At 53.4% G+C, this 43231-nt stretch carries 41 protein-coding genes; 21 read left to right on the forward strand and 20 right to left on the reverse strand.

What is annotated here, in order from left to right:
* Positions 1–85: 85 nt before the first annotated feature.
* From EF096_RS17705 to EF096_RS17755, 11 genes are all read right to left on the reverse strand, one after another.
* On the reverse strand, positions 86–856 hold the full coding sequence (locus EF096_RS17705; RefSeq protein ID WP_123891118.1) for a glycosyltransferase family 4 protein: 771 nt from the start codon (positions 854–856) through the stop codon (positions 86–88).
* Complete coding sequence (gene wecB, locus EF096_RS17710; RefSeq protein ID WP_123891119.1) at positions 853–1935, reverse strand: non-hydrolyzing UDP-N-acetylglucosamine 2-epimerase; 1083 nt, start codon at positions 1933–1935, stop codon at positions 853–855. The genes EF096_RS17705 and wecB overlap by 4 nt, the downstream gene beginning before the upstream one ends.
* Positions 1936–1946: 11 nt before the next feature.
* A complete protein-coding gene (locus EF096_RS17715; RefSeq protein ID WP_123891120.1) occupies positions 1947–3059 on the reverse strand; it encodes a glycosyltransferase family 4 protein in 1113 nt (370 codons plus the stop codon).
* Positions 3052–4314: a hypothetical protein gene (locus EF096_RS17720; protein ID WP_123891121.1), complete on the reverse strand. Its 1263-nt coding sequence runs from the start codon at positions 4312–4314 to the stop codon at positions 3052–3054. Before EF096_RS17720 ends, EF096_RS17715 begins: the two co-directional genes overlap by 8 nt.
* Positions 4311–5654, reverse strand: coding sequence for a phenylacetate--CoA ligase family protein (locus EF096_RS17725; RefSeq protein WP_123891122.1), 1344 nt, complete (start codon positions 5652–5654; stop codon positions 4311–4313). The genes EF096_RS17720 and EF096_RS17725 overlap by 4 nt, the downstream gene beginning before the upstream one ends.
* 98 nt (positions 5655–5752) lie before the next feature.
* Complete coding sequence (locus EF096_RS17730) at positions 5753–7168, reverse strand: oligosaccharide flippase family protein (protein ID WP_123891123.1); 1416 nt, start codon at positions 7166–7168, stop codon at positions 5753–5755.
* A complete protein-coding gene (locus EF096_RS17735; RefSeq protein WP_123891124.1) occupies positions 7165–8241 on the reverse strand; it encodes a DegT/DnrJ/EryC1/StrS family aminotransferase in 1077 nt (358 codons plus the stop codon). The genes EF096_RS17730 and EF096_RS17735 overlap by 4 nt, the downstream gene beginning before the upstream one ends.
* Positions 8242–8244: 3 nt before the next feature.
* Positions 8245–8826: a UDP-2-acetamido-3-amino-2,3-dideoxy-D-glucuronate N-acetyltransferase gene (gene wbpD / locus EF096_RS17740; protein ID WP_123891125.1), complete on the reverse strand. Its 582-nt coding sequence runs from the start codon at positions 8824–8826 to the stop codon at positions 8245–8247.
* A 31-nt stretch (positions 8827–8857) separates the two neighbouring features.
* A complete protein-coding gene (wbpB, locus tag EF096_RS17745) occupies positions 8858–9805 on the reverse strand; it encodes a UDP-N-acetyl-2-amino-2-deoxy-D-glucuronate oxidase (RefSeq protein WP_123891126.1) in 948 nt (315 codons plus the stop codon).
* A gap of 110 nt (positions 9806–9915) precedes the next feature.
* A complete protein-coding gene (gene wbpA / locus EF096_RS17750; RefSeq protein WP_123891127.1) occupies positions 9916–11232 on the reverse strand; it encodes a UDP-N-acetyl-D-glucosamine 6-dehydrogenase in 1317 nt (438 codons plus the stop codon).
* Positions 11233–11711: 479 nt separating this feature from the next.
* Positions 11712–13118 carry an MBL fold metallo-hydrolase RNA specificity domain-containing protein gene (locus EF096_RS17755; protein ID WP_123891128.1) on the reverse strand — a complete coding sequence of 469 codons (1407 nt, stop codon included), beginning with the start codon at positions 13116–13118 and terminating at the stop codon, positions 11712–11714.
* A gap of 302 nt (positions 13119–13420) precedes the next feature.
* On the opposite strand from EF096_RS17755, the gene EF096_RS17760 reads away from it, so the two are divergent.
* The 10 genes from EF096_RS17760 to cysQ all read left to right on the forward strand — a co-directional run bounded on the left by EF096_RS17760 (position 13421) and on the right by cysQ (position 23404).
* Positions 13421–13855, forward strand: coding sequence for a low molecular weight protein-tyrosine-phosphatase (locus tag EF096_RS17760; RefSeq protein WP_123891129.1), 435 nt, complete (start codon positions 13421–13423; stop codon positions 13853–13855).
* Positions 13856–13891: 36 nt separating this feature from the next.
* Positions 13892–16117 carry a polysaccharide biosynthesis tyrosine autokinase gene (locus EF096_RS17765; protein ID WP_123891130.1) on the forward strand — a complete coding sequence of 742 codons (2226 nt, stop codon included), beginning with the start codon at positions 13892–13894 and terminating at the stop codon, positions 16115–16117.
* Between the two features lie 88 nt (positions 16118–16205).
* Complete coding sequence (locus tag EF096_RS17770) at positions 16206–16532, forward strand: hypothetical protein (protein WP_123891131.1); 327 nt, start codon at positions 16206–16208, stop codon at positions 16530–16532.
* 182 nt (positions 16533–16714) lie between these two features.
* The gene (locus tag EF096_RS17775; protein ID WP_235869788.1) at positions 16715–17755 is read left to right on the forward strand and encodes a polysaccharide biosynthesis/export family protein; all 1041 of its coding nucleotides are present in this window, start codon (positions 16715–16717) and stop codon (positions 17753–17755) included.
* Positions 17756–17767: 12 nt separating this feature from the next.
* The gene (locus EF096_RS17780; protein WP_123891133.1) at positions 17768–18427 is read left to right on the forward strand and encodes a YjbF family lipoprotein; all 660 of its coding nucleotides are present in this window, start codon (positions 17768–17770) and stop codon (positions 18425–18427) included.
* A complete protein-coding gene (locus EF096_RS17785; protein WP_123891134.1) occupies positions 18424–19206 on the forward strand; it encodes a capsule biosynthesis GfcC family protein in 783 nt (260 codons plus the stop codon). Before EF096_RS17780 ends, EF096_RS17785 begins: the two co-directional genes overlap by 4 nt.
* A complete protein-coding gene (locus EF096_RS17790) occupies positions 19199–21328 on the forward strand; it encodes a YjbH domain-containing protein (RefSeq protein WP_123891135.1) in 2130 nt (709 codons plus the stop codon). Before EF096_RS17785 ends, EF096_RS17790 begins: the two co-directional genes overlap by 8 nt.
* 2 nt (positions 21329–21330) lie before the next feature.
* Positions 21331–21723, forward strand: a complete 393-nt coding sequence (locus EF096_RS17795; protein WP_123891136.1) for a VanZ family protein — start codon at positions 21331–21333, stop codon at positions 21721–21723.
* Between the two features lie 153 nt (positions 21724–21876).
* Complete coding sequence (locus EF096_RS17800; protein ID WP_123891137.1) at positions 21877–22509, forward strand: transposase; 633 nt, start codon at positions 21877–21879, stop codon at positions 22507–22509.
* Positions 22510–22624: 115 nt separating this feature from the next.
* Positions 22625–23404: a 3'(2'),5'-bisphosphate nucleotidase CysQ gene (cysQ, locus tag EF096_RS17805; protein WP_123891138.1), complete on the forward strand. Its 780-nt coding sequence runs from the start codon at positions 22625–22627 to the stop codon at positions 23402–23404.
* A 180-nt stretch (positions 23405–23584) separates the two neighbouring features.
* On the opposite strand, the gene grxD is transcribed toward cysQ, so the two are convergent.
* Both grxD and EF096_RS17815 read right to left on the reverse strand, forming a co-directional pair.
* The gene (grxD, locus tag EF096_RS17810) at positions 23585–23905 is read right to left on the reverse strand and encodes a Grx4 family monothiol glutaredoxin (RefSeq protein ID WP_123891139.1); all 321 of its coding nucleotides are present in this window, start codon (positions 23903–23905) and stop codon (positions 23585–23587) included.
* A gap of 71 nt (positions 23906–23976) precedes the next feature.
* On the reverse strand, positions 23977–26070 hold the full coding sequence (locus EF096_RS17815) for a molybdopterin oxidoreductase family protein (protein WP_123891140.1): 2094 nt from the start codon (positions 26068–26070) through the stop codon (positions 23977–23979).
* A gap of 264 nt (positions 26071–26334) precedes the next feature.
* On the opposite strand from EF096_RS17815, the gene argF reads away from it, so the two are divergent.
* Positions 26335–27240 (forward strand): ornithine carbamoyltransferase, encoded by a 906-nt coding sequence (gene argF / locus EF096_RS17820; protein ID WP_123891141.1) that lies wholly within the window; start codon positions 26335–26337, stop codon positions 27238–27240.
* A 14-nt stretch (positions 27241–27254) separates the two neighbouring features.
* Positions 27255–28373 (forward strand): ABC transporter ATP-binding protein, encoded by a 1119-nt coding sequence (locus tag EF096_RS17825; RefSeq protein WP_123891142.1) that lies wholly within the window; start codon positions 27255–27257, stop codon positions 28371–28373.
* Between the two features lie 218 nt (positions 28374–28591).
* Here the strand turns inward: EF096_RS17825 and EF096_RS17830 are convergent, their stop codons facing one another.
* Positions 28592–29842 (reverse strand): serine hydrolase domain-containing protein, encoded by a 1251-nt coding sequence (locus EF096_RS17830; protein ID WP_123891143.1) that lies wholly within the window; start codon positions 29840–29842, stop codon positions 28592–28594.
* 192 nt (positions 29843–30034) lie between these two features.
* On the opposite strand from EF096_RS17830, the gene msrB reads away from it, so the two are divergent.
* From msrB to EF096_RS17850, 4 genes are all read left to right on the forward strand, one after another.
* A complete protein-coding gene (msrB, locus tag EF096_RS17835; RefSeq protein WP_123891144.1) occupies positions 30035–30562 on the forward strand; it encodes a peptide-methionine (R)-S-oxide reductase MsrB in 528 nt (175 codons plus the stop codon).
* Positions 30559–31164, forward strand: coding sequence for a peptide-methionine (S)-S-oxide reductase MsrA (gene msrA, locus EF096_RS17840; protein WP_123891145.1), 606 nt, complete (start codon positions 30559–30561; stop codon positions 31162–31164). The genes msrB and msrA overlap by 4 nt, the downstream gene beginning before the upstream one ends.
* A 75-nt stretch (positions 31165–31239) precedes the next feature.
* Complete coding sequence (locus EF096_RS17845; protein WP_123891146.1) at positions 31240–31719, forward strand: FKBP-type peptidyl-prolyl cis-trans isomerase; 480 nt, start codon at positions 31240–31242, stop codon at positions 31717–31719.
* Positions 31720–32106: 387 nt separating this feature from the next.
* The gene (locus tag EF096_RS17850; RefSeq protein ID WP_123891147.1) at positions 32107–32343 is read left to right on the forward strand and encodes a hypothetical protein; all 237 of its coding nucleotides are present in this window, start codon (positions 32107–32109) and stop codon (positions 32341–32343) included.
* Between the two features lie 47 nt (positions 32344–32390).
* Here the strand turns inward: EF096_RS17850 and EF096_RS17855 are convergent, their stop codons facing one another.
* The gene (locus EF096_RS17855) at positions 32391–34268 is read right to left on the reverse strand and encodes an MFS transporter (protein WP_123891148.1); all 1878 of its coding nucleotides are present in this window, start codon (positions 34266–34268) and stop codon (positions 32391–32393) included.
* A 173-nt stretch (positions 34269–34441) separates the two neighbouring features.
* Positions 34442–35869 (reverse strand): MFS transporter, encoded by a 1428-nt coding sequence (locus EF096_RS17860; protein WP_158611313.1) that lies wholly within the window; start codon positions 35867–35869, stop codon positions 34442–34444.
* Between the two features lie 371 nt (positions 35870–36240).
* On the opposite strand from EF096_RS17860, the gene EF096_RS17865 reads away from it, so the two are divergent.
* From EF096_RS17865 to bfr, 5 genes are all read left to right on the forward strand, one after another.
* On the forward strand, positions 36241–37416 hold the full coding sequence (locus tag EF096_RS17865; RefSeq protein ID WP_123891150.1) for a YbfB/YjiJ family MFS transporter: 1176 nt from the start codon (positions 36241–36243) through the stop codon (positions 37414–37416).
* Positions 37417–37486: 70 nt separating this feature from the next.
* Positions 37487–37891 carry an anti-virulence regulator CigR family protein gene (locus EF096_RS17870; RefSeq protein WP_123891151.1) on the forward strand — a complete coding sequence of 135 codons (405 nt, stop codon included), beginning with the start codon at positions 37487–37489 and terminating at the stop codon, positions 37889–37891.
* A 10-nt stretch (positions 37892–37901) separates the two neighbouring features.
* Entirely contained in the window at positions 37902–38792 is an 891-nt protein-coding gene (locus tag EF096_RS17875) for a DUF6279 family lipoprotein (RefSeq protein ID WP_123891152.1), read from the forward strand.
* Positions 38793–38880: 88 nt separating this feature from the next.
* Positions 38881–39090, forward strand: coding sequence for a bacterioferritin-associated ferredoxin (locus tag EF096_RS17880; protein ID WP_123891153.1), 210 nt, complete (start codon positions 38881–38883; stop codon positions 39088–39090).
* A gap of 122 nt (positions 39091–39212) precedes the next feature.
* Entirely contained in the window at positions 39213–39683 is a 471-nt protein-coding gene (bfr, locus tag EF096_RS17885; protein WP_123891154.1) for a bacterioferritin, read from the forward strand.
* An 81-nt stretch (positions 39684–39764) separates the two neighbouring features.
* Here bfr and pyrF read toward each other — a convergent pair whose 3' ends face one another.
* The 4 genes from pyrF to ihfB form a co-directional block, all read right to left on the reverse strand.
* Positions 39765–40457 (reverse strand): orotidine-5'-phosphate decarboxylase, encoded by a 693-nt coding sequence (pyrF, locus tag EF096_RS17890; RefSeq protein WP_123891155.1) that lies wholly within the window; start codon positions 40455–40457, stop codon positions 39765–39767.
* Positions 40458–40494: 37 nt separating this feature from the next.
* Positions 40495–41673, reverse strand: coding sequence for a lipopolysaccharide assembly protein LapB (gene lapB / locus EF096_RS17895; RefSeq protein ID WP_123891156.1), 1179 nt, complete (start codon positions 41671–41673; stop codon positions 40495–40497).
* A 4-nt stretch (positions 41674–41677) separates the two neighbouring features.
* Complete coding sequence (locus EF096_RS17900) at positions 41678–41977, reverse strand: LapA family protein (RefSeq protein WP_123891157.1); 300 nt, start codon at positions 41975–41977, stop codon at positions 41678–41680.
* A gap of 69 nt (positions 41978–42046) precedes the next feature.
* A complete protein-coding gene (ihfB, locus tag EF096_RS17905; RefSeq protein WP_123891158.1) occupies positions 42047–42340 on the reverse strand; it encodes an integration host factor subunit beta in 294 nt (97 codons plus the stop codon).
* Positions 42341–43231: the final 891 nt, after the last annotated feature.

Here is a 43231-nt window from a genome sequence, read left to right on the forward strand (position 1 = left end):
TAAGCGCTTCGATTTCAAATGTCCTATCGAAGTCATGAGCGAAGTGATGCAGAAAGCCTTGGCTATGCAATATGATGCTCCTGCGTCAATTCAATAACCGTGTTGCACTCAGCTCCTGCAACCGCCGCGTATCTATTGAGTTGGCAAGCCCTATAGTACCAGTATAACCGACCATAAATTTATTCTTAGGCAATAGCGCTTTTACGCTTTCATCAAGAGGCACTTCACCCGCCACTTCCTCTAGAGACACTCCGTTGGGAACCCAAGAGAACTTCTCCCGACTCATGCCCTGCTTAACCATATGATCTACTGCATTTCTTAAGTTAGACACAACCTTATCTGAATCACGATAAGCCTTACGCTCTATCCACAGCATCAATTGAATGAACGGATGGCGTCTAGAGTAACCTCCTAGCTCAACGAGCGTCAGTGGCCAAATATCACGCACCTCGAAAACCAAGCGAGCCGACAATTTTTTTGCCAGCCGCTGAGCCCCTAAAAAAGGAACCAGTGAAGGAGAAGAGTGCAGTATCACGTCTGGCTTCTCAGCAACCACCTTTGTTAGCTTCTGAAGCTGCCAACCAAAAAGAAACCAATTCAACGCACGCTGCTTGCTGGATGATTTTTCATATCTAGGTAACTTAACCCATACAAAACTAAAGCTATTGGTGACGTCCACAACATGAAACGTACCAGAAAATGTGGGTTGTTGCCGCAATAAATGACTCGATGCAGAAGCGATCACATAAACTTTATACCCTAGCTTTGCGAGCTCATTAGCCAAATAGTAATGACGTCCACCCACACCCACATCAGGGGTAGAAGCATATTGATTTATAATCCAAATTGTTTTCATATGGCTACTGTTGAAGCCTTGATGATTTGACCAACCAGCTTGCCTGCAGCCAAGCCACCACCATATATCTGAGAATCATCAGCAACAGTACGTCCATAGTTTTTATGAGCGGCCTGCAGAATCATATCGGCGTCTGCACCAACCAGCTCGTTAGCACCACTCTCAACCAACTCCACCCATTCTGTTTGATCACGCATCGTAACGCATGCCTTGTGAAAGAAAAAAGCTTCTTTTTGAACGCCGCCACTATCGGTAAGAACTAGTCCGGCATGATCCAGCAGCCATAGCATCTCCAAGTAACCGACTGGTTCAACCAAATGAACATCGAGTGTAATTTGTTGCTCAGCAATAAGCTTGCGAGTTCTTGGGTGCAAGGGCAACACAACGGGTGCAATTTCACTATGAATATAATTTAAAGCGTTAACAATGCTCGCCAAACGTGTAGGGCTATCCGTGTTTTCAGCCCTATGCAATGTGGCCAAAACAAAGCCATCGGGCAAGCTGAAATTGGTCGGTACAGTGGCCTTCTTTGAAAACAATATAGCCGCGTCCTGCATTACATCGCCGACCTGAAAAACCTTAGCAGATTTATGGGCAAACCCTTCTTTAATGAGGTTATCAACTGCTATATCAGTCGGACAAAATAGTAGATCACTAATTTGATCTGTCAGAATACGATTAATTTCTTCAGGCATTTGCATATTGAAGCTGCGTAGGCCAGCCTCAACATGAGCAACGGGGATATGAAGCTTGGCAGCTGCTAACGCGCCAGCCAAGGTAGAGTTTGTGTCGCCATAAACCAAAACACGATCCGGTTTATTCTCAAGTAGCGCTCTTTCAATTTCAATCAGCATACGCCCTGTCATTTCACCATGATTACCACCATGGATATCGAGCTGAACATCCGGCTTCGGAATCCCTAACTGATCAAAAAACACCTCTGACATATTTTGGTCAAAATGCTGACCTGTATGCAAGATCGTCTCTTCAACACCGTCAGTTTGCTGTATAGCCCGCGATACTACGCTAGCTTTAATAAACTGCGGACGCGCACCAATAATAGTAAGTACTTTCTGCATAACATACTCTCTTATAGACTTTTATATAAGCTCAAGAGCTTTATCTCTTCCATAGGCCAGTTATATTTTTCAAGCACCGCCTTCCGCCCGTTACGCCCCATCTGCTCTGCCTCCAAAGGATGCGTAACTAAATAATCAATAGCTGCAGCGATAGCTTTTGGGTCAAGCGGGTCGACACATAAGCCGCAATTGTTTCCTTCAACTATCTGCCTCCAAAGCATAAAATCAGAAGCAATAACAGGAATTCCGGCGCTCATGTATTCAAACATCTTGTTTGGCTGGGCATCAATATGGTTAGGAGACGGTAAAAAAGTAACCAGACCGCCAACGCAGCGAGAGAGCAAATCGCGCACACCTTCACGCCCAACAAGGCCTAAGGCATCGACCTGGCTCCAACCTTGAGTAGCATGCGCTTCTTGCTCTATTGCGGGTTCATTGAATCTCCCTGCAAGCTGCAAGCGCGCATCAGACTTCACTAACCCCATTGCATGAACAACTTCCGAAATCCCACGAATTCTGCCGATGCCTCCTACATAAGCTATCTGCCCTTCTTTTTTTGACCACTCTGCTGAGTCGCTAGATAGCTCTCCTAGTAGCGGATAATTATTTACATCCACTGAGCGCACCCCAATCGAAGCGTACTTCTCTCGAATGTAAGGAGTCGCCGCTACTACAGCGTCTAACTTTTTACATGAACGGCGTTCGTATATCGCAAAGATTTTTGACAGTAGCCACCTAGCGGGTCTGTTCAGGTAAGGCTTACCCAATATTTGTTTAGGCACGTCCTCATGCGCATCAAAAATTACTATCTTCCCGCGCCGTTTCAATTTCAAACCGATAGGTATAAGTTCAGGATCATGCAAGTGATAAATATCTGAATTCAAGCTTAGTGCTTTACCAAGCACACGACCAGGAGCATTAAGCATTCGATCAAACCGTCCTTTAGAACTCCCCACATCATAAAACATCACACCGTCTCTATCCTCAGCCCCTTTTCCATCTGCGACCACCAGAGAAACATCGTAGTCATTGCGAGCAAGCGAGCGACACTCTTTTAAAAAAATTCGTGTATCATAGCGCGAGTGCACTGAGGTTAAGTGGGCAACCTTCAATCTTTTAGACACTTCTAACCCTCACCAAATAAGTCAACAGAATTGCCGCAATAAACCCGTGAGTCAACATCACCGTAAATAAATCAGAAGAAATTAAGAGTGCTCTCATAGGAACTACGCAAAGTGAAACCGCCAACCAAAGCGGCATCCTATTGTACGTCAGATCATTAATTATCCTGAGCAAGACACCTATTAAGACAACATAAACAAATACACCAAAAAATCCCGCATGCGCATAGCCACTTGCGACAAATCCGTTATTGGCCCCCATCCCATCTCGCCCCATATACCCTCCGACGACATGCGTCAACGAAAGATTATATGGATAGGCCACAAAATATGAGAGCACCGAATTTGACCAATACACGTTTGGGTTGTTTTCAAAAAAATCAAAATAAACAAAAGTAAGGTTAGCCGGAACAAAAAAAACTCGACGTGAAAAAAGTGACGACATCCATAAATCTTCTAAAAAGAAATATGAAAACAAAGTGAGCGAAATTATTAACGTAAAAGCAAAGGGCATAATAGCCAAACTAGAATGCTTTCTAAAATAATACCAAACGCCCACTAACAGCACAGGCAAGAAAAGGACGGTTTTATGTGTAGACGCTGCAAAAAAATAAACCTGAATAGCCAAAAGCACGAAGAACCATGCGTATCTCCTGTAGAATAGGGCCAACGCCATAAGAAACACATTAAATATCTGATAGGTCCAATTGTTTGTATAAGCCAGTATACCACCACCCGAAAGTTCAGCATTCTCCGCTCGGTATTCATAAACCTTTGAGAAATCCAGATTTAGCGCTGCCCCTGAAACAAAGTACCAAACAACTAAGAAACCCACAAAAAAGACGGATATACCGATCCCTATAGCTCTACCGGAACGGACAACCGGCAGATCATCAAATGAAATAAATTTAACCCTGGTAAATAGATAGATAAAATAAATAGAAAAAAATACAACCAACACCGGCACGAGCGGCCTCGTCGCATCCAGACCGAAAAGGCTAGTTAGTGGCGCAAGAACCGACAACAATGCCGTTGAAAAAAAATAGTCACTGACTTTATAAAGGCGATCTCTAACAAACAGAAATGAAAGAGTATATACAATCCAAGAAAAAGCATACTGCTGCACACTAAAGCCAAAGATAAAACCATCATATGCGAAGACCTTAGAAATAACAAACACATAGGATATATCTAAAGAAAACCGAAATAAAATCAAAAAGACTATAAACACTAATCTATTAAAGCTTAAAGCTTTCAATTGCGCGCTCCCTGCATTAAACCGGTCTTATTAATTACCACTTTATGCTTCCCGCCGTCGACCACCTCAAAGAGCGCCTCATCATAAACAAATACCAAATCGAACTCACCCACATTTGAGAACAACGAGTTTCGAATAAAACCCTCATCAACAACATCAAACGCGTCATTTTTTTCCATGACAAGTAGTACTTTGTTTTCTTCAACTTGAATAAACTGATACCTAGCAACGTCAATATTACCCATTAAGACCGTCAACACCGGGCTTCCCACCATCCGTCCATTCAACCGCAAAACATCGGTGGTACGTCCCGCTAGACTTATTAGAAGCGGATAGGGGCTACCGCACTTGCATTTCCTATTAGTAATCTCACCTAGATCTCCGGTCACATAACGAACAAAAGGTGTAGCCTTATTCAAGAAACTCGTAGCTACAATCCTACCAACTTTATCAAAAATGAGCCTGCCACTTTCGTCTACCACTTCTAAGAAAGAACGTTCCAAATCGATATGAAACCCACCTCCATATTTACATTCAAATGCTGTAACACCACCATCGTTCAAGCCATATCCATTATAAACTTTTGCGCTAAAAACCTTTTCAATATAAGCTCGTTGATGCTCAAATAGCATTTCCGCGGTGGTAAATACCGAAACAAAGCTCAGATCATACTTATTTTTCTCTATAAACTTCGCAAATTCAAACAAGGAAGATGCGTATCCTCTTATAAACTTCGGCTTCCAGCTCACCAAGTCCTGATAGTACTCTTGAAATAGGTCATCGCTAACACCGTACGAAGAGTACTTCTTAGTATTCATAAAAAAAGAAACAACCTTCGATTTAAAGCCGTTCCTTTTCGTCACCAAAGAACCGCCCGCCATAACTGCTAATTTATCGCCTAGCTTATACCCCCCCCGACCAAGCCCTCTGTATAGTATTGCAAAAGCAGCATCATTGCACTTTTTGCTAACTCTGTATTTTAACGGATCTCCAGTTGAGCCCCCCGTTTTGCCGACTTTAAACGCTCCTACTTTGGCTTCGGGAAGTTCCAACTTGGCGCGACATCTAGAAATATCATCTTTTGTCATAAGCGGTATGTCATTAATAACCGTCTGCAGCGCACCTACTTCTAGCGCATCCGTAAGCTTAGGGATTTTGGGAGCGAAAAAAGGCACCTCTTTCTTACAAAAAATCAAATACCTCTTTATTGCTATCCGCTGCTTAATAAGAAGTTCAGGCATCGACTTCCTTTCTTCAAAAAGCAACCTGTAGTACATCCACATCACGCGAGGCTTTGCAACTAAGTGAGCAAAAATAAACAAAATTTTTGAAATCACCATCAATATCTCGCACTTGGAATTCTGAATAGCATAATCACCTTGACTCCCAAATCACTCACAAAAAACCATCGGAAAATACAGCAATCACTTAAGGACGGCTAAAAGCTTTTTCTTATAAGAAAACAACATATGACAATACTGAAAACAAGAAAACACAGCCACCAATCATTTAGAAAAATAAAATGCAAGCTCACCCATAACGGAAGGACACATATACAAGAACCTAATCCGGCCTTAATTGAAATCTTTAAGATTTTTATTGGAGGATTACCTGTATTTATCCCAACCCATAGCAGGAGCGCTGCCCAGCAGAAGGAGCTTGCTAAAGAAAACAATATAACGGTAAGTACTAGATCCTCATAAAAGGCGCCTATTGAAACAGCAGCTAGCCTCAGGAATATTAAAGCTGCTTGAAACCACAGGCCATGCAACTGCTTTTCTAGAACAGCAAACAGTGTAGTTAAAGGGCCCGTTACGAATACTAAGTATAACCACGGCGCCATCCATCTCGCGAATTCTCCAGCTTGCTGCCATCTGTCACCGAATACAAATGCAAATAGTTCGGGACCGGCTACAAATAGTATCAAAACTGGAGGCATCGCTATGATCACTAGCTTGCTGTGAACATCCATGACCATCGTTTCTAGCTTTCCCTGCCGGAGGGCTTCAGGGGCATTTGAGAAAAACACTTTCCCGACAGCGTCACCTATAACTGACATCGGCACCGCAAGAACTCTGTGTGCTAACGCATATAACCCTGCTGCAGCCGGACTAAAGAGCGTCGCAAATAATAAAGGGGGCAGGTGAACACCAGCGGTGTTAAAAAAAGCATCCCAAGTTGAATAGTACGGAAAGTTTCTATACCGCTTTGCGGCATCTAAAATTCCTTTCCATCGCAATTGCCTAAATTCGAGTTGACCAAAAGCCTGTTTTGCCAGTGAATAGCTTCCTAAGCCTTGCCCTCCTGCTTGACCAGCCACTAGCGCAATAGCACCGAATTTGCAGCCAATTAGCTGAATAATCAAGGTGGCTACAGCTTGCTTTATTCGTGTAACTGCTACGGCAGCATAATTTTTTTTCCTCAAAGCCCAATAATTGAAAACTTGGTAAGTACCTACAGCCCCAACGCCTATTGGTAGCAACCATAAATAACTCGTTAGTAGGGGAGCCTTCAGCAAAGCAGCAGTTTCATCACTCGAAAATAGAGCCAATACCGTACATAAGAATGTTACTAAGGCCACACAAATCAGACTTAGCGCAACAATATGAGAAGCTTCTTCATCGTTATCAGGTAGAGGAATAGCCAGCTGATATCTCAAACTAGAGTTAACAGAAAATAAAGCCAACAGTGCTGAATATACGGCCAGCAAACCAAAATCCTCCGGGCTGTAAAGCCTAGTCAGCAAAGGAGCTGCGACCACCATCAAAACCTGTGCCCCCGCCGTGCCTCCCGCTAATAAGCCAACTGCTCGGCTAAACTGCCCTTTTGGCAACAGCCTTTCTATTATTTTCAACACAACGCTTCTGTTATCAGGGCCTGATCATGGAATTTTATATATGGGTGCATTGGCAAGCTAACAACTTCGTTGGCAGCCTTATCCCCATTAGGCAAATTAGCAAGAGCATCAGCGACTGCAGGCTGCTTGTTTAATGGTATAGGATAGTGAACAGCGGTAGGCACTCCGGCTTTGATCAACTTATCTTGTAATTCATCTCGTTCCTTTACGCGTATTGTATATTGCGCCCAAGCGCTTACGTTATCCATACCCACATAAGGCATTACCAACTCGCAGCCACTCAACAAGTTACCGTACAATTCAGCAACCTTATTACGCAGTTTCAGTTCCTCAGCGAATATTCCTAACTTTGGCAGCAAAATCGCCGCCTGCAGTGTATCTAGCCTGCTATTCACACCGACCCGTATGTGGTGATAACGCCGGTCTTGCCCGTGCCGAGCAATCTGGCGCATCACCTTTGCAAGCTCATCATCGTTGGTGAAGATCGCCCCACCATCGCCATAGCATCCCAAAGGCTTGCTTGGAAAGAAGCTGGTGCACGCAATAGTGCTCAAATTGCATGAACGTCTTCCTTTATAGGTGGCACCAAAGCTTTGCGCTGCATCTTCTATGACCGGAATACGGTGCTTGGCTGCGATCTCGTTAATAGCATCCATATCTGCACACTGGCCGTAGAGGCTTACGGGAATAATGGCCTTGGTCCGGGGTGTTATCGCCGCTTCCAGCAGAGCTGGATCGAGGTTATACGTACGCGGGTCAATGTCCACATACACCGGTCTGGCACCCAGCAGAGCTACCGTTTCTGCCGTCGCTATATAGGTAAAGCCGGGGGTAATTACCTCATCGCCTGGGCCGATACCTAAAGCCATTTGAGCAATCTGAAGTGCGTCTGTGCCGTTCGCGCAGGTAATGCAGTATTTACTGCCTGTGAACGCAGCGAGCCTTTCTTCTAGCTCAGCGACCTCAGGACCAAGAATATACTGCCCATGAGCCAGTACTTTTTGGATTCCCGCATCGATTTGCTCTTTAATTCGCGCTTGCTGAGCCTTTAGATCAATAAATTCAATCATTTATCACCTGTAGACCTTCGCCAAAAAGCTGTCACTCAATACATACGCTGCGTTAGAGTGCGGGCAAGCAACTTCTCCCTCACCGCTAACCGGTAACGCTAGTTGCTCGCCAAACTCACTCATCCAGCCAATCTGACGGGCGGGCACTCCGACCATCAAAGCATAGGCAGGCACATCTTTATTGATCACCGCGCCAGCACCAACAAAAGCAAACTCACCAATGGTGACGCCGCAGACGATGGTGCAGTTTGCCCCTAAGGTGGCGCCTTTCTTTACATGTGTATCGCGGTACTGATCTTTGCGCTCAATCAACGAGCGGGGATTGTACACGTTGGTAAACACCATACTGGGTCCGCAGAAAACCCCTTCTTCAAGGGTGACGTTGTCGTATACCGAAACGTTGTTCTGCACCTTGCAATTGTCACCGATGCTTACCTTGTTACCGACAAACACATTTTGCCCGAGAGATACTCCCTCGCCGATACGGGCTCCACCACAGATATGAGCAAAGTGCCACACTCGCGAACCACTGCCAATCTGGGCACCATCATCGATTATGGCGCTAGGATGCTGGTAAAAGCTCATACAGTCTCCCTGTTGCATACAACTCTGCTAGTCAGACAAAGCGGTCAAGAAAAGGATGCCCTTCGCCATTTTGCGCACTGCTGATAGGTGCGCTTCGGATGGTGCTGACCGTTTCGACACAATGGCGCGCGTCTTCAATCCCATACCCACGTCCGGCTAAGATCTCTTGGTAGCTGACGGTATGAAGATCAGTAAACCCTTCCGAGAACTCAATCTCATCACCATCAACCGTAATAGATCGATAGGTCGGTTTTTTACCCTTTACCTCGCTGGGCAAGTCACCGGCGTCGATTGAAAGAAACCAACGCACTCGGGCGTTTTCGTACTCCAGATAGCCCGCAGCCTTGTATTCAGAAACAAAGTGCACGACATTGCGCTGCAAAGCCCCAAAAATAAAATGCAGCATGTCGTAGAAATGGACACCTATATTAGTGGCTACCCCAAACGATTTGCGCGGATCACCTTTCCAGCTTTCCATGTACCACTTACCGCGTGATGTTATGTAGGTTAGTTCTACATCATGCTTATGTTCTGCTTTCTCGCGCGCCACCTTATCTTTTAGCTTCAGGATTGCCTGGTGATGACGCAATTGCAGGATGTTATAAAGGCGCTTGCCGGTTTCCTGCTCAACCTTGGCCAGTTCATCTAGGTTCTCTGGGGTAGGAACCAGAGGCTTTTCACAGATCACATCGCAACCCAATCGGAGACCAGCAACAATATGAGCGTGGTGGAGGTAGTTGGGAGAGCAAATAGATACATAGTCGAGCGCAGTAAGAGGGTTGCGCTTTATGCGGTGGGCATGCTCCTGAAACCGCTCAAATTCAGTGAAAAACTCGCTGGTTGGCGAGATGCTATCGATAATCCCTACCGAGTCGTTAATGTCGTAGGCAGATACCAATTCGTTACCGGTGTCTTTGATGGCGCGCATGTGGCGCGGAGCTATATAACCGGCAGCGCCGATCAAGGCGAAACGTTTCATTCAGTGAAAACCCCATAACCTGTTTGATTTTAAGATCCTGTACAGACCAGACCGATCATCGACTCAATTGAACAACCTGATCAAAAAAAGAACGCGCACTGCTAATCCCTTCAAGCCTTGATGATGTGTTCCGCAGGGGCACGATACTTGCCACGGCTATCGATGATCAGTTTGGCGTGTAACTTAATTAGATCGTAATCAAATTTATCGTGATCTGTCGCAAGCACTACGGCATCAAAGCCCGCAATATTGTCCGCATCTAGCGACTCACTAGAGAGTTCAAAGTAATGCTCGCGCATCTTCGGAAAAACAGGAACATGCGGATCACTGTAAGCGACGATGCCGCCCTTGGCTTCAATCATCTCCATGATTGCAACCGAAGGAGACTCACGCATGTCATCAACGTTCTTTTTATAGGCAATACCCAAAACAAGAATACGGCTTCCCTTGAGGGATTTGCTGGCATTGTTAAGCCCGTCTACCAGCTTGCCTAATACGTAATCCGGCATGGCTTGATTAACCTCACCGGACAGCTCAATGAATCGAGTATGCAAACCGTATTCGCGTGCTTTCCAGGTAAGGTAAAAGGGATCAATTGGAATGCAATGCCCACCCAGACCTGGGCCAGGGTAGTAGGCAGTAAAGCCAAATGGCTTGGTTGCTGCGGCGTCGACCACCTCGAAAATGTCGATGCCCATACGGTCGGCTACAATTTTCATTTCGTTCACCAAACCGATATTGACCGCCCGGTGAATATTCTCCAGCAGCTTGGTCATTTCTGCGGCTTTGGTGGAGCTAACAGGAACGACTTTGTCGATAGCCTGCTCGTAAAGCGCCGTACCCACCTCTAGGCAGGCTGGCGTGTGCCCGCCAATTACTTTTGGGATAGTTCGTGTTTCAAAATCGGGATTACCTGGGTCTTCACGCTCAGGCGAATACACCAAGAAGATATCTTTACCAACAACCAAGCCACCTTCCTGTGCACGAGGCAAAAGCTCTTCTTCGGTCGTGCCTGGGTAGGTTGTGCTTTCCAGTGAGACAATCTGGCCTGCGCGCAAATGGGGCTTTAACGCATCAGCGGTACTGATGACAAAGCTCATGTCAGGCTCGCGATATTGATTAAGTGGTGTTGGTACACAGAGAATCAGGGCATCGCATTCGCTGACCCGAGCAAAATCGGTTGTTGCCTCGAAGCCAGACTGCCGCGCCGCTTGAATTTTTTTAGCGGGGATATGCTCAATATAGCTTTGGCCCGCATTGAGACGACTCACTTTAGCGTCGTCTATATCGATCCCGAGCACGCGGTAACCGATTGAGTTATAACGCAGCATCAAAGGAAGGCCCACATAACCTAAACCCACAATACCAACCAGCGCTTCCTTTTTTTTGAACCGCTCAATGGCTTCCTGCTGCGTTTTTACCGTCATAGTACCCCTGAGTACGTAGGTGATTACTTAGAACTATAGTGGCTTTACAGCACTTAAAGTCCGGAATGTTAGCTAGGCAGATGGTGTCACACTCAATGCAAGCAGGCTCGCCGCCTCTTCTATGTTGTGAAGAGGGTAGTGGATGAGACTCGCTTTGCCCTACTTCGATAAGCTGCTGAGCACCATTGCTATGGAAAAATGACACGCACGCCCCACTTTAGAGCGCTTATGGTAAGAGCCGGTGCACGCGTCAGCAAGCGTCTATTTATCTATTTGATTGCAACTCATGCAACACAGCACACCTACTGGTGTAACTTGAAAGTGGTAGGAGCCAGGCAGACACGCATGTACCAAGGCGTTCAGCCTGACGCGCATAAATAATGATGAGACGAAGCAAGCCTCTGCACTACTCGCATTTTGTATACTCCGTCACACTTTAAATGGCGGTGCTCGCTAGCCTTTGGTCTGTATATGCAGGGCTAGGTGGCAATCACAACGCGCAACGGCTTTGCCTGTGCTTTGGCCCTGCGCTGCAGCTCGCTCGCCAGGGTAGCCTTGGCCTGATCATCGCCATGCACCAGCCGTACCTCCTCTGGCCAGCGCTTCATGCCGGTAATAAAGCCTACCAAACCTTTCTGGTCTGCATGAGCGGAGTAACCGCCCAGCGTATGCACGCCAGCGTTAATGGTATAGCGCTCCCCCTCCAGCTCTACATAACCGTGCTGTGGGCCGTACTGCTGGATGACGTGGCCTGGGGTGCCGCGGGCCTGATAGCCAACAAAGACCACATTGTGCCGTGCATCACCCAGCATTGCCTTGAGATAATTGATCACCCTGCCAGCGGTGCACATGCCACTGCCAGTGATCACAATGGCGGGTTGGCGGGTATGCGCCAGGCGGTTGACCATCGTCATATGCTGCGCGTGGGTGGTGACGGTGAGTAACTGCTTGAACGCCAACGGCTGATGGCCTTGCACTACACGCTTGAGCGCTTCAGCGTTCCACCAGGGTTTTAGCTCGCGGTATAGCTTGGTAAAGCGCGTTGCCAAGGGGGCGTCCAGTATCACCGGTATCTGCTGCCATGCCTGATTGCCGTGGGTGATCCCCTCAAGCTCGTAAAGCAGCTCCTGGGTACGGCCAATACTAAAGGCGGGGATAATCACACTGCCGCCATCAGCCAGGGCGCGCTCAAGTATCTTTTGCAAGCGTGCGCGGCGATTACGCCGACTCTCGTGCAGGCGGTCACCATAGGTACTTTCCAGTACGACCACATCAGCCGCGTGTGGTGGTTTTGGCGCTGGCAGCATGGGGGCATGGGGCGCACCCAGATCACCGGAAAATACAATGCGACGACGTCGCTGTTGCAGCGGATAGTGCAGATCGCACTCAATATAGGCCGAGCCCAGAATATGCCCGGCCCGCTGAAATCGAATGCGACACACCAGGTCTGGGCGCTCAAGCACAGTGACCCACTCTTTGTATGGGTGTCCCTGCAAGTAGCCAGACACTTTTTTTACGTAACGCTCACTTAGAGCGGCATCCCGGCTGATACCCACCTTGAAGGCGTCTTCCAGCACGGTTGGCATCAATAATGCCGAGGGTTCGGTGCAGTGAATGGGCTGATCAAAGCCCGCCGCCAACAACCAGGGTAGCCGACCAATGTGGTCAACATGTACGTGGGTGGCGATCAGTGCGTGCACTGTTGCCAGGGCAAACTCGATGGCCAGACTGTTTTGCCCTGCCCCGCCGTTTGAGGTCTCTGCACCCTGAAAAAGACCACAGTCAATCAATAGGCTGTCGTCCTCCGTGAGCCACAGCTGGTGACAAGACCCAGTGACGCCGTTAACGGCGCCGTGGTGCTGAATCCAGGGATAGGTAACGCGCATAAACAAGCTCCTTTTGTTTTGGCTAGCTTATGCCAGCAGCTCTTGTGATTCGGCGAACCAGTGCACACCTCAACCTAAAACGACCGCACGCAGATTTTTAGCTGCCCTGCTGTTACGCGCGCATACAGGGATAGGCCGGGCACCTATTGCGCCATCGTCCAGCCTCCCTCACAATTGGCGTTAACACGTCAACAATTTGGCCCACCACCCACGACAATAACTTGACCCAATACCAAGCGGAAACTACAGTTCCGGCCGAGCGGTCAATCAATAGCATTAACAACAGGATGACTTAACACCGAATGATCAGGTCGATTCTGGTTGTCTGTGTCGGCAATATTTGCCGTAGCCCGACAGCACAAGCCTTGCTGCAAAGCAAGCTTACCGGCAGCAATATCCGAGTAACCTCGGCTGGCCTGGGGGCGCTGGTAGATAAGCCCGTTGATGCCACCGCTGCCGAGGTTATGCAGGCTGCAGGCTACGCGTTACCCGACCATCAAGCGCGGCAACTCACACCCGACATGCTGCGCGAAGCAGATCTGGTTCTGGCGATGGAAAATCGCCACCTGCAGTCCATTCATGCGATGGCACCGCAAGCCCGAGGCAAGACCATGCTGCTGGGCAAGTGGCTAGACAACGCAGAAATACCGGACCCTTACCGTCAACAGCGCCCCGCCTTTGAACACGTTTTTCGCGTTATAGAGCGGGCAACAGATGCATGGCTACGCTATCTTTAACACTGATTTTTCACTCGTAATGGAAACCCCCAGGTAATGCAGACCACCCCGGCACCGCCCAAGCACGAAACCAACGACGAAATCGATCTATTGGCGCTGCTAGGTGCTTTGCTCGACCAAAAACTCATCATCATCGCCTGCACGCTGGTTTTCGCTTTATGCGGCATTGCCTATGCCTTGCTGGCCACCCCTATCTATCAGGCCAATGCGGTCATTCAGATTGAAGAAAAATCGCAGGGCATTGGCGGTTTATTGGGTGACGCGAGTGGCGGCGATATGTTTTCCAGCGCCAGTGCCGCAGCGACCGAGATAGAGCTGCTCAAGTCGCGCAAGGTGATTGGCCAGGCGGTAGAAAACCTGAAGCTCGATATTGAAGCCAAGCCCAAACTGATGCCGGTCATCGGCTCTTTCTTCTATCTGCGTTTTACTCCCACCCCTGAAGCCCCCGTAGCAGAGCCGTTAATGGCCTTTGATAGCTACGCCTGGGGCGGCGAAGAGGTCGAGATCTTTCAACTGGAAGTTCCTCCGGCTTACGAGGGCAAACAACTCATCCTGAGGGCAGAAGAAAACGATGGCTTCAGCCTGCTGAATGATGATGGTGAGACGCTGGTCACTGGCATGGTTAATCAGCCAACCAACGAGCACGGCTTTCGCATCCAGGTTAAGCACCTGCTTGCCCATCCGGGTACCGAGTTTTGGGTCATCAAACGCAACCAGCTGCGCACCATCCTGGATTACCAACGCGAGGTAGCGGCAAGTGAGAAAAGCCGAGACTCTGGTATTTTGTCGTTGAGCCTGGAAAGCCCCTACCCTGGCGCAGCGACTGAGATACTGGACGAAGTCAGCCGCCTTTACGTGCGCCAGAACGTAGAACGCAAATCAGCCGAGGCGCAACAAAGCCTCGACTTTTTGAAGGACCAGTTGCCTGAGGTGCGGCGCCAGCTCGAAACCGCCGAAACCGCCTTGAACGACTATCAGGCCAGCGCCGGATCAGTTGATATCACCATAGAAACGCAGGCCGTGCTGGACCAGGTGGTGGAGCTTGAAACCTCGATTTCCGAGCTGGATCTTAAGCGCTCAGAGATGGAGCGCCGTTTCACGCGGCAACACCCGACTTACCAGGCCCTGATCGAACAAAAGCGGCAGCTTGTTAGTCGCCGCGATGCCCTGCTTGAGCGTGTTGGCGGCCTACCCGAGACCCAACAAGAGCTGCTGCGTCTGTCGCGTGATGTTGAAGTGAGTACCGAAATCTACACCGCGATGCTCAACAAGTCGCAAGAACTCGATATTGTGCGCGCTGGCACCGTCGGCAACGTGCGCATCATTGATGATGCGGTGGTTGACACTTCCGCGCCGGTCAAACCCAAGAAAGCGTTGATCGTAGTGTTGGCGACCCTGCTGGGCGGCATGCTGGGCGTGGCTATTGCCCTGTTGCGTCACGCGCTTAACCGCGGCATAGACAACCCCGAGCTGATCGAGCAGCTGGGGCTACCCGTTTACGCGTCCGTTCCCTTCAGCAAAGAGCAACAGCTGATGGAGCGAGAGGTTAAGTCCAAGCAAGGCAGTAGCCAGAGCTCGCATTTGCTGGCCGCTATCAACCCGGCTGACCTGTCGATTGAATCGCTACGCAGCCTGCGCACCAGCCTGCACTTTGCCATGATGGAGGCCAAGAACAATATATTGATGATCTCTGGCCCCAGCCCGAACGTCGGCAAATCCTTCATCTCTGCCAACCTGGCTGCCATCGTGGCGCAGGCGGGCCAGAAAGTCGTGTTGATTGATAGCGACATGCGCAAAGGCTACTTGCACAACCTACTCAACCGCGAGCCAGAGCCGGGCCTGTCCAACCTGTTAGTGAGCACGCACTCGCTAGCGGACATAGTTCACAAAACGGAAGTAGAGAATCTGCATTTTATCGCCCGCGGCCAGATCCCTCCCAACCCGTCAGAACTACTGATGCACGCTAACTTTGAGACCATGCTGACCAAATTAAGCAGCCTGTATGACCTCGTTATTGTGGATACACCGCCTATACTGGCGGTTACTGATGCAGCGCTGGTTGGCCGCTTGGCGGGTACCAGCCTGATTGTGACGCGCTTTGGCTTGAACCCGGTCAAGGAAATTGAACTGACACTGCAACGCTTCCGTAATAATGGAGTCGATATAAAAGGCGCCATTTTCAACGCAGTAGAAAAGAAAGCGTCCGCTTACGGTTATGGTAATTACGGCTATTACCAATACGAATACAAGTCTGACAAGTGAGCAGCCTTCAAACATTTAAATAAGGACTTTTAATGCTGCACTTGTTGGGTATAATCACAGTTGGTTTAATTTCGCAAGGAGACGAGACATGAAAAAATATACATTGGCAATGGTGGCCTGCGGCCTTCTGCTCGCCTCCAATGCAAGCTTTGCTCAAGACGCTGGCGCAAGCGGCGGCGCGGCAGCCGTTAATTCTGGCGCCGGTGGTGCTGGCGGTTCTGGCAATGGCGGTGCCGGGGCTGGTGGCGTAGGCGCTGGCGTACAACCTGGTGGTGCTACTGGTGGCATTAACGCTGGCGGCTGGGCTCTGGGTTTAGGCGCCGTAGGTCTTGCCGGTGCTGCGGCAGCTGGCGGTGGTGGCGGCGGTTCTAACGACACTGCAGGCACTACTGGTACCACAACCGGTACTAACTGATATTGGTCAGGTCGCATCCAAGGTCACCTGAGATACGTTTCGGGTGACCTTTTTTATTGTCAGAATAACGTTCCGAATCACTATAAACATAAGATCACGCCATCATGAATCGACTTTCGCTCGCAGCCCTAGGCACCTCTGCTCTTCTCCTCCAGGCGTGCATGTTCTCGCCGGGCATGAACATGGATACAGACCGCCTGATCCATGAGGATTCAGCAGAAGAAAGTCTGGTTGAGATGGTGCAGATCACGCCCAAGGTGCTGGCACAGGAAAATGCCGTGGCGCGGGACCGCTCAGTACCAGCGCAACTGCTAGAATATGCACCGGAGAATTACCGCATCGGGCCCAATGACGCCCTGTTTATTACGGTTTGGGATCACCCCGAGCTGACCACTCCCGGCGGCCAGCAACAGACTTCATCCGCCAACGCCCGGGTGGTGCGTGATGACGGCACCCTGTTTTATCCCTTTATTGGTAGCGTGGAAGTTGCCGGGTTAACCCAGGAAGAGCTGCGCAAGATTATTCGCGATCGCCTTGCGCGCTATATCGAGCAACCTCAGGTTGACGTCAACATCATTGAATACAACAGCCAGAAGGTAACCCTGAGTGGCGCTTTCATGGAGCCCGGCTTTCGGGCGATCAACTCGCAGCCACTGACGCTGCTGCAGGCTGTTGGTGAAGCAGGCATCGATCCCAAGCGCGCGGATCTCTCGCATCTGAGCCTGATACGCGATGGCGAGGTTTATACCCTCGATTACGATTACCTCACCAGCAACCCAAGCGAGGTCGGCAACGTTTATCTCAAGCCGGGCGACAAGCTGCACCTGGCGCTGAATGACTCGCGCAAGGTCTTTGTTATGGGTGAGGTAGAGCGTCCTTCTGCCCTGCCTTACAGCACCAGCCGTATGACCCTGAGCGAAGTACTGGGCACCGTCGGCGGGCCTTCCCCGATCTCGTCCAGCGGCCGTGAGGTTTATGTGATTCGCGGCGTAGAAGACCTGCAAACACAGAAAGCCACTATTTTTCAATTGAACGCCCAGTCGCCTTCTGCGTTCATTCTTGCCGATCAATTTGAGATGCAGGCGCAAGACGTGGTCTTTGTCGGCGCCGCCGGCATCACCCGCTGGAACCGCTTTGTAAGCCAACTGTTCCCCAGTGCGGGCATTCTGGGCACTGCCGTGCGCGTGGGTAGCGATTACAACGACATTCGCAACGACAACTGATAAGGCGTCCCTGTGAACCTGCTTATTCGCGGGGGCCTTTTGGCTCTGGCCGCCATTTGCCTGCCTGCCTGCAACTCTGTTACAGCAGACTCGATTGAAACCTTCAACCGAGCGCTTAGCGGTAAGGTAAACGAAATCCCCGTGGCGCAAATACGGGCCGTCACGGCGGACAGCCTGCTGATTAAAGCCGCTGGTGCAGAAGCGCTTTACGTAAAGCTGAGCAGCGACGGCAGGCGGGTAAATTGGTATGGCTTGACCGAAGAAGTGCAAACCAGCCATGGCCGCATTACGCAGTTACTCGGCTTCAAAAGCGATGCGCTTATTCCTCTGGTAGCTGATGACCCCTTTGCAACGGGGCTAATGCAGGTTGCCGATGGCACTCAAGTACTGCGCCATGTTGACTATCCGCTCAACTACCAAACCGGCCTGGAACAGTACGCTACCTACTACCGCGGGCCAGTCGAGAACGTGCAGATCCTTGACCGGGTGGAAAGTCATCAGCGCATAGATGAAGTCATCCGTATGCCCCAGCTGAACTATGAGGCGATCAACTACTACTGGCTGGATGTGCAAAGCGGTCACGTACGTCGCAGCATCCAGCACCTGTCACCTGAGATGCCCGCACTGGATATTACCCTGACCCGCCTGCCGCCCGCCGGAGACGCGCCATGAAACGCACATGGATCGCATCGCTGGTTAGCCTGTGTTGCTTTGCTGCACTGCCTGCGCTGGCGCAAACCGCTGCCAATATCAGTGTGCGCGGTGCCGTAGCGCAGCCCGGCGAATTCAGCTGGCAGTCCGGCACACGTCTGCTTAATGCCAGCATTGCCGCCAATGTAAACCACGATGCCTGGTATCAGGGCGCTGCATTGCTCAGAAAGAGCGCCATGCGCGATCAGCAAAAGCTCAAACGCGGTCTGTTGTTTGATTTGCAGACAGCCAATGTCAATGCGCGTGCTCTGGGCCTGGCAGGCACCAGCGAGCTGCTCAATCAATGGGAGCGGCGCATAGCAGGCACCGCTGTCACCGGCCGCATCGCAGCTGAGCTGAATCCGCTCAAGCAAAGGTTATTGGCCTTCAACCCGCTGCTTGAACCCGGCGATCAGATTATTTATCCGAACCGTCCGCATCAGGTGCGCGTCTTGGGCGCTGTGCAACAGGATTGTGTGCTTGAGTTTGCGCCGACACTCGACCCACTGGACTACCGCGAAGCCTGCCCATTACACGAGGCCGCGAACAGTCAGTATCTTTACATCATCCAGCCGGATGGCAAGGTTGAATTGATCGGCACGGCTTACTGGAATGCGGAAGACGCCTGGGTTGCTGTAGGCGCGCTGCTCTACGTGCCCTTTAAGTCGGCACTTTTTGGCACTAGCCGCGATGAGTTCAATAACGAGATGGCGCAATGGCTGGCCACGCAGTATGAGTTAACAGGTGGCTACCATGAGTAAGGGGTACCCGCGTTTCATTGTCCCGCTGGTGGTAACACCACTGCTGTTGTCTGCCGCGTCCTTTAGTCTGGCCGACGGCAACAATAGCCGCTACCGCACCACGCAACACGATTTTGGCGGTGTTGGCCTGTTGCAAACGCCGACCGCCCGCATGGCCCCCGAAGGCTCGTTCAGCATTAATGCCAACCGCACCAGCCCTTACAGCCGTTACAGCATATCCGGTCAGCCTTTGCCCTGGCTGGAGAGCACCATACGCTATATCGCCATTACCAACCGCAAGTACGAAGCGGATCGCGATGGCGACCAGAGCCTGAAAGATAAAGCCATCGACGCCAAAATCAGACTTTGGCAAGAAAGTTATTGGGCGCCGGAACTGGCGTTAGGTTTTCGAGACCTGGGCGGTACGGGTTTGTTTTCCAGCGAGTTTATCGTTGCCAACAAACGCATCTACGATTTCGACTTCAGTCTGGGCGTGGCCTGGGGTTATATCGGCAATCGCGGCGATGCGGGCAACCCGCTCTCCTTGATCAGCGGTAGCTTTGATGAACGGACGCGCTCTGACGATCCCGGCGGCACCTTTAACACCAGTAGCTATTTCAGCGGCCGCCCAGGCTTTTTTGGCGGTGTTGAATATCAAACACCCTGGGACGACCTGCGCATCAAGGTTGAGCTGGACGGCAACGATTATCAGTCAGAGCCGCAGAACAACAATCAGACGCAAGACTCCCCGATCAACGTCGGCGCGCTTTACAGCCTTACCGACGGTATCGATCTGACCGCTGCCTGGGAGCGCGGCAATACGGCGATGTTTGGCATTACCTTCCATACCAATCTGAAAACCGCCAGCATGCCTGCCAAGCTACTCGACCCCGACCCTGAGGTGCGCGAGCCGCTACCCGCAGGCGTTAACGGCGCAGCGGTAGACTGGCAGAATGTTAGTCAGCGGCTACAAAGCAACGCAGGCATCAAGGTGCAGGAAATCTCCTTGCATGGCGATGAGGTGATCATTACCGGCGAACAGACAACCTTCCGCTCGCAGGCCAAGGGCCTGGGCCGCGCCGCCAGGGTGCTGGATAACAGCCTGGGTGAAGGCCGCTACGATTGGTACACCCTGGTGTATCGCTCGCGCGGTATGCCGGTCAGCCAAACCAGCATCAACGCAGAAAAATTGCGGCAGTACGAGCTTAACGAGATTGATCGGCAGTCACTGCGCCGCGCTACTGCCAATGCCGTACCTTCGGTATTGAACGATGAAGTAGTTTATAGCGCGCCGCTGGACCGAACTGATTTCAGTACCGGCCTCGGCTATACCCAGAGTATCGGCGGCCCCGACAACTTTCTGCTGTACCAGTTCTTCCTGCGCTTCAACGCGGCCTACCACTTTGACCGGAACAAGTGGATCGACGGCAGCCTGGGCCTTAATTTGCTGAACAACTACGATGAGTTTGTGTACGATGCGCCGAGTCAGTTGCCCCGCGTGCGCACTGACGTGCGTGAGTACATGACCACGTCCGACGTACAGCTCAAGCACCTGCAATACACACAGACCAAACAGCTTGATCGCGATCTCTATGCCATGGGTTACGTGGGTCTTTTTGAATCCATGTACGGCGGCATTGGCGGTGAAGTACTCTACCGCCCCTACGGCGCTGACTGGGCGCTGGGTCTTGATGCCAACTGGGTCAGGCAGCGCGGTTACGAGCAGCACCTGAGCTTCCGTGACTATTCAACCTTTACCGGACACCTCACTGGTTACCTGCAAACCGGCTTCCACGATGTGCTGGCCACGGTTAAACTGGGCCGCTACCTGGCAGGCGATTACGGCGGAACCCTGGATCTGTCTCGTCGCTTCGACAACGGCGTAACCATTGGTGGCTGGGCAACCAGGACCAACGTGTCTGCCGAGGAATTTGGTGAGGGCAGTTTTGATAAAGGGGTGTATATGAGCTTTCCGTTCGATGCCTTCTTTGCGCGCTCAACCACCGCTACCGGCTTTGTGGCCTGGCGACCGCTTACCCGTGACGGTGGCGCGCGCCTGTCTCGCTATTATCAACTATACGACCTGACCTCCGATCGCGATCTAGACCGCTTTAATGAAGGGTTCGGCAGCATCACGGAATAATTATGCAGCACACCCTGACGCGCCTCTGGGCGCGCTATCGTACGGTTTTCAAAATCGCATTTTTTGCGCTGTTGGCGTTGGGCCTTTACCTTGGCATGCGCCCAACCCCGGCACCTGCCAGCTACAACTGGCAGGCCACTTTCTATCATATGGCTGGCTTGTTTTCGCTCACCCTGCTGAGCTATCCGGCTTTCCCCCGCTGGTATTGGTGGATCCGCGGCCTGCTCATGTTCAGCATGGGTGTGGCGATAGAGTACGTGCAGTCGTTTCACCCGACCCGCTCGGCTGAATGGGCCGACATCCTGGCTAACAGCAGTGGCATTGTTGCGGCTTTGCTGCTGGCTGGCATTTGTATTTTCCTGTCGCGCAGGCTGACCCCGCGTTCCCGGCCCTGAACTTAGCCGGTAGCCATTTAGCCTGACGCGAACCAAGCCACATTTCTGACATCATTTTGCAATCAATCCGGCGAACTGCGGAACAGCTCCCAGCACGCCCACTTTGTGACTGATAAGTTCTATAGCTCAAAAAAACGACAAGGACGGCGTTTAATGAGCAGAAACACCTACCGTATCAACAACCGACAGTTCGACGTCTGGCGTGGCTGGTACCATCAAACACGGCATTCAGACCCCGACATACCCTACGCTATTCAGCTGATATCTCTGCGCCTGGCTGATGCCCTGCCTGCCGACGAATTACACAAGGTGGATACCGACGCACTGATGGTACAACCCACCGAGCGAGTCCAGTTCAAGCGCGAGCGCACGCAAGAAATTCTGCATGCCGGACATGGTAGCTGCGCCTTGAGTAATGCCACGCTGGCCCGCGCGGTGCTGGACACCCTGGAAGACCAGCACGGCAAACGCTACCGGCTGATTGCCTGGTGCATTCTGCCTAACCAGATTCACGTGTTGATTGAACCCTGCTGTCCACTGCAGAGGATCGTACAGGACTGGAAATCCGTTACTACGCGCTGGGCGCTGCAGCACAATGAAGAGCTGCAGTTAGGTTTTAAAGGCAAAAGCCTGTGGATGAAACGCTATCAGGATCGCTTTATTGCCGATGACAAACACCTTGCCGAGGTGATTTGCACTCTGCACGATAGCCCGGTAGCGGCTGGCCTGTGCGAGTCTGCTGAGCAGTGGCGCTGGTCCAGCGCTTACCGCAAGCACAGCAGGTAAGCCTTGGCCCGCCGTCCGCCGGTTGTGCCACCCAGCGGCTTGTACGACACTAGCGAGCTTTAGACAGCATAACTTCAGTAATGACTGGAGCAGCAACGGGTTCAAGGAGACGGCAATGCAGGCTAGCGAACAGGCAACCTTGGTGGCGGCTATCGTCGAGATCGCACGACAGGCGGGTGATCTTATTCTCGATATTTACCATAGCGATTTTGAGGTGCGCGGCAAAGAAGACGCCTCTCCGGTTACCGCCGCAGACGAACAGGCCGAAGCACTGATCCTGCAGGGCTTAAACGCACTGGCAACACCCTACCCCATCATCGCCGAGGAAGCTTACGCCGCCGGAAAAGTACCCGCTGTGGATGACTGCTTCTGGCTGGTGGACCCGCTTGATGGGACCCGCGAGTTCGTCAATCGCAACGGCGAGTTCACCGTCAATATCGCGCTGATCAAGCAAGGCAAACCGCTGCTCGGCGTGGTACTGGCTCCCGCACTGAACCAGCTATACGCTGGCTCACGGGACAACGGGGCGTTTATCGAGGATGATCAAGGCCGCCGGGCTATCAAGGCACGACGGCCGGCACAAGCTGGCCTTGATGTATTGGCCAGCCGCTCCCATGGCGACACAGCCGCACTCGACGAGTTGCTCAAAGGCCGCACCGTGCACTCGCTGATCAACGCAGGTTCATCGCTCAAGCTCTGCTTGATTGCCGCAGGTCAGGCTGATGTCTACCCTCGCCAGGGACGCACTATGGAGTGGGATATTGCCGCCGGTGACGCTGTGCTGCGGGCCGCTGGTGGGCATGTGCAGGTGTTTGATGGCTCGCCCCTGCGGTACGGCAAAGCGGGGTTTGAGAATCCGCATTTTGTCGCTTCAGGCGCTGAAGCCTTTTTTTGACGGCTCGCGGTTAATTAGCAGACTGACCGCCCGCTGCGTCATCTGAATTTTATCTCTGCATGCATACGGGTCTAACCGCCAAGCGCGGAGCAGTCCAGGCCGCAAGACCGCCCTCAAGCACAGTGCAAAAACAAAAAAACCGCATCGAAATGCGGTTTTTTTGCTGACGCCGAGGTGGGATCAAGCAGCTGGCTGAGCCGCCTTCACCATACCCGCCAACTCACCAGACTCATGCAACTCAAGAATGATGTCGCTACCGCCTACCAACTCGCCGCCAATCCACAACTGCGGGAAGGTTGGCCAGTTGGCGTAGCCTGGCAGAGTAGAGCGAACGTCGGGGTTTTGCAGAATGTCGACATAGGCAAACTTCTCGCCACAGGCCATCAGCGCCTGTACTGCGCGAGCAGAGAAGCCGCACTGTGGAGCATTCGGGGCGCCTTTCATGTAGATCAGCACCGGGTTGTTGGCGATCTGTTCTTTGATGGTATCGATGACATCCATGGTAAATCCTCGTAACTTGGTAAGGCATTCGAACGCTTTGCTGGGCAGACATTCTACAGCAAAGCGTTCGGTTATGCTGCCACCACCTCGACACTCAAGCCATTGACCGCCGCATTGCCGGTAACCGGGTCAAAGAACCGCTCGTCGGTCAGGTCGTTAGCACTCACCCCGGCGTTACGCTCGGCTGTCTCCATCTGCGTGCCCTTGCGGTTATGCCCCCAGCCATGCGGCAAGCTGACGACGCCGGGCGCCATTTCGTCGCTCGCGCTGACCTTAACGTCGACAGCGCCAACCCGCGAACGCACGGTCACCAGCTGGCCATCCTGCAAGCCTCGCTCGCTCAGATCCTGCGGGTGCATCAGCAGCTGATCTCGCGGTTTGCCTTTAACCAGACGCTGGTAGTTGTGCATCCAGGAGTTATTACTGCGCACGTGCCGTCTGCCTATCAGGCGCAACTCACCTTGTTTTGGCATCAGGGTGTCGAGTTCGGCGGCAACACGCTGCAGATCCTGCAACATCAAGGGCTGGGCCAGCTCGATACGCTTGCTGGCGGTTTGAATCCGGCGCAGCAGGTTGGGCTGCAGCGGGCCCAGGTCGATACCGTGCGGATGTCGCTGCAGCTCGGCAAGGCTCAAGCGATCACCATGCGGCCCGCGCTTCATGGCCATATCCACCATCTGCGCGGGCGGCATGGTCTCGCGGGCGGGCTGCCCCATTTGCCGAGCAAACGCCTGCCCCAGGCCAACAAAGATTTCCCAGTCGTGCAATGCATCGGCCGGCTTGGCCAGCACCGGCTCGTTGTAACGGGTGACGTTGCGCACGGCGAAATTATTGAAGGTGATGTCGTAGTGGTCGTGCTCCAGCGCCGAGGTCGGCGGCAGTATGACGTCTGCATGCCGGGTGGTCTCATTGATGTAGAGGTCCACGCTAACCATAAACTCCAGCCCTTCCAGCGCCTGATCCAGTTGTCGGCCATTGGGCGTCGACAGCACCGGGTTACCTGCTGAGGTAAAGAGTGCCTTGATTTGCCCCTCACCCGGCGTGAGGATCTCCTCGGCCAGGACGGCGGACGGCAGTTCGCCATTGAACTCAGGCAGGCCGGAAACGCGACTCTGCCATGCATTAAAATGACCGCCCTTACCCTTGCTGACCACATCGAACGCGGGCTCTGGGAAGAGCGAGCCACCCGGCACATCAAGGTTGCCGGTTACCACGTTGATGACTTGAATCAGCCATTGGCATAGCGTGCCGTAGCGCTGTACCGAGACGCCCATACGGCCGTAACAGACCGCATGTTCTGCCGCGGCAAAATCACGCGCCAACTGCTTTATCTGCTGCGCCGGAATCCCGCAATGCGGAGCCATTTTTTCCGCACTGAAATCACTGACGGCAGCCGCTACCGCGTCCAGTCCCTCGGTGGCATCCAGCACCGGGCTCGCCTTGGTCAGGTTTTCGGCGAACAGGGTATTGAGCAAACCCAACAGCAGTGCCACATCGGTGCCAGGCTGAATAAACAGATGTTCACTGGCGACCTCTGCCGTTTCACTGCGGCGCGGATCGACCACCACCAGTTTACCGCCACGTGCCTTCAATGCCTTGATGCGCTTACCGACATCCGGCACCGTCATGATGCTGCCGTTGGAGGCCAGCGGGTTGGCGCCAAGCATAAGAAAGTAGTCGGTATGGTCAATGTCGGGAATCGGGATCATCAGCATGTGGCCATAGAGCCAGAGCGAGACCAGATGATGCGGCAGTTGGTCCACCGAGGTCGCCGAGTAGCGCTGCTTGGTGTGTAACTGGCCCAGAAAATAGTTGCCGTGCGTCATTGAGCCATAGTTGTGTACGTTGGGATTACCCATGTAAACACCGACCGCGTTATTGCCGTGCTCGCGTTGAATATCGGCAAAGCGGCTGGCTACCAGCTCAAAGGCTTCTTCCCAGCCAATCGACTCCCAACGCTCCCCTACCCGCTTGACTGGCTGACGCAGACGCTGCGGGTCATCCTGGATATCCTGCAGGGCTATCGCCTTGGGGCAGATGTGCCCTCGACTGAAGCTGTCTTCAGGATCGCCTTTAATAGAGAGAATGCGCTCGCCATCAGTTTCTATGGCAAGGCCACAAATGGCCTCGCATAAATGACAAGCGCGAAAGTGGGTTACGGACATCGATTTCACCAGGCTGGTTTTATTAGTTTGGATTTACTCTAAGCCGCGTCTGACGGGGCCGCAAGCGGCAAAATAAAGCGCTATTCAGTGGTTGAATTAGCCTGTGGGCTAAATGCTGGGCCTGCTGAATTTGCCTTTGCCCGGAATTTCCCTATAAGATCGCTGCTTCTCTTTTTTTGCTGTGGCTGTTACCGGGCCGTCAGGTCGCGGTAGGGCACACTGTTTCCGGTCGGTAGACGACCGCGTTAATCGGATTGTATGGATATGACTGCAAGGCACTTTTTGTCACTGATGGATTGTTCCGAAGCTGAGCTGATCGGCCTGATCAAGCGCGGCGTTGAGCTGAAGTCACTGCACCAGCAGGGCGTGGTGTATGAGCCGCTGAAAAACCGCGTGCTCGGCATGATCTTCGAGAAAGCTTCGACCCGCACACGGGTGTCCTTCGAGGCGGGCATGACTCATCTCGGCGGCCAGGCCATATTCCTGTCCCCGCGCGACACTCAGCTGGGGCGTGGCGAGCCGATTGAAGACAGCGCCCGCGTGCTGTCAAGCATGTGCGACGCCATCATGATCCGTACCTTTGCCCATGACATGCTGGAAACCTTCGCCCAGTATTCGCGCGTGCCGGTCATCAACGGCCTGACCGATGACCTGCATCCCTGCCAGCTACTGGCCGACATGCAGACGTATCTGGAGCATCGTGGTGCCATCAAGGGCAAAACCGTGGCCTGGATTGGCGACGGCAATAATATGTGCAACACCTTCATTCAGGCGGCTATTCAGTTTGATTTTCAGCTGCGTATCGCCTGCCCTGAAGGCTATGAGCCAGGCCAGCAGTTCCTCGATCAGGCCGGTGATCGCGTTCAGGTCATGCGCGATCCGATGCAGGCCGTCGCAGGCGCTCACCTGATCAATACCGATGTGTGGGCCTCCATGGGTCAGGAAGACGAGACCGAAGCTCGCCTCAAACGCTTTGCCCCTTACCAGGTGACGCCCGCCATGCTGGACGCCGCCGATGAGTCGGTACTCTTTATGCATTGCCTGCCTGCGCATCGCGGCGAAGAAGTCAGCGCCGAGTTGATGGATGATCCACGCAGTGTGGTCTGGGATCAGGCCGAAAACCGTCTGCACGCGCAGAAAGCCCTGGTCGAGTTCCTGCTCGTCGACTAACGCGGAGACGCCGCATGCCCAACCCGTCACGGCCTCTGCTCGAACTCAACCAGCTCGCCTGCAGTTATGGCGAGCAGCCAGTTGTCTCGGAGCTGAATCTGCACCTTAGGGCAGGCGACATTGGTTGCCTGCTCGGGCCATCCGGCTGCGGTAAAACCACGACCCTGCGCGCTATCGCTGGCTTTGAACCTATCACCGCCGGCAGCATTGTGCTCGATGGCGAGCAGCTATCCAGCCCGGAAAAACGTGTGCCGCCAGAGCAGCGGCGGATTGGTATGGTCTTTCAGGACTACGCCCTCTTCCCGCACCTGAGCGTGGCGGACAACGTCGGCTTTGGTATTCATAAGCACCCCGAGCGCAAGCGCCTGGTGGCTGAACTACTGGAGCTGGTCAAGCTGGGCAAACTGGGCAAGCGCTATCCACACGAGCTATCCGGCGGCCAGCAGCAGCGCGTCGCGCTCGCCCGTGCGATGGCACCCGATCCCAAATTGTTATTGCTGGATGAGCCTTTCTCCAACCTTGATGGGGAGCTGCGTCGCCGTCTGTCTGGTGAAGTACGTGACATTCTCAAGGGCCGTGGCATCAGTGCCATGCTGGTCACCCACGACCAAAGCGAAGCCTTTGCGGTCTGCGATCATGTTGCCGTGCTGAAAGATGGCAAATTGCAGCAGTGGGATACGCCATACAACCTCTACCATGAACCCGCGACGCCCTTTGTCGCCAGCTTTATTGGCCAGGGCTATTTCATTCGCGGTCAGTTGATCTCACCCGAAACGGTGCAGACTGAGCTAGGCAACATTGGCGGCAACCGTGCCTACTCGCTGCCGGTGGGCAGTGCGGTAGACGTGCTGCTGCGACCGGATGACGTGGTTGGCGATCCCCATAGCCCATTGCAGGCATGCATCGTGGGTAAAACCTTCCTCGGCGCCAATATTCTCTACAGCCTGCAACTACCTACCGGCAGCGCGCTGGAAGCGCTGTTTCCTAGTCACGCGGACCACCAGATTGGCGACACTTTGGGGATTCGGGTTGCAGCAGATCACCTGGTGTTATTTGCCGCCCAGGGCAGCGTGAACCTGCATGCGCAACTACCACTGGAGCAGGTACTGGGCGCGGGTAACGCCAGCACTTAAGCGACCCGCGATCCCTAACAATCGCGTTTTAAAACCACTAACTGCCAAGCTGCTTTACCATCAAGGCGAAGCCTGTAGGGAGGCGCTCGCCTGCAGAGATCGGTCCATCGCCCTGCTACCTTCACTCAGCAAAGAGGAGCACTTACGCACTCCTCTTTGACGGCTCGCCACATTGCGGCAATACAGACAGCCAAGCCGATAGCTAAAGGGCTACTGGCTCACTCAACCGGGGCGTACAGAGCACGACTGGCGATGTTGTGGATCAGCCGCGACAGACGATAGTCGGTGTTCTGCATCATACCCAGGACGATGGTTTCATTGGTCGGATCAATCCAGGCCCATGCCCCCTGAATACCCCACCACCAAAACGTACCCTCAGGCAGATAACCTGCTGCTTGCGAGTCGTTCACAACGGCGACATTGAGACCAAACTGATTACCAGGAAAGAATGGACCTATGTCATCAACACCGGCAGGCAACTGATTCTGACGCATCAACCGCACGGTCTCAGCCTTGAGTATGCGCTTGCCATCCAGCTCACCCTCATTCAGTAACATGCGCGCGAAACGCAGGTAATCATCGGTGCTGGAGATCAAACCGCCACCGCCATTGAGGAAGCTGTGTTGGCTAAGAAAGAAATCATTCGGCAATGGCTTGAGTGAACCATCCTCTTGCGGCATGTAGGATACCGCCAGTCGCTCAGCCTTTTCCGGCGGCGCATAGAAGTCAGTATCGGTCATCTGCAGGGGTTCAAATACCTGTTGCTTGAGATAAGCATCGAACGGCATGCCCGACAGCACTTCAATCAGCCTGGCCTGGATATCCACCGCGATACTGTAATGCCAAAGGGTGCCCGGTTGCTGGCGCAACGGGATGTGCGCAAGCTTGTCCATCATCACCGCGAGCGTCGTGTCGGGATCTTGAATATTCGCCTCGACGTACAACTTGTCGACCTGCGACTCGGAGAAACGCCCATAGGTGAAGCCCGCGGTATGGGTCATCAGCTCGCGAATAGTGATGGGATGCTGAGCCGGCTCGGTTACCGGAAAGCCGTCCGGCCCCTCGGCTACCGCCACCTGCAAGTCCTGCAGCTGCGGCAGGTATTTACCGACGGGATCATCCAGCTGGAACTTGCCTTGATCATAAAGATGTAACAAGCCGGTACCCGTGACCAGTTTGGTCAGCGAGAAGATCTTGTAGAGTGAGTCGGCGGCTAATGGCTTCTCGGCGGCGACATCCTGAAAGCCATACTCGCCGCGCTGAACTATTTCACCGTTCTGGTAGACCAGGGTCGCAATACCCCCTATCTTGCCCTGCTCAACCTGCGCTTGCATGGCCTGAGCAAAAGCATCTAGCCGCTGCTGCGGTATTGCCGCCTCGGCTGCCAGTGCAGTATTTGACGCGATTAAGCCTCCCAGCAGGACTCCCGTAGCCCCTGCGCGGAGAAAACGATCTTTAATGCTCAACATTGTTGTTATTCCTTACTATTATTTGGCAGACAACAAACTCTATCCTGCGCGCTACAGTTAGCCAAGCTGACTCAGAGCAAAACAGCTTCATTTTTTGCTCAACAACCAATTTCGCCGCCAGCTGTAACAAATAAGCCCGTTGGGCGTCAGATATTTATAAGCCACGGCTTCAATCAGTAAAGGTATCGCCACATGAAACGCAGAACATTATTAAGCGGGCTGATCCTGGCCCCCGCCATTCCCCTGTTGGCGCGCAGCCAGCTAGCCATGGCAGTTGAAAAGGATGCCAGCCTGAGCGTGACGCCACTGACCCACGAACATGATTACTGGCGCGACAAGGTGTCCAGCGAGGCTTACGACGTACTATTTGAAGAGGATACCGAGCGTCCACACAGCAGCCCACTCGACAAACTCTACGATGACGGCACCTACGTATGCGCCGCCTGCTACTTGCCGCTATTCGACTCCAGCGCCAAGTTTGATAGCGGCACCGGTTGGCCCAGCTTTACCCAGCCGATTGAAGGGCACATGGGGACCAAGGCAGATTACGCACTGATCTGGCCACGAACCGAATACCACTGCGGCCGGTGCGGCGGTCACCAGGGACATGTTTTCAACGACGGCCCTGAGCCACGCGGCGAGCGCTGGTGCAACAACGGGGTGGCTCTGCGCTTTGTCGCCAAAGGCGACCAACTTCCTGCGCTACGAGGTGATGCATGAAAAAACAATTGATGCTGGGCGCGGCCCTTTTGCTGTCGCCATTGTTGCAAGCCGCTGAACCCCTGACGCAGGGTCCGGAAGGCACCGAAATGGCGGTATTTGCTGGCGGCTGCTTCTGGTGCACCGAGTCCGACTTCGACAAGGTACCCGGTGTGGTTGAAACCATTTCCGGCTATACCGGCGGCTCTTCCGAGACGGCGCACTACAATCAGGTATCTTCCGGCGACACAGGGCATATTGAGTCGGTCGCGGTATTTTATGATCCGAGCAAAACCAGCTACGCCAAACTGGTGGAGGCTTTCTGGCCGACTATTGACCCGGTAACCGCTAACGCTCAGTTCTGCGATAGCGGGCCGCAGTACCGCAGCGCGATCTATTATGCCGACGAGCAGCAGCAAGCGTTACTGGAAGCATCGCGCCAGAAGCTGGCCGATTCCGGCCGCTTCGATGACCCCATTGTGACTGAAATCCTGCCGCGCCAGCCCTTCTATGCCGCCGAGGACTATCATCAGGATTACTACCATAAGAACCCGCTGCGCTATAACTTCTACCGCACGACCTGTGGGCGCGATGCGCGCCTGGAAGAGTTGTGGGGCGAGTAAACAGAGCATGGCAATCTATCCATTGAGGCTGGATAATGCAGCTCTTTCATTACTCAGTCTCTGTGGATTACCTCGATGCAAATAGCCGATAAAACCGTTGTTCAGTTTCACTACGATCTTGCCGATGCTAACGGCCAGATTGAAAGCTCCCGCAAGCAGGACCCGGTCCTGTATCTGCATGGCCAGGCTGGCTTGATTGACGGCCTGACTGAGGCGCTAGAAGGTCGCAGCGCCGGCGATAGCTTCAGCGTTACTATTCCGCCAGAAAAAGCCTACGGTCAGCCCCGTGACAACGCCATTCAGAAAGTGCAGGCGAAACGACTACAGGGCGCCAAAAAGTGGAAGCCGGGCATGATTGCCATACTGCAAACCGAACAGGGGCCGCGCCAGGTGACCGTCGTCAAGCCTGGCCTCTCGCAGGTAGTCGTGGATGGTAATCATCCATTGGCTGGTCGTGAGCTGACCTTCACCATCGACATTCTGGATGTACGTGCGGCCACTGACGATGAAATGGCGCATGGTCATGCGCATGGCGCTGGCGGGCATCAGCACTAACTCATCGCCCTGACTCTGCTGGCTTTACCTGCCAGCCTAGCGACCGCTAGCCATCATCGCTTGCGTTCAGGCAATCCCAAGGAGCAGCTTTACCCCGCCCCTTGGGTGCCTTGCAGTGCTAATTGCAGACACATCTCTTCCAGGCAGCAATTGATGACCGTTGTGCAGAGCATCCTGGTTTGCTGACAGCGCACCTAACCATCATCCAAAAGCATTACTGGACAGCGCGCCATAATTGAGCGCACCTCAAGGGCTCAAGAGGGTATTAACACCGCGTCAAAACCCAATCCACTAAAGCCTCTCCACGCCGAGGTCAAGAGAAAGTTAAGCAAATAACTAAAAAAAGGAGTAAACTGGCCGACTACTCGCTAACAACACAGGCTCCACATGACCGCCAAAGCTACCGCCCCAAAAACAGCCGCACCGAAAACGACTACATCCAAGCGCAAAGCCGATGCGGCCGTTGCTACCAGCAAGTCGATCGACAACCAGATTGAAGCTTTTCTGTCTTCCGGCGGCGAGATCCAGCAAATCCCCAACGGCAAAAGCGGTCAGACCTACAGCTCACCCCGTGCCGGCAAGCCAGCAGCCAAACCTGCTGTTGCAGCGAAAGCCGCCGAGTAATAGCGGCGCACGCACTACCCGTTCAGTTCAAGGCCATGTGACAGACCCTAGCGCCGATCGCCGCGCAGAGCCTGTACCCGCTCCTGCAACAATGCAGGAGCAGCCTGATCTGGCGCCACTGGTTCTCCCGCAGCCAACCCTACCCGCGACCAGAAGCGGCGGAAAAATCCCTTATGCGGATCGCGGCTGAAAAAACTACCCCATAACCCCTGCAACGCCATCGGAATAACCGGTACCGGGTTACTGTCAAGGATCCGACTGATCCCGGCACGAAATTCGTTCATTTCACCGTCTGCGCTGAGCTTGCCTTCGGGGAAAATACAGACCACCTCCCCTGCCTGCAGATACGCGTCTATACGCTTGAATGCGTCCTCGTAAATCGCTTCGTCTTCCTGTCGGCCGGCAATAGGCACGGTACCGGCGGTGCGGAAGATAAAATTCAGTACCGGCAGACGATAAATCTTGTAGTACATGACAAACCGCACCGGCCGACGAACCGCACCGCCAATCAGCAGCGCGTCGACAAAGGATACGTGGTTACACACCAGCACACAGGCGCCCTCGTCAGGAATGGCTTGCAGATTGACATGCTCAACTCGATACATTGAGTGACCCAGCAACCAGACCAGAAAGCGCATGGTGAATTCGGGCACCACACTAAAGATGTAGAGATTAACCAGGATGTTGAGTAGCGAAATGGTGAGAAACACCTGCGGGATACTGAATCCGGCAACGCCCAGCAAGACAATCGAGAGAATGGCGGAACAAACCATGAGCAGCGCGTTGAGAATATTGTTGGCAGCAATCACTCGGGCGCGTTCGTCCTCATGGGTACGCGATTGGATCAAGGCATACAGCGGCACGATATAGAAACCGCCGAAGATACCCAGCCCCAGAATACTGCCCATCGCCAGCCAGGCCGCAGGCTGCACCAACAGCTCGGTCCAGGTATAGGCAAGATCGCCTGGCACTACCGAGCCTGAGACCCACCACAACAGCAAACCAAAGATCGACAGCCCCATGGAGCCAAACGGCACCAAACCTATCTCAACCTTGTGCCCTGACAGCCGTTCGCACAGCATGGAGCCTAAAGCGATGCCTACAGAAAACACCGTTAAAATCAGCGTAACCACGCTTTCATCGCCGAATAAAAACTCTTTGGCGTAGGCCGGTATCTGGGTGAGGTAAGTAGCGCCGAGAAACCAGAACCAGGAGTTACCCAGAATTGAGCGTGATACTGAAGGCACTTGCTTGACCAAGCCCAGGCGCAGAATCGCCCAGGATTGGCGAAAAATATTCCAGTCCAGCTGCAGGTCGGGCAAGGCCGCTGGTGCTTGCGGAATACGTCGGCTAAACAGGTAGCCCAGCACAGCGACCAACACCACAGAACCACCCACCCAATGTGCCCAAGCAACGCCAGACATTAGTAGCCCGGCGTACAGCGTACCGCCGAGAATCGCCAAAAAGGTGCCCATCTCAACCAGCGCGTTGCCACCAATCAACTCATCTTCGTGCAGGTGTTGCGGCAGAATGGAGTATTTAACCGGGCCAAATAGCGCCGATTGGGTACCCATGGCGAATAGCACCACCAGCATCAACGGTAGATTGCCCTGCCACAGGCTGAATGCGCCCAACAGCATGATGCCTACTTCGCCCAGCTTGATGCGGCGGATCAACAGGTCTTTGCGGTACTTTTCACCAAATTGACCGCCCAACGCGGAAAAGAGGAAGAAAGGAAGCACGAACAACATGGCACTGAGGTTAATCAGCAAATCGCTGTCAGCCGAAAAACTGAGCTTGAACAGAATCGCGAGAATCAGTGCCTGCTTGAACAGGTTGTCGTTGAAGGCACCCAGCAACTGGCTGAGAAAGAAGGGTAAGAAGCGCTTGCTGCCCAACAAACGAAATTGCGAGTGCTCAGCCATGGGCCGGTGTTTCCTTATATAAAACATCAGAACAAATAAGGACGCCAGCATACCCAAGGAAACGCTTAAAGCGGAAGCAACACGATGCATTTCACCGCAAAATCGAGAAACCTGGCACGCTGCGCAAAGCTCCGAAGACTAAAAGGCGGCTGTTTACCACAGCCGCCTGACAATCAACGAGCGATAGCCAAACGCACCTTGCGCCGCTCGACCCACTGATGAATCCGCTCCTGGCGCGCAGCTGTCAGCGGGTACTTCCAGGCGATCGCAAACGCGGCCATGTAGAGCAGCACCGGCCCAAGAATATAGAGCACGCGCAACGACATTAACTGGCTGGCGCTATGCTCAACCATTTTGGCGTCAAACCCGACCACTGCCAGTAGGCCCAACGACAAACCCAGCCCGAGCGCCATTGCCATCTTTTGCGCCATACCTGAAATCGCAAAAAACAGTCCGGTACGGTGCTCCTTGCTACGCGCGGTATCGAGGTCAACGATATCCGCCAACATCGATAACGGTAAAAACTGGAAGGCCGCAAAACAGAACCCTTTGACGCAGAACATCAGCGCAAAGGCGGTGAGCTGCCCGGCTTGCAGAAAGAACATGCCGAGAATACTGGCACTGGACACGCCCAGCGCCACACAAAACGCGCGGTGCTTACCAATGCGCTTACCCAAGTAAAGCCAGAAGGGAATACCGAGAATACCGACGCCAAAATACAGCAGATACATCAAACCTATCTGCGCCTGAATCTGAATAATGTGCTGCATAAAAAACACCGAGAGTGCATTACGGAACGACTCCCCGGTTACCACGATCAGCAGCATCAGAATCATGCGTTTAAAGGGGCCGTTGTTGCGCAATACGCGCAAACCTTTCTTCCACTCCGTGCGCTGTATGGATTGCGGTGGTGCTTCCTTGACCCGCGCAACTACGAGCAAAACCGTTAGCGGCAACAGAATGATCATCAACCACGCCATGACCGCCAGTATGGGGCCGTACCCGATACCCAGCTCACCATCCCGACCAAACAACCAGACCGCAGACTCCATTAAAAAGCCGTCGGTGTGCCCTGCCTGATAGCGCGCGCCCAAAGCCTGCACTATGGCTGGCGCCAACGCGGCCAGAAACAGGCCAATCAGCACGAAACCTTCACGCGAAGCAACCACCCGGCTGCGCTGGTGATAAAGGCTGGATAACTCGGCTCCCCAGGCGCCATAAGGCAAGGTTACCATCGTCCAACCCAGATACATGAGCACCGTCCAGCCCAACAGGTGAGCAATACCCACGCCGTCGGGCGGCATGAAAATCATGATGGTGCCAATCAGCATGAGCGGAACGCCCATGATCAACCAGGGCTTACGGCGACCGATGCGGGTTTGCCAGCGATCACTGAGCGTACCAATGAGGGGGTCAGTGATCACATCGGTGATGCGTGCAAAGACCAGAACCAGCGCCATGAGCGCCATATTCAGGCCTACTTCCTGGGCATAGAACGGAGGAAGATAAACCACCAGAGGGTAGCCAATGATGGCCAACGGCATACCAATTGAACCGTGGATAAGAATAGTGGAGCGCTTCAAAACGCCGGATGCGGACATGCCTATCTCCTGGTGAGAACCTTGCGTGCCTGATGGCCGCTTTCTTGTCATTGTTGTCTCATTGCGCGCCCAGCCTCCTGTGCTGTGTACGCCTGTCTACTCTATATCAAGCTTTGTCGGCTGAGCAGCCATCAAACAAGCAGAGTTGGCGGCGACTACGTCTTTCCGATAACGCTTACACTCTCCCACTCGCAAAAAAATAGACATATAGCAGCACTTTTACTGAAAAAGACGGCGTTATCGACACAAAAGCACCAAAATCAGCTCCGCTAGAATGCAACATTCATATACATTATTGGATAACCGCTTAGTCAGCGTGTAGTGTGCCCACGCTTATCCAATCGAGCCTTTACCGCTAACCGGGCCCACCGATGCCAAGATCTCAACCAGCACCGAGTACCGCCGTTGTCGCCGCTGCCTGCCTACTGCTGGTCGTGCATGGGCTAGGTCGCTTTATCTACACTCCGCTGCTGCCACTGCTGGTTGCCGACGACCAACTCACGGTCGCGCAGGCCGCAGACCTTGCCAGCTGGAACTACGTTGGCTATCTGCTGGGCGCGCTGGCAGCCATTCGCTGGCATAGCCCGCAGCAGTTGCGCATAGCCATACCCGCAGCTCTGGGCCTGCACTGCCTCACCCTGCTCGGTCTGACCCAAAGTAATGAGTACGCCAGCCTTCTAGCCATGCGTCTCTTAAACGGCGTGAGCAACGGTATGATCTTTGTTATGGTGCCAGCGCTGCTAATGGAATGGCTTGCAGTCCGCCAGCGCCTTGCGCTCAGCGGCCTTGCCTATCTTGGCGTCGGTTGCGGACTGGTTCTATCCGGAGTACTAGCCAACCCACCCGCCCTGGACCTGCATGCAGCAACCCGTTGGTGGCCAGCGGCACTGCTGAGCTTGCCGCTCGCCGTATGGGGAGCCTGGATACTATCGGGTATGGCCCTACCCCCCGAACAGCAGCAGCAGACGATAGCCAAACGTCCATTATTTGATCGTCACAGCAGGCCGCTTTTTCTCGCCTATGCGGGTGCTGGCCTGGGCTACATCCTGCCGATGACCTTTCTGCCACTGATTGCCAGCTTACAGCTGGGCAGTCAGCACCCTCTGGTCAGCCAAAGCTGGCTGATTCTGGCTTTCGCCACCCTGCCCTCAGCCTGGGTCTGGAACAAGCTAGGTCAGCTCATGGGCGACCGCAATGCACTGATCAGCAACTACGCGATACAAGGCATCAGCGTGTTTGCCGCACTCCTGTTACCTTCAGCCATCGGCCTTCCGCTCTGCGCGTTATTGATGGGTAGTAGTTTCCTCGGCGCGGTGTTACTCACCCAGCGCCTGGGACGGTCCCTGCAACCCAATCAGGGCCCCAGGTTGTCGGCGGCGTTGATTGCGCTATACGGCCTGACTCAGCTGCTCGCGCCCTGGTTTGCCAGGCTCTGGTTAGACATGGGCGGTCAACTACCAGATACCCTTTGGCTTGGTGCTATCGCGCTGATCTGGAGCCTGCTGTGGATGCTCACCGTGCGTGAGCCAAGCTCCGCCAGCCGTTGAACCTACGCGCGACAGGTCACTCCAAGTACTGATAACGTCAATAATCAATACAGTGCAGGAGCACCCAACAATGAAGGCATCCAGACACCTGATAATTGCCGCCAGCATGGCAATACTGACACTCGCGCCCGCGCTGCAAGCCAAACCACACAACGAGACAGGTCAGGGCCACCAACCGGACCCACGCAGTCAAGCAGACACGCGCATCAACATCGACAGCCAGTTGATTCGTGATATTTTCCGTGACAACAGCCGGTACGCTGGCCAGGTAGATAGACTGCCGCCAGGAATCCAAAGAAACCTGGAACGGGGTAAAGCGCTGCCACCCGGTATCGCCAAACGACTTGATCCAAGACTGAGTCGACTGTTACCCAGCTACAGCGGCTATGATTGGCGACAGGTTGGTGACAACGCTGTGCTGGTACGATCTGCCACCGGCCTCATCGAGGCCGTGATCAACGGCATACTCAACTGACAGGACGTTGATGAAACCACAGCAAGATAGCAATCAGCGCCAAACCGCCATGCTACTTCGAGTAGCTACTATCTTGTTGTGCCTTGCCGTTCTCAACGGCTGCAGCGCTACCCAGCTGGCGTATCGAAACCTCGACTGGCTGATCAGCCGCAAGGTCAATCAACTGGTCGATCTTAATGGCGAGCAACAAGCCTGGTTCGATAATCAACTTGATGTTGCTCTGCAATGGCATTGCCAGCAGGAAATACCGCGCTACCGCGAGGCCTTGGCGATAGCCGGTAATCATTTGCTCAGCCCACAGCTTGATGCAGCGCTACTTGAAGCCGATGCCCGCCGCGCACAGGAGGCAGCCGACCGCTTGCTGGCACGCTCAGCGCCCCTTATGAGCGGCTTACTGCGCCGCCTGGATCACCAGCAGGTGCAGGAACTCAGCCAAAACATGGCCAGGGAGCTGGACGAAAAATATGCAGAGCTGGTTTACCCACCAGCAGAAGAACGACGGGCCGAAAGCGTAGACAAGATCAGCAACCAGCTGGAAACCTGGCTGGGAGGACTCAATGCATCTCAGTCCGCAGCCATTGAACGATGGGCGGCTAATCGTGATGGCAATAATAAAATATGGCTCGATAACCGTCGCGCCTGGCAAGGGCTCCTGATTCAGGAGTTGCCTACGCGGCAGCAAAGCGATTTCAGCCAGCGGATTTATCAGCTGCTGGTCGACTACCGAGCATTACAGACCCCCGCCTACCGCGAGCAGGAACCACGCTCAAAACAGGCTCTGATTCAGTTAATGGTGCAGGTCATGCGAGCCTCAACGGCAGAACAGCGAGCGCACTTTGTCTCACGACTCAATGCGCTGCAGGAGGACCTTCAGGCACTCGACTGCAGCCAGGGAAAATAAGACGACCATATACTTTGACAATCATTCTCATTAGCATTACGATGCAACCCATCAGCTGCTAAAGCCATTGATTGATTGGAGAGCCTGCATGTACGTTTGCCTCTGCAAGGGTATTACTGACAACCAGATCAAGGACGCCATTAACCAGGGTGCCTGTTCCATGCGCGACCTTCGTGCCGACCTGGATGTGGCTACCCAATGCGGTAAGTGCGCACGTGACTGCAAGTCCATTCTGCTGGAAAGCATGACCAGCAATCAGGCGGGCGCGCTACCCAATGCGCAATTTGTCGCAGCCTGATCCAGCGCCGCTAATACAGACTGATAATCATTTTTAATCCCTTTCTTTTCAAGCACTTATATTTGACAGAAGTCAGCCGGCGGACCACACTTGAGAACTAACTGTTTTCGAGGGCCCAACGCATGAAAGGCGACAAGAAAGTCATCCAGCATCTCAATACCATCCTTGCCAATGAACTGGTCGCTATCAATCAGTATTTTCTGCACGCACGCATGCTGCAGGACTGGGGATTGAACAAGCTTGGCGAACACGAGTACCACGAATCAATCGATGAGATGAAGCATGCAGATGTGCTCATCAAACGCATTCTTTTTCTCGAAGGCCTGCCGAACCTGCAGGATTTGGGGCGCTTGATGATCGGTGAAAACACCCGCGAAATACTGGAATGCGACCTCAAGCTGGAAATGAAAGGCATCCCCGACCTCAAGAACGCTATCGCTTACTGCGAAGAGGCAGGTGACTACGGCAGCCGCGAACTGCTTGAGGACATCCTCGAATCAGAAGAAGAGCATGTAGACTGGCTGGAAACCCAGCTTAACCTGATCGACAAGGTCGGTCTGGAGAACTACCAGCAATCACAGATTGGTGAGTAATACCGCTTTAGGCCTTCTCTGAGCCAATAAAAAACGCCGCATGATGCGGCGTTTTTTATTGGCTGACTGACTAGTGGCGACTCAAAGCGTAGCCAGGATAGCCTCCAGCGCCTGCTCCGGCTTTTCCGCCTTGGTGATTGGCCTTCCCACCACGAGATAGCTACTCCCGTTCTCCAGCGCCTGTGATGGCGTGACGATGCGTTTCTGATCGTCTGCACTGCTTTCCGCAGGTCGAATACCCGGAGTAACCAGCAGGAAGTTGTCACCTAGCGCATTGCGCAATGCCTTGGCCTCGCGCGCCGAACAAACCACACCGTCCAGTCCGCACTCCTGGGTCAACCGTGCCAGACGCTGCACCTGCACCATAGGCTCAATATCTATGCCTACTTCCTGCAAGTCTTCCTGCTCCAGACTGGTCAGAATGGTCACCGCCGTCAACAAAGGACGATTACTGCGCCGCTCCAGAATATCGCGGCAGGCTTCCATCATCCGTCTGCCACCGCCGGCGTGCACGTTCACCATCCATACACCCAGCTCTGCAGCAGCCTGAACCGCGCTGGCTGTGGTGTTGGGAATGTCATGAAACTTGAGATCAAGAAACACTTCAAAGCCCTTGTACTGCAGCGCTTCAACTACGGCTGGCCCGCTACTGGTAAACAACTCCTTACCCACCTTGACCCGACAGCGAGCCGGATCCAACTGGTCGGCCATGCGCATCGCTGCAGGCGCATCAGGAAAATCCAGCGCGACGATGATAGGGCTAGTGCTCGACATACATTCCATCCTGTTTTCAACAATCACACATTAAAACTTAAACGGCCTCGTAGCCCTTCAATGGCTGGATCGTAGACCAACCATGACAAGTTGGACACTGCCAATACAGCTTTTGACCGGCAAAACCGCATGACTCGCAGCGGTAACGAGGGCGCTGCTGCTGTAACGATGCCAATAGGCTCTCCAACACCTGCAGATCGCCCTGTTCTATCGACTCAGCGCCTTTTAACTGCAGCTTTACTAACCCAAGCACGCCACCAATAGAGGGTTGTTGTTGCACCCACACCATAAGAAAGCGTTGCGCACTGGCAGGCCCCTCTTGCAGCGCAAGCTGCTCGCTACGCGCCAACACTGTCTCCAGCATCGGCGGTTCAGCGCGCTCAAGCACCTTGTCCAGATAGGCCGCAAGATCAAGGTCGCCATTATCGGCGCAGCGCCTGGCCAGCGGCAAGATTTGCGGAACAAAGTCTGGTGACTCGATGGCTACCCGCTGCAACAATTTAAGTAGAGCACGTGTATTACCTTGCCGTGCTTCCAGTTCAGCCAGCATCAACATGGCCCGAGTATTGGCCGAGTCCACCTTCAATGCTGACTGCAAATACCGCTGGGCGCCGCTTATATCGCCGCGCTGCAGCGCGTCCCCGGCAATCTCGCAGTAATAATGGGCCTGAGTTACTGCAAAACCGGGCCGCTCGCGTAACAGGCGCACACCGATCTCGATAGCCTGTGACCACTCACGCTGCTGCTCGTAGACAGTAACCAGATCACCCAGGGCTTCACCTCGCAGACCCGATGAAGAGCCACCCAGCTCATCAAGAAGGCGTTCAGCACGGTTATGCATGCCAACAGCCAGGTAGTCACGGGCCAGCTCAAGCTGCACCCGGTCTGCTTGCTGAGCGGTTAGATTGGGCCGAGCCAGCAGGTTCTGGTGTACCTTGATCGCCCGCTCCACATCACCACGCTGACAAAACAGCTTACCGATAGCGATATGGGTCTCTACCGTTTCCGGATTGACTTCCAAGGCGCGGATAAAGGTTTCGATAGCCTCGTCAGGCTGCTCGTTCAGGAGGTAATTGAGACCGATAAAATAATGGCGGTCTATCGCGCTTCCGTGTGGCTGCAACATAAAGCCGACCTTGATAGCTTCACGCCTACCGAGAAACCAGCCGATAGCCAACGCCGCCACAAACAAGGCGAGGAACAACAGTTCCTGCATATGATCAGCCTTTGACAGCTTGGGTGCGCAGCTTATCGACTTCTTTGCGGTAACGATTCAACTCGTTGCTTTGCATCATCAGCTTCAAACGCAGCCGAGTGGTGATCAGCCAGCCAATGAAGACGCCGAGGATACTACCGAGGATAAAGGAAAAAACGATGTAGATAGACAGGGGCAATTCAGGCGACTGAATTTCCAGGAATTGCAGTGTAGTGGTTTGCTGGTTTTCCAGCATGAAGTCCATTGTCGCCAGTGCCACCAGCAGCAATATAACGATCAGCAACGCGCGCTTTAGCCATAGCATGCAACACTACTCCGCATCCATTTGTGTAGGACGAAGTATAACGCAGGCCAGCGAGACTAATACACCGGATCAGCTGTTTTCCAGCGACTCGTTAACCCGGTCACGCAACTCTTTGCCAGGCTTGAAGTGCGGTACGAACTTACCTTCCAGCTCAACCGCATCACCGGTTTTCGGGTTACGCCCCACCCGCGGTGCACGATAGTGCAATGAAAAGCTGCCAAACCCCCGAATCTCAATACGCTCCCCGGTAGCAAGTGCCTGTGACATATGCTCCAGCATGGTTTTGATCGCAAGCTCAACGTCCTTTGCCGACAACTGCCCCTGTTGCTCGACAATGCGCTCGATCAACTCCGACTTTGTCATGGTTTTCCCTTTTTTATCAAGCGAGTAGCTTCGTTTTACACGGTTTTACCATGCTTGACTAGGTTTGAACAGCCTGATAAGCGCGAGCAAGCTGCAAGCTGCAAGCTGCAAGCTGCAAGCTGCAAGCTGCAAGCTGCAAGCGTTAACAGGATGATGGCCGGGATTAGCTAGTCAAGCTTTAGTTGAGCTAGCTCGGGGCTGGAAGCTAGAAGCTGGAAGCAAAACCAGCGCGGCCTGCGGGCTGAGCACACAACTACCGGCACTGGAGTAACAGCTAAGCGGGTTTGGGTGGGAGTTAGCTTTAAGCTTGAAGCCAGAAGCTGGAAGCAAAACCAGCGCGGCCTGCGGGCTGAGCACACAACTACCGGCGCTGGAGTGAGAGCTAAGCGGGTTTGGGTTGAGTTAGCTTTAAGCTGGAAGCTGGAAGCTGGAAGCAAAACCAGTGCGGCCTGGGGGCTTAGCACACGACTACCGGCTCTGGAGTGAGAGCTAAGCGGGTTTGGGTGGGAGTTAGCTTGAAGCTAGAAGCTAGAAGCTGGAAGCAAAACCAGTGCGGCCTGCGGGCTGAGCACACAACTACCGGCGCTGGAGTAACAGCTAAGCGGGTTTGGGTGGGAGTTAGCTTTAAGCTTGAAGCCAGAAGCTGGAAGCAAAACCAGCGCGGCCTGCGGGCTGAGCACACAACTACCGGCACTGGAGTGAGAGCTAAGCGGGTTTGGGTTGAGTTAGCTTTAAGCTGGAAGCTTGAAGCTGGAAGCTTGAAGCGGGTTCTACCCCGTTACTGCGGACACTCTTGAAAAGAGGCACAATGTGCCAAAGGAGTGTTCATGTCCAAACGCAGAAAATACAGCCCTGAATTCAAGCGCGAAGCCATCGCGCTATCTCGCCAGC

The organism is Pseudomonas neustonica, assembly GCF_003797945.1.
In the GTDB taxonomy this organism is placed as follows: Bacteria; Pseudomonadota; Gammaproteobacteria; order Pseudomonadales; family Pseudomonadaceae; genus Halopseudomonas; species Halopseudomonas neustonica.

Excerpts from the sequence above, each read along its gene's own strand:
- EF096_RS17705 (WP_123891118.1), bottom strand. The coding sequence starts at position 856 with ATGAAAACAATTTGGATTATAAATCAATATGCTTCTACCCCTGATGTG.
- wecB (WP_123891119.1), bottom strand. The coding sequence starts at position 1,935 with ATGCAGAAAGTACTTACTATTATTGGTGCGCGTCCGCAGTTTATTAAA.
- EF096_RS17725 (WP_123891122.1), bottom strand. The coding sequence starts at position 5,654 with ATGGTGATTTCAAAAATTTTGTTTATTTTTGCTCACTTAGTTGCAAAG.
- EF096_RS17735 (WP_123891124.1), bottom strand. The coding sequence starts at position 8,241 with ATGATTGAATTTATTGATCTAAAGGCTCAGCAAGCGCGAATTAAAGAG.
- wbpD (WP_123891125.1), bottom strand. The coding sequence starts at position 8,826 with ATGAGCTTTTACCAGCATCCTAGCGCCATAATCGATGATGGTGCCCAG.
- wbpB (WP_123891126.1), bottom strand. The coding sequence starts at position 9,805 with ATGAAACGTTTCGCCTTGATCGGCGCTGCCGGTTATATAGCTCCGCGC.
- wbpA (WP_123891127.1), bottom strand. The coding sequence starts at position 11,232 with ATGACGGTAAAAACGCAGCAGGAAGCCATTGAGCGGTTCAAAAAAAAG.
- EF096_RS17755 (WP_123891128.1), bottom strand. The coding sequence starts at position 13,118 with ATGCGCGTTACCTATCCCTGGATTCAGCACCACGGCGCCGTTAACGGC.
- EF096_RS17760 (WP_123891129.1), top strand. The coding sequence starts at position 13,421 with ATGATCAGGTCGATTCTGGTTGTCTGTGTCGGCAATATTTGCCGTAGC.
- EF096_RS17765 (WP_123891130.1), top strand. The coding sequence starts at position 13,892 with ATGCAGACCACCCCGGCACCGCCCAAGCACGAAACCAACGACGAAATC.
- EF096_RS17770 (WP_123891131.1), top strand. The coding sequence starts at position 16,206 with ATGAAAAAATATACATTGGCAATGGTGGCCTGCGGCCTTCTGCTCGCC.
- EF096_RS17775 (WP_235869788.1), top strand. The coding sequence starts at position 16,715 with ATGGATACAGACCGCCTGATCCATGAGGATTCAGCAGAAGAAAGTCTG.
- EF096_RS17785 (WP_123891134.1), top strand. The coding sequence starts at position 18,424 with ATGAAACGCACATGGATCGCATCGCTGGTTAGCCTGTGTTGCTTTGCT.
- EF096_RS17790 (WP_123891135.1), top strand. The coding sequence starts at position 19,199 with ATGAGTAAGGGGTACCCGCGTTTCATTGTCCCGCTGGTGGTAACACCA.
- EF096_RS17795 (WP_123891136.1), top strand. The coding sequence starts at position 21,331 with ATGCAGCACACCCTGACGCGCCTCTGGGCGCGCTATCGTACGGTTTTC.
- EF096_RS17800 (WP_123891137.1), top strand. The coding sequence starts at position 21,877 with ATGAGCAGAAACACCTACCGTATCAACAACCGACAGTTCGACGTCTGG.
- cysQ (WP_123891138.1), top strand. The coding sequence starts at position 22,625 with ATGCAGGCTAGCGAACAGGCAACCTTGGTGGCGGCTATCGTCGAGATC.
- grxD (WP_123891139.1), bottom strand. The coding sequence starts at position 23,905 with ATGGATGTCATCGATACCATCAAAGAACAGATCGCCAACAACCCGGTG.
- EF096_RS17815 (WP_123891140.1), bottom strand. The coding sequence starts at position 26,070 with ATGTCCGTAACCCACTTTCGCGCTTGTCATTTATGCGAGGCCATTTGT.
- argF (WP_123891141.1), top strand. The coding sequence starts at position 26,335 with ATGACTGCAAGGCACTTTTTGTCACTGATGGATTGTTCCGAAGCTGAG.
- EF096_RS17825 (WP_123891142.1), top strand. The coding sequence starts at position 27,255 with ATGCCCAACCCGTCACGGCCTCTGCTCGAACTCAACCAGCTCGCCTGC.
- EF096_RS17830 (WP_123891143.1), bottom strand. The coding sequence starts at position 29,842 with ATGTTGAGCATTAAAGATCGTTTTCTCCGCGCAGGGGCTACGGGAGTC.
- msrB (WP_123891144.1), top strand. The coding sequence starts at position 30,035 with ATGAAACGCAGAACATTATTAAGCGGGCTGATCCTGGCCCCCGCCATT.
- msrA (WP_123891145.1), top strand. The coding sequence starts at position 30,559 with ATGAAAAAACAATTGATGCTGGGCGCGGCCCTTTTGCTGTCGCCATTG.
- EF096_RS17845 (WP_123891146.1), top strand. The coding sequence starts at position 31,240 with ATGCAAATAGCCGATAAAACCGTTGTTCAGTTTCACTACGATCTTGCC.
- EF096_RS17850 (WP_123891147.1), top strand. The coding sequence starts at position 32,107 with ATGACCGCCAAAGCTACCGCCCCAAAAACAGCCGCACCGAAAACGACT.
- EF096_RS17855 (WP_123891148.1), bottom strand. The coding sequence starts at position 34,268 with ATGGCTGAGCACTCGCAATTTCGTTTGTTGGGCAGCAAGCGCTTCTTA.
- EF096_RS17860 (WP_158611313.1), bottom strand. The coding sequence starts at position 35,869 with ATGTCCGCATCCGGCGTTTTGAAGCGCTCCACTATTCTTATCCACGGT.
- EF096_RS17865 (WP_123891150.1), top strand. The coding sequence starts at position 36,241 with ATGCCAAGATCTCAACCAGCACCGAGTACCGCCGTTGTCGCCGCTGCC.
- EF096_RS17870 (WP_123891151.1), top strand. The coding sequence starts at position 37,487 with ATGAAGGCATCCAGACACCTGATAATTGCCGCCAGCATGGCAATACTG.
- EF096_RS17875 (WP_123891152.1), top strand. The coding sequence starts at position 37,902 with ATGAAACCACAGCAAGATAGCAATCAGCGCCAAACCGCCATGCTACTT.
- EF096_RS17880 (WP_123891153.1), top strand. The coding sequence starts at position 38,881 with ATGTACGTTTGCCTCTGCAAGGGTATTACTGACAACCAGATCAAGGAC.
- bfr (WP_123891154.1), top strand. The coding sequence starts at position 39,213 with ATGAAAGGCGACAAGAAAGTCATCCAGCATCTCAATACCATCCTTGCC.
- pyrF (WP_123891155.1), bottom strand. The coding sequence starts at position 40,457 with ATGTCGAGCACTAGCCCTATCATCGTCGCGCTGGATTTTCCTGATGCG.
- lapB (WP_123891156.1), bottom strand. The coding sequence starts at position 41,673 with ATGCAGGAACTGTTGTTCCTCGCCTTGTTTGTGGCGGCGTTGGCTATC.
- EF096_RS17900 (WP_123891157.1), bottom strand. The coding sequence starts at position 41,977 with ATGCTATGGCTAAAGCGCGCGTTGCTGATCGTTATATTGCTGCTGGTG.
- ihfB (WP_123891158.1), bottom strand. The coding sequence starts at position 42,340 with ATGACAAAGTCGGAGTTGATCGAGCGCATTGTCGAGCAACAGGGGCAG.